General features: G+C 61.0%; 43 protein-coding genes, 1 tRNA gene and 1 pseudogene. 20 read left to right on the top strand and 25 right to left on the bottom strand.

What is annotated here, in order from left to right; all coding sequences use genetic code 11:
• Positions 1-195 precede the first annotated feature (195 nt).
• The 4 genes from AC0L2H_RS31120 (at position 196) to AC0L2H_RS31105 (ending at position 4917) form a co-directional block, all read left to right on the top strand.
• A complete protein-coding gene (locus tag AC0L2H_RS31120; protein WP_473593543.1) occupies positions 196-417 on the top strand; it encodes a hypothetical protein in 222 nt (73 codons plus the stop codon).
• 365 nt (positions 418-782) lie between these two features.
• Positions 783-2006, top strand: coding sequence for a hypothetical protein (locus tag AC0L2H_RS31115; protein WP_473593542.1), 1224 nt, complete (start codon positions 783-785; stop codon positions 2004-2006).
• A gap of 17 nt (positions 2007-2023) precedes the next feature.
• Positions 2024-3295 (top strand): collagen-like triple helix repeat-containing protein, encoded by a 1272-nt coding sequence (locus AC0L2H_RS31110; RefSeq protein WP_473593541.1) that lies wholly within the window; start codon positions 2024-2026, stop codon positions 3293-3295.
• A gap of 17 nt (positions 3296-3312) precedes the next feature.
• Positions 3313-4917, top strand: a complete 1605-nt coding sequence (locus AC0L2H_RS31105; protein WP_473593540.1) for a hypothetical protein — start codon at positions 3313-3315, stop codon at positions 4915-4917.
• 28 nt (positions 4918-4945) lie between these two features.
• On the opposite strand, the gene AC0L2H_RS31100 is transcribed toward AC0L2H_RS31105, so the two are convergent.
• The gene (locus AC0L2H_RS31100; protein WP_473593539.1) at positions 4946-5311 is read right to left on the bottom strand and encodes a hypothetical protein; all 366 of its coding nucleotides are present in this window, start codon (positions 5309-5311) and stop codon (positions 4946-4948) included.
• A gap of 255 nt (positions 5312-5566) precedes the next feature.
• On the opposite strand from AC0L2H_RS31100, the pseudogene AC0L2H_RS31095 reads away from it, so the two are divergent.
• Positions 5567-5840, top strand: a pseudogene (locus AC0L2H_RS31095) (tRNA dihydrouridine(20/20a) synthase DusA); the annotation flags it as partial.
• A gap of 3 nt (positions 5841-5843) precedes the next feature.
• Here the strand turns inward: AC0L2H_RS31095 and AC0L2H_RS31090 are convergent.
• Positions 5844-6548, bottom strand: coding sequence for a TIGR02281 family clan AA aspartic protease (locus AC0L2H_RS31090; protein WP_473593538.1), 705 nt, complete (start codon positions 6546-6548; stop codon positions 5844-5846).
• Between the two features lie 7 nt (positions 6549-6555).
• A complete protein-coding gene (locus AC0L2H_RS31085) occupies positions 6556-6789 on the bottom strand; it encodes a DUF1289 domain-containing protein (RefSeq protein ID WP_473593537.1) in 234 nt (77 codons plus the stop codon).
• 183 nt (positions 6790-6972) lie between these two features.
• Here AC0L2H_RS31085 and AC0L2H_RS31080 point away from each other — a divergent pair, with 183 nt between their 5' ends.
• Positions 6973-7971, top strand: coding sequence for a nicotinate-nucleotide--dimethylbenzimidazole phosphoribosyltransferase (locus AC0L2H_RS31080; RefSeq protein ID WP_473593546.1), 999 nt, complete (start codon positions 6973-6975; stop codon positions 7969-7971).
• Positions 7972-8077: 106 nt separating this feature from the next.
• Here the strand turns inward: AC0L2H_RS31080 and AC0L2H_RS31075 are convergent, their stop codons facing one another.
• Positions 8078-9598, bottom strand: coding sequence for a sensor histidine kinase (locus tag AC0L2H_RS31075; protein ID WP_473593536.1), 1521 nt, complete (start codon positions 9596-9598; stop codon positions 8078-8080).
• Positions 9599-9673: 75 nt separating this feature from the next.
• On the opposite strand from AC0L2H_RS31075, the gene AC0L2H_RS31070 reads away from it, so the two are divergent.
• From AC0L2H_RS31070 to AC0L2H_RS31055, 4 genes are all read left to right on the top strand, one after another.
• Positions 9674-10297 carry a thermonuclease family protein gene (locus tag AC0L2H_RS31070; protein ID WP_473593535.1) on the top strand — a complete coding sequence of 208 codons (624 nt, stop codon included), beginning with the start codon at positions 9674-9676 and terminating at the stop codon, positions 10295-10297.
• A gap of 47 nt (positions 10298-10344) precedes the next feature.
• Positions 10345-10956, top strand: a complete 612-nt coding sequence (locus tag AC0L2H_RS31065; protein WP_473593534.1) for a glutathione S-transferase — start codon at positions 10345-10347, stop codon at positions 10954-10956.
• Positions 10896-11588 carry a uracil-DNA glycosylase family protein gene (locus AC0L2H_RS31060; protein WP_473593545.1) on the top strand — a complete coding sequence of 231 codons (693 nt, stop codon included), beginning with the start codon at positions 10896-10898 and terminating at the stop codon, positions 11586-11588. The genes AC0L2H_RS31065 and AC0L2H_RS31060 overlap by 61 nt, the downstream gene beginning before the upstream one ends.
• A 190-nt stretch (positions 11589-11778) precedes the next feature.
• Entirely contained in the window at positions 11779-12270 is a 492-nt protein-coding gene (locus tag AC0L2H_RS31055; protein ID WP_006333679.1) for an Lrp/AsnC family transcriptional regulator, read from the top strand.
• Between the two features lie 11 nt (positions 12271-12281).
• Here AC0L2H_RS31055 and AC0L2H_RS31050 read toward each other — a convergent pair whose 3' ends face one another.
• The 12 genes from AC0L2H_RS31050 to moaA form a co-directional block, all read right to left on the bottom strand.
• Complete coding sequence (locus AC0L2H_RS31050; protein ID WP_473593533.1) at positions 12282-12854, bottom strand: DUF3299 domain-containing protein; 573 nt, start codon at positions 12852-12854, stop codon at positions 12282-12284.
• An 84-nt stretch (positions 12855-12938) separates the two neighbouring features.
• Entirely contained in the window at positions 12939-13652 is a 714-nt protein-coding gene (locus AC0L2H_RS31045; RefSeq protein WP_473593532.1) for a DNA alkylation repair protein, read from the bottom strand.
• A gap of 7 nt (positions 13653-13659) precedes the next feature.
• Positions 13660-14529, bottom strand: a complete 870-nt coding sequence (locus AC0L2H_RS31040; RefSeq protein ID WP_473593531.1) for an NAD(P)-dependent oxidoreductase — start codon at positions 14527-14529, stop codon at positions 13660-13662.
• Between the two features lie 95 nt (positions 14530-14624).
• Positions 14625-15446, bottom strand: a complete 822-nt coding sequence (locus tag AC0L2H_RS31035) for an ABC transporter permease (protein WP_473593530.1) — start codon at positions 15444-15446, stop codon at positions 14625-14627.
• Positions 15443-16162 (bottom strand): ABC transporter permease, encoded by a 720-nt coding sequence (locus AC0L2H_RS31030; protein ID WP_473593529.1) that lies wholly within the window; start codon positions 16160-16162, stop codon positions 15443-15445. Before AC0L2H_RS31030 ends, AC0L2H_RS31035 begins: the two co-directional genes overlap by 4 nt.
• Before the next feature lie 79 nt (positions 16163-16241).
• Positions 16242-17027, bottom strand: coding sequence for an ABC transporter substrate-binding protein (locus AC0L2H_RS31025; protein ID WP_473593528.1), 786 nt, complete (start codon positions 17025-17027; stop codon positions 16242-16244).
• A 212-nt stretch (positions 17028-17239) separates the two neighbouring features.
• Entirely contained in the window at positions 17240-17749 is a 510-nt protein-coding gene (gene mobB / locus AC0L2H_RS31020; protein WP_473593527.1) for a molybdopterin-guanine dinucleotide biosynthesis protein B, read from the bottom strand.
• Positions 17746-18378 carry a molybdenum cofactor guanylyltransferase MobA gene (gene mobA / locus AC0L2H_RS31015; protein WP_473593526.1) on the bottom strand — a complete coding sequence of 211 codons (633 nt, stop codon included), beginning with the start codon at positions 18376-18378 and terminating at the stop codon, positions 17746-17748. Before mobA ends, mobB begins: the two co-directional genes overlap by 4 nt.
• 51 nt (positions 18379-18429) lie before the next feature.
• The gene (locus tag AC0L2H_RS31010; RefSeq protein WP_473593525.1) at positions 18430-19350 is read right to left on the bottom strand and encodes a DMT family transporter; all 921 of its coding nucleotides are present in this window, start codon (positions 19348-19350) and stop codon (positions 18430-18432) included.
• A 122-nt stretch (positions 19351-19472) separates the two neighbouring features.
• On the bottom strand, positions 19473-19829 hold the full coding sequence (locus AC0L2H_RS31005; protein ID WP_473593524.1) for a hypothetical protein: 357 nt from the start codon (positions 19827-19829) through the stop codon (positions 19473-19475).
• 117 nt (positions 19830-19946) lie between these two features.
• Positions 19947-20420 carry a hypothetical protein gene (locus AC0L2H_RS31000; protein ID WP_473593523.1) on the bottom strand — a complete coding sequence of 158 codons (474 nt, stop codon included), beginning with the start codon at positions 20418-20420 and terminating at the stop codon, positions 19947-19949.
• A 56-nt stretch (positions 20421-20476) separates the two neighbouring features.
• Positions 20477-21472, bottom strand: a complete 996-nt coding sequence (gene moaA / locus AC0L2H_RS30995; protein WP_473593522.1) for a GTP 3',8-cyclase MoaA — start codon at positions 21470-21472, stop codon at positions 20477-20479.
• Positions 21473-21670: 198 nt separating this feature from the next.
• On the opposite strand from moaA, the gene AC0L2H_RS30990 reads away from it, so the two are divergent.
• Positions 21671-22024, top strand: coding sequence for a gamma-butyrobetaine hydroxylase family protein (locus tag AC0L2H_RS30990; protein ID WP_473593521.1), 354 nt, complete (start codon positions 21671-21673; stop codon positions 22022-22024).
• Here the strand turns inward: AC0L2H_RS30990 and AC0L2H_RS30985 are convergent.
• The gene (locus AC0L2H_RS30985) at positions 22021-22476 is read right to left on the bottom strand and encodes a nuclear transport factor 2 family protein (protein WP_473593520.1); all 456 of its coding nucleotides are present in this window, start codon (positions 22474-22476) and stop codon (positions 22021-22023) included. The genes AC0L2H_RS30990 and AC0L2H_RS30985 overlap by 4 nt on opposite strands.
• 173 nt (positions 22477-22649) lie before the next feature.
• On the opposite strand from AC0L2H_RS30985, the gene AC0L2H_RS30980 reads away from it, so the two are divergent.
• Positions 22650-23261, top strand: a complete 612-nt coding sequence (locus tag AC0L2H_RS30980) for a pyridoxamine 5'-phosphate oxidase family protein (RefSeq protein WP_473593519.1) — start codon at positions 22650-22652, stop codon at positions 23259-23261.
• Positions 23262-23404: 143 nt separating this feature from the next.
• On the opposite strand, the gene AC0L2H_RS30975 is transcribed toward AC0L2H_RS30980, so the two are convergent.
• Positions 23405-23857: a MarR family winged helix-turn-helix transcriptional regulator gene (locus AC0L2H_RS30975; RefSeq protein ID WP_473593518.1), complete on the bottom strand. Its 453-nt coding sequence runs from the start codon at positions 23855-23857 to the stop codon at positions 23405-23407.
• 47 nt (positions 23858-23904) lie between these two features.
• Between AC0L2H_RS30975 and AC0L2H_RS30970 the strand changes: the two genes are divergently transcribed.
• Positions 23905-24816, top strand: coding sequence for an alpha/beta hydrolase (locus AC0L2H_RS30970; RefSeq protein ID WP_473593517.1), 912 nt, complete (start codon positions 23905-23907; stop codon positions 24814-24816).
• Between the two features lie 2 nt (positions 24817-24818).
• On the opposite strand, the gene AC0L2H_RS30965 is transcribed toward AC0L2H_RS30970, so the two are convergent.
• The gene (locus AC0L2H_RS30965) at positions 24819-25214 is read right to left on the bottom strand and encodes a rhodanese-like domain-containing protein (protein ID WP_473593516.1); all 396 of its coding nucleotides are present in this window, start codon (positions 25212-25214) and stop codon (positions 24819-24821) included.
• 65 nt (positions 25215-25279) lie between these two features.
• On the bottom strand, positions 25280-25894 hold the full coding sequence (locus AC0L2H_RS30960) for a TetR/AcrR family transcriptional regulator (RefSeq protein WP_473593515.1): 615 nt from the start codon (positions 25892-25894) through the stop codon (positions 25280-25282).
• Between the two features lie 100 nt (positions 25895-25994).
• On the opposite strand from AC0L2H_RS30960, the gene AC0L2H_RS30955 reads away from it, so the two are divergent.
• Together AC0L2H_RS30955 and AC0L2H_RS30950 are read left to right on the top strand one after the other, a co-directional pair.
• Positions 25995-26741, top strand: a complete 747-nt coding sequence (locus tag AC0L2H_RS30955; protein WP_473593514.1) for an SDR family oxidoreductase — start codon at positions 25995-25997, stop codon at positions 26739-26741.
• Positions 26742-26967: 226 nt separating this feature from the next.
• Positions 26968-28902 carry a L,D-transpeptidase family protein gene (locus AC0L2H_RS30950; protein ID WP_473593513.1) on the top strand — a complete coding sequence of 645 codons (1935 nt, stop codon included), beginning with the start codon at positions 26968-26970 and terminating at the stop codon, positions 28900-28902.
• 10 nt (positions 28903-28912) lie between these two features.
• On the opposite strand, the gene AC0L2H_RS30945 is transcribed toward AC0L2H_RS30950, so the two are convergent.
• Entirely contained in the window at positions 28913-29383 is a 471-nt protein-coding gene (locus tag AC0L2H_RS30945; RefSeq protein ID WP_473593512.1) for a hypothetical protein, read from the bottom strand.
• Positions 29384-29501: 118 nt separating this feature from the next.
• Positions 29502-29774, bottom strand: a complete 273-nt coding sequence (locus AC0L2H_RS30940; RefSeq protein ID WP_473593511.1) for a PepSY domain-containing protein — start codon at positions 29772-29774, stop codon at positions 29502-29504.
• A gap of 556 nt (positions 29775-30330) precedes the next feature.
• On the opposite strand from AC0L2H_RS30940, the gene AC0L2H_RS30935 reads away from it, so the two are divergent.
• Positions 30331-32145: an adenylate/guanylate cyclase domain-containing protein gene (locus AC0L2H_RS30935; RefSeq protein ID WP_473593510.1), complete on the top strand. Its 1815-nt coding sequence runs from the start codon at positions 30331-30333 to the stop codon at positions 32143-32145.
• Positions 32146-32228: 83 nt separating this feature from the next.
• The gene (locus AC0L2H_RS30930; protein ID WP_473593509.1) at positions 32229-36488 is read left to right on the top strand and encodes a cytochrome P450; all 4260 of its coding nucleotides are present in this window, start codon (positions 32229-32231) and stop codon (positions 36486-36488) included.
• A gap of 70 nt (positions 36489-36558) precedes the next feature.
• Here AC0L2H_RS30930 and AC0L2H_RS30925 read toward each other — a convergent pair whose 3' ends face one another.
• From AC0L2H_RS30925 to AC0L2H_RS30915, 3 genes are all read right to left on the bottom strand, one after another.
• Positions 36559-37245: a Crp/Fnr family transcriptional regulator gene (locus AC0L2H_RS30925; RefSeq protein WP_473593544.1), complete on the bottom strand. Its 687-nt coding sequence runs from the start codon at positions 37243-37245 to the stop codon at positions 36559-36561.
• A 489-nt stretch (positions 37246-37734) separates the two neighbouring features.
• Positions 37735-37809 (bottom strand) — tRNA-Val (locus AC0L2H_RS30920).
• Positions 37810-37927: 118 nt separating this feature from the next.
• The gene (locus AC0L2H_RS30915; protein WP_473593508.1) at positions 37928-38611 is read right to left on the bottom strand and encodes a phosphoglycolate phosphatase; all 684 of its coding nucleotides are present in this window, start codon (positions 38609-38611) and stop codon (positions 37928-37930) included.
• A 148-nt stretch (positions 38612-38759) separates the two neighbouring features.
• On the opposite strand from AC0L2H_RS30915, the gene rpiA reads away from it, so the two are divergent.
• From rpiA to gor, 3 genes are all read left to right on the top strand, one after another.
• Positions 38760-39491, top strand: a complete 732-nt coding sequence (gene rpiA / locus AC0L2H_RS30910; RefSeq protein ID WP_473593507.1) for a ribose-5-phosphate isomerase RpiA — start codon at positions 38760-38762, stop codon at positions 39489-39491.
• A complete protein-coding gene (locus tag AC0L2H_RS30905) occupies positions 39478-40056 on the top strand; it encodes a DUF2059 domain-containing protein (protein ID WP_473593506.1) in 579 nt (192 codons plus the stop codon). The genes rpiA and AC0L2H_RS30905 overlap by 14 nt, the downstream gene beginning before the upstream one ends.
• Positions 40057-40177: 121 nt before the next feature.
• Positions 40178-41566 carry a glutathione-disulfide reductase gene (gor, locus tag AC0L2H_RS30900; protein ID WP_473593505.1) on the top strand — a complete coding sequence of 463 codons (1389 nt, stop codon included), beginning with the start codon at positions 40178-40180 and terminating at the stop codon, positions 41564-41566.
• The last annotated feature ends 148 nt before the right edge of the window (positions 41567-41714 follow it).

Below are 41714 nucleotides of genomic sequence, written 5' to 3'. Positions count from 1 at the left end.
GTGACGATGCAGAGTGGGATCATGACTCCGATAGAGGGGGTCATGGCAGACCGGGTGGTGACGGTCGGCACGGGGCTGATGGGTCTAGTGGTGCTCATGGCCTTGCAGGGGAGAATGGGATTGGAATTGATCTCGATGTAATTAACGGTAACGGTCTCACCGGCTTAATAATCATCGCAACAGGCGGGGATGGGGGTGACGGAGGAAGTGGTGGAAAGGGTGGTGACGGAGGCAATGGTGGAAACGGAGGATCCGGCGGAAACGGCGGCCAAGCGGGATGGGGTCACACAGCAAGTCGAGGCGGAGAAGGAGGCCCAGGTGGCGATGGAGGCAATGGCGGGAAGGGAGGAGATGGGGGTGACGGGGGGAATGGAGGTACCGGCGGCGACATTAATATCCGCTTTCAAGCTGCTCTAGACGAAATCGCGAGCGAAGCGCTCAACGAGCCAGCTAAGTACTGTCTGGATGTGGGCGGAGGATTGGGTGGACACGGTGGTATTGGAGGCGTTGGCGGTGTGGGAGGCACTGCTGGAAGTCCCGGCATGGGGGGGCAAGGTGGAAACGGCGATATTTTCAACGGCGGCGCAAACAGCGGTTTGGGTGGAGCCCCCGGCTCCAACGGGACAACGGGCGGTCCTGGCAAACCTGGCCAACCTGGTGACCCTGGTGCGCCAGGCAGGCTGGGACAGCTTGTCAAGCGAAAAGTTGCCCCAAATACGATACCTAAAGTGATATTTCAACAACTACAGTTCTAGGCCGACACTAAGCTGAGAGGATCGACAATGTATCTTCGCTATAGCAGCCAAATCCTGGGTGTTGCAGTTCTGTCAACTTTATGGGGGCATGCGTACTCACAAGAAATTGGTGATAAGTATAATGTGCTTACACTTGCACCAAGGATAGGCAACCCCATACGCGTTCCCGGCGAGCCGAATATTGTTCAATGCAAGCAGTTGATCATTGAAGGTGACATAGAGATTATAGCGAAAGAGTCCTCGCTCACTCACGGATCAGATCCTGGGAAGATTGTGATAGCTTGCGATAAGATTGTTTTTAAGGATGGTGCGAAGATTAACACTTGGTCACATCTTACGCTGCGCGCGCACGATTTGTCTGGAAGCATTTCCATTGAGGGTCTTAGAAAGAGATCCGGGCAGGTTGGGATCGGAAACGATGTTGTAGCTGCCGCCGGTTCATCCGGGCCCAACGGATCAAGTGGTGGCAACGGCCGTGATGCGGACGTCATTGGAGCGGACGCGGACAGAGGTGGTGATGGACAGGCGGGCAAACCAGGAACCGACGGTGCCGCCGGTGTGGATGGAGGGAATGGAACTCCTGGAGAAAGCAATGTGACAATTGCTGTATTAAGCGACCGAATTGATCAGCAGAGTACCTTTAACATCACAACCGATGGTGGACGTGGCGGAACCGGTGGGCATGGCCAAGCCGGAGGACCGGGAGGGTCCGGCGGAGTAGGTGGCAATGGAGGCGAAGGCGGTGATGGTAGCTGCACGCATAGCCCCAGCCGTGGCGGTGATGCTGGCAACGGCGGTGACGGTGGCCACGGTGGAAATGGAGGTATTGGTGGAAATGGCGGAGCGGGTGGCAACGGAGGAAATATCTATATCGCTAAGAACAACAACGATCCTTCTCTTTTTAAGTTGAATGAGGTGCCATCTTTGCGAGCCCAAGGCGGGAAAGGCGGAATCGCAGGGCAAGGCGGACCTGCGGGCAGCGGTGGTCCAGGCGGTGCAGCAGGAGTACCCGGCCATGGTGGAAAGCCAGCTAGCGAACTGGAGCAAGCGGCTTGTTTCAAGGGAAATTCACCTGGTCAAAAAGGCCGCAATGCTCTCGCCGGAAAGCCCGGCAACCCCGGAATTCCTGGTAGAAACGGAGTGCCTGGCCCAGACGGTAAGGACGGGGAGATACGCGCTGCGGTCGTCACAGAGACCAAACTGCCTGATCTAATTACGGACCCACTTCTGGGAACGTCCCCATCTAACTAAACGATGAGGCGAACGTCATGCAAGTCGAGGAGGACACGCGCTTAGCGAAGCCCTCAATGTATCTTCGCTATAGCAGCCAAATCCTGGGTGTTGCAGTTCTGTCAACTTTATGGGGGCATGCGTACTCACAAGAAATTGGTGATAAGTATAATGTGCTTACACTTGCACCAAGGATAGGCAACCCCATACGCGTTCCCGGCGAGCCGAATATTGTTCAATGCAAGCAGTTGATCATTGAAGGTGACATAGAGATTATAGCGAAAGAGTCCTCGCTCACTCACGGATCAGATCCTGGGAAGATTGTGATAGCTTGCGATAAGATTGTTTTTAAGGATGGTGCGAAGATTAACACTTGGTCACATCTTACGCTGCGCGCGCACGATTTGTCTGGAAGCATTTCCATTGAGGGTCTTAGAAAGAGATCCGGGCAGGTTGGGATCGGAAACGATGTTGTAGCTGCCGCCGGTTCATCCGGGCCCAACGGATCAAGTGGTGGCAACGGCCGTGATGCGGACGTCATTGGAGCGGACGCGGACAGAGGTGGTGATGGACAGGCGGGCAAACCAGGAACCGACGGTGCCGCCGGTGTGGATGGAGGGAATGGAACTCCTGGAGAAAGCAATGTGACAATTGCTGTATTAAGCGACCGAATTGATCAGCAGAGTACCTTTAACATCACAACCGATGGTGGACGTGGCGGAACCGGTGGGCATGGCCAAGCCGGAGGACCGGGAGGGTCCGGCGGAGTAGGTGGCAATGGAGGCGAAGGCGGTGATGGTAGCTGCACGCATAGCCCCAGCCGTGGCGGTGATGCTGGCAACGGCGGTGACGGTGGCCACGGTGGAAATGGAGGTATTGGTGGAAATGGCGGAGCGGGTGGCAACGGAGGAAATATCTATATCGCTAAGAACAACAACGATCCTTCTCTTTTTAAGTTGAATGAGGTGCCATCTTTGCGAGCCCAAGGCGGGAAAGGCGGAATCGCAGGGCAAGGCGGACCTGCGGGCAGCGGTGGTCCAGGCGGTGCAGCAGGAGTACCCGGCCATGGTGGAAAGCCAGCTAGCGAACTGGAGCAAGCGGCTTGTTTCAAGGGAAATTCACCTGGTCAAAAAGGCCGCAATGCTCTCGCCGGAAAGCCCGGCAACCCCGGAATTCCTGGTAGAAACGGAGTGCCTGGCCCAGACGGTAAGGACGGGGAGATACGCGCTGCGGGCGCTGCGGTCGCAAGCGAGACCAAACTTCCTGATCTAATTACGGACCCACTTCTGGGAACATATCAATCCAACTAAATGATGAGGCGAACGTCATGCGTGTTATTGGTTTTGCGACTCTATTTTCTGCATTCATGACGGTAATGCCAGCGGCTCACGCCGAAAACCCGCGGCTAGACTCAAGATTTTCTGATCTGAAGCTTCCATTGGGAGCAGGTTACGACGCGGTCGCTGGAGAGGCCCGCATACCGAACTGCATAACGGTAAAAAGCGAAAGCTCAACTTGCCCAAACGAGATTTGTGGAAAACTCCAGGATATCAAGGTTCGATCGGAATTCGCCACGGGGTTCAAAGAAGTGCATGAGGTACTAGACTACGATATATCCATGGATACATCCTTCGCGGCCAAATTTGAGGTATTTGGCGGAGAAGGTTCCTCGCATATGAGTTTTGCCAAGTCAACCGACAAATTTTCATCAAAGCTTAGTACGAAATATGTTGTGTCGGCCGAGAAGCTTTTTAGTTCTGTATACATGAATGAATTTGAATTAAAGCCGGCATTTTTGCAGATGCTGAAAGAAAAAAGATACGCTGACTTTCGCAATTCCTGCGGGACGCATTTCGTCGCGGCTTTTAGTCGGGAAGGATCAGGTACTTTGTTGTTTTCAGCGGACTTTATCGACAAAGTAACGAAAGATCTTTTCGAATCGCATTTCATGAGTGAATTCGAGGGAAAATTTTTCGACGCTATCAAGGCCGAAAATAAGATCTCCGCGAATCTTAAGTTCTCCAAGACTATTGTCGAAAAAGCGGGAGATGTGACTTTCGTGTTTCGGGGACGAGGTGGAGACGACAGCACCTCAAAAATCATAACTGCTGGTGGATTTGCCCGCGAGCTCGGTCCGATTGTAGATGAGTTTCAAGCATACGTTAACACCGTGACTGCCGAACGATCCGCAGTTGGTCATCACTATATGACATCTTTTCGTTATTTTGACCCGAATATCCCTCCAGAGTTTGCAGATGACAATCAAGTTGCCTTCCTGCGTCAGATAATTTTTATGCGCATGGATATTGAAGATGCCATCGATAAGATCGACGAAAATATCAAACAGATCTCGGAGGGAGCTGCGCTCGACGTAGACTTTGAGGCAAACTTAAAGAGCTTGCGCCGCGATCTTTCGACACAAAATCTCAGATTGTCAGAAATGGCGAAAGCATGCATCAGCGACAGCAAACAGTGCGCGGTTGCTGAAATTCCGCAGGAAATTGATGTTGATCGGACATTCTTTCTAGGCGATCTGATAGTAGAGGGAACAATATCGCCGTCATGTCAATATAAGGATGGGTATCTAAGTAATGTTACAATCGGCTTAAACGGCAGAATGCCATTCAAAGATATCGTCTATGACATCAAGATAGACTGGGTTTCGCTTAAAGGATCAGCGGGGACAACATCGTTTCTAGCAAACCAACATCTAACTTTTGGGGAAAATGGGAAGTTTGCTATGACTTTGGACTCTGTACCTGCCCTAGCTGACGAGGGTGGCCTGAACGAGGGTGACGCTGCCGATGCACTACTCGAGAGTCTGCGATCTCGTTACTACATATTAAAACTGTCGTCTCAAGCATTGCCGATCCCAAGGACATATATCATGAGGTCCGGCGTCGGGAATGTTAACTGCCCTGCGCGGAAGTAAACGCCTGTTCCATTTGCTCGCTGAACCGCTACTGTTCCGCCTTCCAGAGGCCATACATATAAAGTGCTTCTTCGGCTGCCGAAATTTGGCGAAGGTGCTTACGGCCTTCGGCCGCGCCGACACCTTTGTAGGAGAAGCCGATCTTCGCGGTGGTCTCAACCCGCATCCATGGCCCGTCAGCAGGATTAACAAACGCGCTTTCGTCGCCGTCCTTCATTCGTGCAAGTGTCTTGTCTCTAGTGTCATTGTAGTCAGCTTGCGTCGTTGAATACGTCACCTCTTGGTCGAGAGCTGCGCCAGGAAGGTCGATTGATGCAACCACCGTTTCCTCACAGCGAAGTTGACTTCCAAACGAAAACATCAGGATGGCCGTGACGGCTAAGAGTTTGAGCATGGATTAAAGACCTATTTTGAAAGGCAGTTAGCCGAGTATTGTTCGGAGTGGGATGTTTGACAAGTGGGAGGAATGGTTATGGTAGCACCACTCGATCATGGTCCCCGACTTGCTTTATTGGGAATTTGCATACTTTTTTTGGTCAGCCGTTCTACGCGACTCTCAGAAAGCGACGTTTGTGCGTCGCTGTTTGTTTTAGAATGCGATAAACCTGCATCCGGTTGCAGCCGACTGCGCTTGCAATCGCACTTGGATGATGCCGCATTCTACGGCGGCAAATCCGAGCCGTTCGACTTTGCCGTGCTGATCGATGCCATGGCGGCTTACGCGGCGCATCACATCGAGCGGGGCGGCCGGCTTGGCCATGTCACCCGTCACATGGTCGGCCGTGTTCCACGGCCTGCCTAGCGCACGCCGCTATCGGCAGATCCTTTCCACCGACGCGACACGGCCCGGCGCTGGGCCGGACGTGCTGAAAACCGCCTTCGCCGCGGTTGATTTGGTCAGGGCAAGCGCGGAAGCCGCCTGAGGGTTAGTCGCGCAAAATCATGCGGTCGCCGCGCACATCGAAACCCGACAGCGAACCGATGAAATTCATGCCGAGCAGGCTCTGGCTGAGCATGCCGGGTGCGGCGATCATGACCGGCATGTCCTTGCGAACGATGCCGCCGATCGCCAACTCGTCGGTTCTCACGCCCGCCGCGCGCGCCATGCCGTTGGCGGTCGAGACCGGTATTGTAAAATTGAGCGTGGCTGGATTGAAGCCAGCCGCCTGCGCGTCTTGCGCTGTCAGCACGGTGCTGGTCGCGCCGGTGTCGACCACGGCCCGGACCGGCGCGCCATTGACCATGATGCGCGCTTCGAAATGGCCATTGCCGGCCTTGTCCAGGGTCACCGTGGCGTGGCCGTCTTCCACACCCAGCGCCAGCGGACTGCCGGGAACGAGTCCCGCGGTTACCCGGCTGGCGAAATCCTGCAATTCATAACGGTACTGGTAGCCGGCGATCAGCGCCAGCACGATGACGCCCCAGGTGCCGAGGCTGCGCGCCATGGTGCCCAGGGGTCTGCCGGATCTGAGCAGGCCGGCGCCGATGAGCGCGACCAATGCGCCAAGCCAGATCAGCCGGCCGAAATCGTTGTTCTCGACGCCGAACGTGCTGCCGGCGGAATCGTTGAAGATGAGCAGGGCCACGCCCACCCCGATCACGATCATCAAGGTCCAGAAAAGTCGGTTCATGGGTGGTTCACGATAGGGCGCCGCGTTCACGAGAGAGGCGGGTGCGGCGCGTTTCCCGACGCGGCCTGCGTTCGACCGTTTCCAGCCGGGCCGGCAGCTCGGCCATCACATTTCGGCGTGTTTCCGGCGTCATGTCGATCCAGGCGCCGATTTCTTCGCGCGTGCGACCGCACCCGAAGCAGAAGCCGGTTTTCATATCGATCGAGCAGATCAGGATGCACGGAGATTCTATGGCCGTCATGATGTTCTCTTGGGATTCCCAAGGAATCCCTTGTCTTGCTTCCACATGGTGCAACGGCAAGGCCAATGCAAGCCCTCCGGAATGCGCCGCCGGCCAGCGCTATCGCGGCACCGGCAGGAGGTTGTGCCGGCCGTGCAACGCGGCTATGCCGCTCGTCAGACCTCAGGAATGATCCTCAACGCCATGACCAGCGCGCTGCCCTTCGACGATTTTCGCAACCTTCTGGCGGCCTTGCCGCCAGCCGATACGGCTGCCGAAACCAAAGTCCGCGCGCTGTTTGCCAAGGCCGACAAGCCCGGGAATTCGCTCGGCCGCATCGAGGACATCGCCGCCTGGCTCGCCGCCTGGAGCGGCCGGGCGCCGCCGGCGGTGACACGGCCGTTGATGGCGATCTTCGCCGGCAATCACGGCGTCACCCGCCACGGCATTTCGCCACGTCCCGTCGCGGCCACCGCGAACGCGGTCGAGCTTTGCGCGGCTGGCGGCGCTGCCGTCAACCAGATCTGCATCGCCAACGACCTCGGGCTGAAAGTGTTCGATCTTGCGCTGCACATTCCGACCGCCGACATCACCGAGGAGGCAGCGCTGGACGAGCGCGGCTGCGCCGCCACCATGGCCTTCGGCATGGAAGCGATCGCCGGCGGCACCGATCTGCTGTGCCTTGGCGATCTCGGCGTCGGCAATTCAACAGTCGCCGCCGCTCTGTTTGCGGCGCTGTTTGGCGGCAAGGGCGCCGACTGGGCCGGGCCTGGATCGGGCGCCGATGCGGCGATGCAGGTGCGCAAGGCGGAAGCGGTCGATGCCGCGATCGCTTTCCACGGCACAAGCCTCAGGGATCCGCTCGAAGCACTGCGCCGGGTCGGTGGCCGCGAGTTCGCGGCGATCGCAGGCGCCATCCTCGCCGCCCGCATGCAGAAGATCCCGGTGCTGATCGACGGCGTTGCGGCGACAGCGGCGGCCGCCGTGCTGCATGCCGCCAATCCGGCTGCGCTGGAACATTGTCTTCTTGCCGGCCTGTCGCCGGAGCCTGCCCATATAAGGGCTGCCGAGCGGCTCGGCCTTCGTCCGCTCCTCGATCTGAACATGAGCCACGGCGAGGGGGCAGGGGCGGCACTCGCCGCGGGCCTGGTCAAGGCGGCGGCGCTTACCAGTTCGGGCATGGCGGCGGCGGTTCGCGTTTAGAGCGCCGTGCGTCCATTTGGACGCACTAAGGACGCTCTAACACTTTAAATTTGCTGCATCGTGCTTACGGAAAATCGATCCGATTTGCCGGCCGATGCAGTAACCCTCAGCGCCGGCGCGCTGCAACCGCCTTGGTCGGCAGTGCCGGCAATTCCTCCATGACCCGGCTCAGCGGGAAGATGGCGATCGCCTCGGTGCCTTCGCGCAGTTTGGAATGGAGTTCGAATTCGCCGTCATGCATGGCGAGCAAGCCCTGCACGATCGGCAGGCCAAGCCCGGTGCCTTGTTCGGCGCTCTTGATGGCGATCGAGCCCTGGCCGAAAGCCGACAGCACAACCGGAATCTCATCCTCCGGAATGCCAGGGCCATTGTCCTTGACCGAGAGATACTGCCCGCCACCGGCGGTCCAGCCGACGCGCACGCGGATCTCGCCGCCTGTCGCGGTGAACTTGATGGCGTTGGACAAGAGGTTGAGGGTGATCTGCCGCACCGCGCGCTCGTCGGCAAACAGGCGCGGCAAGGCGCTTTCGAAATCCTGGACGATGCGGATATCCTTGTTGCGCGCCTTCAGCTCCATCATATGGCAGCAATCCTCGACGACGGAGAGCAGCATCATCGGTTCCTCATTGAGCTGATAGCGGCCAGCTTCGATGCGCGAAAGGTCGAGGATTTCGTTGATCAGGTCGAGCAGATGCTGGCCTGACTCATGGACGTCGCGAGCGTAGTCTCGGTAGGTGGGGTTGCTCATCGGTCCGAGCACCTCGTTCGACATCACCTCGGAAAAACCGAGAATGGCGTTGAGCGGCGTCCTGAGCTCATGGCTCATCGATGCCAGAAACCGCGACTTTGCCAGATTGGCGTCTTCCGCCCGCCGCCGCGCTTCGTCCGACATCGACTTCGCCGTCTCCACCTCGGCGACAAGCGCATCCTTTTCGGAGCGGAACGACAGAAGCATCAGGGACGCGCGATTAAGATGGCGCGCCACATAGGCGAAAAAGGGCAGCGAGACGATCAGCAATCCGGCCATGATCAGTTCAACCGGCGTCCCCAGCCTTGCACCGGCATAGGCATAAACCGCCACCGGAATGGCGAAGATCGCCAGCAGCGCACCGCGTAGCGACGAGGCCGTGAGCGCCGTTGCCGCCATGGCAAGCAGCAGCACGACCGCCTTGACCAGATGGAATTGGTCGATCTGGCAGGCGTCGCAGCCGAGCCAGGCGAACCAGGCCCATCCCAGACCGCAAAGGAAATGGCCGATCAGGAAATCCCTGCGCGTTTGCAGCGGGTTGACTTCGGCGGCTTCCGTGCGGTCGACGCGCCCGGCCATCAATGCAACGATGGCGTAGCAGATGAGCATGAAGAGTGCCCAGACGCCGATCCCCTTGCCCATTCCGGCAAACAGGCCCGTCGCGGCAACCGCCAGGACGAGAAGCGGAACGGCGATCGCGCTGCCGATCATCGAACGGGCGTGGAGTTTCAGAAGCTCGCGATCGAAATCAGGATTGCCCGCCTGCTGCGAAAGACGGTCGCGCGTCTTGCGGACCGCGCGCGCGACATCGCTGTTGCGATGGCGTTTCCTGCGGTCCACAATAAACTTGTCCGCTGTGTTCGAGCGTTGCAAGGGCATGGAAACTTCAATTTATGCGGGCAGCGGTTTCAAATTGTTAAGCTACGTTCGAATGATTAACCAACGGTTTGCCATATGAGCCGTTCGTGGTCGCGGCGGCCGCGCCGACGGTACGCTCCGCCGCGGCCGCCAAGCCTGTGGCGCAGGCTGGTGGACTACGGGCTGACCGTCATTGCCCTTGGTCTGTTGATCCTTCTGGCCGCACGCCTCGACCGGATCGAGACACGCAAGACGGAAGGGGCGGCGATCGTCAACGATGGCGATACGATCACGCTGGGCACCGAGCGCATCCGCATGCGCGGCATCGACGCGCCGGAATATTCGCAAATCTGCCGCAGGGACGGCGCCGACTATGCCTGCGGCAAGCTGGCGCGACAGTCGCTGGTGCGACTGATATCCGGCAAACCCGTCTCCTGCACCGGCTGGCAGCGCGACCGCTATGGAAGGCTGCTCGGTGAGTGCAAGGCCGGCGGCAAGGATCTCAATCGCGCCCAGGTCGAAGCCGGCTGGGCGATCGCCTATGGCGATTTCGAAACTGAGCAAGCTGCCGCGCGCAGCGGCAAGGCCGGCATCTGGGCCGGCACCTTCGACGAACCGCATGATTGGCGCGAGAGCCACGGTCACGAAATGGTCGAAAAAAAGCACGGCACCCTGGCTTCGATCGGCGATGCCTTGCGAGAAATTTTTCGCTTCAGGTGATGACAACCCTATAGTTGTCGCAACGAGCCAGAGACTGGGAGAATGGAATGAAGCTCTTCGACGGCGGCCGCGCCCCCAACCCACGCCGGGTTCGCGTTTTCCTCGCAGAGAAAGGGCTGGAGGTCCCTCTTGTGTCCGTCGACATGGGCGCGCTGGAGCACAGGCAGCAGCCGGTCAGCTCGCGCAACCCGCTGCAGCGTTTACCGGTGCTCGAACTCGACGACGGCACGATCATCACCGAATCCGTCGCCATCTGCCGCTATTTCGAGGAACTGCATCCGGAGCCGGTGCTGTTCGGGCGCGGCGCGCTTGGCAAGGCGAAGGTCGAGATGTGGCAAAGGCGCATGGAGTTCAACCTGTACGGCTGCGTCGCCGCCGCGTTCCGGCACATCCATCCGGCGATGAAGGAATGGGAGATCCCGCAAATCCCCGAATGGGGCGAGGCCAACAAGCCGAAAGCCCTCGAATTCCTGAAACTGCTCGACGGCGAGCTGGCGCAACGGGAATTTGTCGCCGGCGATGCCTATTCGATCGCCGACATCACTGGGCTGATCGCCATCGACTTCATGAAGCCGGCGCGCATCAGGGTGCCGGAAGACTGCGTCAACGTGGCGCGCTGGCACCAGGCGATCTCCAGCCGGCCGAGCGCCGCCGCCTGATAATGAAGCCGGGAATGAGCGAAGAACTCGACCGCTTCACCACGACGGTACGCGCCTGCCGCATCTGCGTTGAAAATCCGATCGGCCGGCCGTTGGCGCACGAGCCGCGCCCGGTGCTGAGACCCTCGTCGAACGCTCGCATCCTGATCGCCAGCCAGGCGCCGGGCACCAAGGTGCATATATCGGGCATGCCGTTCACCGACGCGTCCGGCGATCGGCTGCGGAACTGGCTGGGCGTCAGCAGCGAAGAGTTCTACGATACTTCAAAATTCGCCATCGTACCTATGGGCTTCTGCTTTCCGGGTCAGGATGCCAAGGGCGGCGACCTGCCGCCGCGCCGTGAATGTGCACCGGCATGGCGCGGGCCGCTGATGGCGCTGATGCCACGCATCGACCTCGTGCTGACGATCGGCATTTATGCGCAATCCTGGCATATGGGTGTTGCGCGCCGCCCGTCGCTGACGGAGACGGTGATGGACTGGCGGGCGATCTGGGATGCACCCGGCAACCCGAAAGTGCTGCCGCTGCCGCACCCCTCGTGGCGCAACACCGGCTGGCTGAAGCGCAACCCGTGGTTTGAAATGGATTTGCTGCCATTTCTGCGGTCGGAAATCCGCTATCGCCTCGGCTGAGGTGTCAGCAAGAAATCACTCGCTTTTGTGCCATTTGGCAGAATTTCTTTCTTGTGAAAGGCCAAAATAAGAGGGATTATAGCCAATCTATTCCCCAAAGCGTATCGCGTTGAAGGGAACATTTGACGCGTTTTGAATTCTTGTTTTGTGCACGTCGTTATCCCGGCGACAGGCACCAGGGGAGCACCCAATGGACCGCCTTGACAGAAAAATTCTCCGCCTCCTGCAGGAGGACGCGACGCTCGCGGTCGCCGATGTCGCCAAGAAAGTCGGGCTGTCGACGACGCCCTGCTGGCGACGCATCCAGAAGCTCGAGGAGGAAGGCGTCATCAAGCGGCGCGTCGCCATCCTCGACCACGAGAAGGTCAATGTGCGCGTCACCGTCTTCGTGTCGATACGCACCAATTCACACAGCCATGAATGGCTGCGGCGCTTCTCGGAGGTCATCCAGGAATTTCCTGAAGTGGTCGAGTTCTACCGTATGAGCGGCGACGTCGACTATCTCTTGCGCGTGGTAGTGCCCGACATTGCCGCCTATGACGCTTTCTACAAGCGGCTGATCGCCAAGATCGAGATCCGCGACGTGTCGTCGTCCTTCGCCATGGAGCAGATCAAGTACACGACCGAAATGCCGCTCGACTATATGGTGCTCGATAAGGAATCGGGCGCCAACGCTGCTTGAGGTTCGGTCGCTTAGTTCTTCTTTTTGTTGAGGAAACTCCACGGCGAATTCGCCGGCAGCGTGATCGTGTCCGGCACCTTGTCGACGCCCACCACCTCGGCCTTGCGCACCGTATAGCCCGACTGGATGACGCTGACGCCGTCGAGGATGAAAAGCTGGCTTTTCTCCATGCCTGGCTTCAAGGCGCCGGTCACGGAGACGGGCTGGTAGGCCTCCGACATCGTGTAGGGATGGGCAGGGGTGACCAGCACGATCTGATTGGGCGGCGGTGTCGGCATATGGCTGCAGGCGCCCGTCCAGGGTACCAGCAGGAACTGATAGACGAGGTCGCCGTCACGGTCGACCGGTAGCGCATAGCCTGCAAGCTGGACGGTCTTGTCCTGCAAATCGAGGGACAGCGTCTCGCCATGATCGGGCATTTTTGCCGCGATCATCGGCAGTCCGACGCTTTCGGCGGCCGCCTGCGTTACGGGGCGTAGATCCTTCCAGAATATGTGCAAGGCGTCGACGGAAGCGTTTGCCGACGCGATGGGCAGCAGCAACGCGGCTGTGAAGCCCATGGTTGATTTAAGGCGGATGCTCATGGCTGCTTCCCTTTGCAACAGAGTAAAGCCGCCGTTGCCGACAGCGTCAACGCCTTGGTCCAGCTCGACTCTCCCAAGAACAGATCACTTGCCCGGTTTTGTCTTCGCCGCCAGTCGATTGAGTGTCTTGGGATCGGTCAGTTCCCGCACCGCATCCTTGCCGATCCACCGCGCCGTCTTGTCGGTCGAGGCAGCCAGCCTTTGCGCCAAGGCAAAGGCCGGGCCATGCATGTCCATTGAGCGCTTGCCGATCGAACGAAGAGCCCAGTTCACGGCCTTCTTCACGAAATTGCGGCCGTCGGTGGCATGCGCTTCGATGATCGGCAGGAAGTCGAGGAAGGTTGCCGCTGGCTCTTTCTTCCGATGGACGACCGACCATGCCATCATGGCAAAAGCCGTGCGTCGAACGAATTCCCGTTCGTCGGCCGCGAACTCGTAGATCAGTTCCCTCCAGGAATCCGTATCGACAAAGAGATCGGAGACACCGTCGACGATATCCCACGAGTCGAAAGACGCCGCCCATCGTCTTGCATCGGCGGCAGAAAACCGCTTCGGGTCGGCGGTGACGGAAGCGATGAACTGCGCCTCCATGATACCTGTCTGCCATAACTCAAAGGCACGCGCATGATTGCGCTTGATCTTCTTGGCAATCTGCCGCTGCACGCCATGCGAGATGCCGAGCGCGCGTTCGATCTTGATGCCATAGCGCAGCATGCCAAGGCGATTCTCTTCCGAGCCGATCGAGCGCAGATGAGCGACTATTTCCTCGGTGCTGGATTGAGGAGAAAGGTCGGCCACCGCAAACCTATTTTTCCAGTCGCGCCAGCAACGAAGACGTATCCCAGCGCTTGCCGCCCATCGCCTGCACATCCTTGTAGAATTGGTCGACAAGTGCTGTCACCGGCAGCTTGGCGCCATTGCGGTCGGCCTCCGCCAGGCAGATGCCGAGATCCTTGCGCATCCAGTCGACCGCGAAGCCGAAATCGTACTTGCCGGCGTTCATCGTCTTGTGGCGGTTCTCCATCTGCCACGAGCCGGCAGCGCCCTTGGAGATCACCTCGATGACTTTTTCGATGTCGAGCCCGGCCTTCTTGCCGAAATGGATGCCCTCGGCCAATCCCTGGACAAGGCCGGCGATGCAGATCTGGTTGATCATCTTGGTGAGTTGGCCGGCACCTGCCGGTCCCATCAGCCCGACCATGCGGGCATAGGCGTCGATGACGGGCTGCGCCTTGTCGAAGGCTTCTTGTTCGCCGCCGACCATTACCGTCAGCACGCCGTTCTCGGCGCCTGCCTGGCCGCCGGAAACCGGTGCGTCGAGAAACGAAAACCCGCTCAACTGCGCCTTTTCCGCCAATTCGCGCGCGACTTCGGCCGACGCGGTGGTGTTGTCGACGAAGATGGCTCCCTTCTTCATCGACTGGAAAGCACCGCCACCGCCGATCGTCACCGAGCGCAGATCATCGTCGTTACCGACGCAGGAAAAGACGAAATCCTTGCCTTCGGCAGCCTCGGCCGGTGTCGCGGCAAGGCTGCCGCCATGCTGGCCTACCCATTGCTCGGCCTTTGCCCTGGTGCGGTTGTAGACGGTGACGTCGTGGCCACCCCTGTTCCTGAGATGCCCGGCCATCGGATATCCCATCACGCCAAGACCGAGAAATGCCACCGATGCCATAGGCTTACCTTCCACAGAACAGAATTCGCTGCGGAAGCTCTAGCGCATGGTCTCCAGAATCGGAATCGATTTTTGGACGGTTGCTCCTGATCGCGTCAACGTTTCAGATGAATGGTGATCCGGCGTTCGATCCACTCGACCCCGTGACGCAATATCTCGACCATCACCAGATAGACGATGGCGACCCAGATATAGGCCTGGATGTCGAAGGAATTGGCAAAGGCAAGCTTGGCCTGGCCCATCAGGTCGTAGACCGTGATGATGGCGACGATGGCGGAGGCCTTGATCATCAGGATGAGTTCGTTGCCATAGGGCCGCAAGGCGACGATCCGTGCCTGCGGCAGGATGATCTTGCGCAGCGTCTGCAATTTGTGCAGGCCGAGCGAGGCGGCACCCTCCCACTGGCCTCTCGGAACGCTCTCGATGGCGCCGCGCAGGATTTCCGCCTGGTAAGCGGCCGTGTTGAGCGCAAAGGCGAAGACGCCACAGTAGAACGCTTCGCGGAAGAACCACCACAGCCCAATCGTTTGGAGCTCTGGCCTGAACGACCCTAACCCGTAGTAGACCAGAAAGGTCTGGACCAGCAGCGGCGTGCCCCGGAAGAAGTAGACATAACAATAGGCCAGGCCGGAAAGAACAGGGTTCTTCGACATGCGGCCATAGGCGACCGGCACCGACAGGATGGCGCCAAGCACCATCGAAATGGCGACCAGCGATAGAGTGACTCCCAACCCGTTCAGATAGGCCGGGGCATATTTAGCGAAAAATTCGGCGTTCCAGGCAAAGACCAGATAGGCAACGATGCCCAGGCCGAAAGCGATCCACAGGCCAACGAGCGCATAGCCGATGATGCGGCTGCGCGGCCAGCCTCGCGCCTGCGGCGGCGGCCGTTCGACGATTGCGGCTGTGACGCTCATCGTTGCGCCTCCCGCTTTCCCAGCGAGCGCAAAATGGCATTGGTGGCGAATGACGAGAGGACGGCCAGCACAAGAAAGACCAGCGCCGCCACGCTGTAGAACAGAAACGAATGTTTGGTGACGCGGGCAGCCACACCGGCGTTGCGCAACGTTTCGGCAAGGCCGACGATCGACACGAGCGATGTGTCCTTGAGCAAAGCGAGCCAGCAGTTTTCGAGGCCGGGAAAGGCGATGCGAAGCAACTGCGGCAGGATCACCATGCGCATCGTTTGCCAGCTCGAAAGGCCAAGCGCGTAGCTGCCCTCATACTGGCCCTTTGGTATCGCGCGGAAAGCAGAAAGAAAAACCTCGCTGGCATAGGACGAGAAGATCAGGGCAAGCACGATCATGCCAGCGACGAAGCCGTTGACGTCGATGGTCGCTTCGGGCCGGAAATATCTGATGAGATGCTGCAGCAGAATCGGCATGCCGAAAAAGAACAGGAAAAGCGTCACCAGTTCCGGCAAGCCGCGGAAGATTGTCGTATAGACGTTGGCGGCGAGGCGTAACGAAGGTTCTTCTGATTGCTTGCCCAGCGCTATGAAGAAACCGATCGTCAGGCCGATGGGCAGCGTGGCCAGCGCAAGCGCGACGGTGACCATCGCACCAGAAGCAATATCGTCAAGCCAGCCATCCGGTCCCCAACTGAGAAGCGTCCATATGCTCTGGCTCGGCATGGATCGGTCTTACTCTCCGTGACGGTTCCCAAGACGAGGATGAACGACGGCGGGACACCCCGCCGTCGTGACCGTGTTGTCAGGATTCGCCGCCGTAGACGTCGAACTTGAAGTACTTGTCGTTGATTTCCTTGTATTTTCCATTGGCGCGGATGGCGTCGATGGCGGCATTGAACTGGTTGACCAGGTCGGTCTCTCCCTTGCGCACGGCGATACCGGCGCCCGGGCCGAAGATTTCGACCGGCTGCGGGTTCGGGGTGCCGAGAATCTTGCAGCAGGCGCCGTCCGGCGTGTCGAGCCACTGGCTCAGCACGACGATGTCGTCTTCGGCGGCATCGAGACGGCCATTGGCGAGATCGAGCTGGTATTCCTGCGCGGTCGGATAGGGTTTGACCGTGCTGTCGGTATAGGTCTTGGTCGAATAGTTGAAATGCGTGGTCGAAGCCTGCGCGCCGATCGTCTTGCCGGCCAGGTCTTCCTTGGTCACGCCCTTGACGTCGCTGTCCTTGGGCCCGGCGAGCGCCGAGGGGGAGTTGTAGTATTTGTGGGTGAAGTCGACCTTCTCGGCTCGTTCCGGCGTGATTGACATCGAAGCGACGATGGCGTCGAACTTGCCGGCCTGGAGCGCCGGGATGATGCCATCCCAATCCTGGGCGACGAAGGTACATTTCACCTTCATCTCGTCGCAAAGCGCCTTGGCGATGTCGATGTCGAAGCCTACGAGCTGACCGTCGGCGGTAAGATTGTTGAACGGGGGGTAGGCGCCTTCAGTGCCGATTCTCAAGGTTTTTTCCTGAGCCTGGGCAGCGCCAAGCGTCAGCAGCGCCGCCGATGCGGCGAGCGCTATACGCAGTGCAATACGCATGATAGTCCTCTCTTTATGGTCCCGGCCGTCGTCCCTAACGGCTCTGTGGGCGGTGCTTTTGACCGCCCGCTGGCGCAATACTCCCAATATTTTCCAAGAAAAAGCAACTGCAAAACCGTCGGTTGCGGGATTTGTATTCCCGGAAAATGCTGACGCTGGGGCAGGCGCGGGGGGGAAGTAAAGCGGCGACCGAGTGGTCTTCCGGCGTGCCGTCAGCGCGTCAAACCTGTCGTGCGCTCGACGAAGTCGGCAATCGATTTCGTGTCGTCGAGATCGAAGACCGGCAGGCTTTCGCCGGGGACTGCAAAGTCGGCCGCGACGGCGACGATATGCGGATCGCCTTTCGAAAGCGGCGTCCTGTCCCTGGCCTCCAGACGCCGCGTCTCGATCTTGTTGTGCGTCTCGCGCTTGTAGCCTTCGACCAGCACGATGTCGGATGGCGCCAGCCGCGACAGGATTTCGTCCAGCCTTGGTTCGTCCTCACCGCGCAATTCGTGCATCAGCGCCCAGCGCCTGCCCGAAACGATGGCGACTTCCGTAGCCCCGGCGTGCCTGTGGCGAAAGCTGTCGGTCCCCGGCGTGTCGATGTCGAAATCGTGATGGGCGTGCTTGACCGTCGAGACTTTCCAGCCGCGCCGGGCAAGCTCGGTGACCAGCCTTTCGGTCAGTGTGGTCTTGCCGGAATTCTTCCAGCCAGTGATGCCGAAGACGCGTCTCATCATGGCTCAATGCTCTGCAACAGACGCTCGGCCGCCGCAAGATCGTCTGGTGTATTGATGTTGAAGAACGGGTCGATCTCGTGCTCGCCGGATTTCAGCAGCGAAAAATCCACCTCGACAAAGCCATGCCGGTCGATGAAGGCGGAAACACGCCTGATGTCCTCGTCGACCAGGAAACGCCGCAGGGCCGCGCGCGCCTCTGTCGGCCAGAGCGCGAAGGTCGGATGCCATTTGCCACCCGAACAGGCTACTGCGATCGAACCGGGCCGTGCGCCGGCTGCAGCGACCAGCCGTTCAACCAGATCCCGCGGCAGGAAGGGCGTGTCGCCGGCAACAGTGGCGAGTGTTTCGCTGGCCGTGTTGGCGGCAGCCCATTCGAGGCCGGTCAGGATACCGGCAAGCGGGCCGGCAAAGCCTTCCACCACATCGGCAAGCACCGGAAGTCCAATCCCGGCAAACCGTGCAGGATCGCCATTGGCGCTGAGCGCCAGCGGTCCGACCTGCGGCGCAAAGCGCGAGACGGCATGGCCCAACAGGCTGTCGCCGCCAAGCGCTAGCAGGCTCTTGTCGCCGCCGCCCATTCGCCGCGACCGGCCACCGGCGAGAATGATCCCTGCAATGTCTTGGCCCATCGTCTGCTGCCTGTACATCCGTTACAATCGGACGGTCTTCAACGGTTGGGCCTATATGCCGTCCGGCGCCATATCGGGTCCAGCGCTTTCGGCGGCAGGTTTTTGCCGGCCGACGACCCGTTCGCGGTAAAGCGCGTAGAGGCCGGAGCCGATGATGATGGTGGCGCCCACGGTCATGGGAAGGTCTGGAACGTCGCCGAAGATGACGAGGCCAAGCAAAATCGACCAGAGCAGGGCAGTGTAGCGGAACGGCGCGATGAAGGAGATGTCGCCCACCCGCATCGCCATGATGATGAACTGATAACCGATGACCACGAGCACCGCGGCGAGCGCCAGCAGCGCCGTGCTGTTCGCCGTCATCGGCGTCCAGCCGCCCATCGGCGAAAGCAGCGCCGCCCCCAGGATCGTCATGGCAGATGCCGTGGCGGTCGATACCAGCAAGGACGGAATGGCCTTGGGAATGCGCCTGGTGGCGAGGTCGCGCACCGCACAGAAGGCGACACAAACCAGTGCCAGCAGCGAATAGACGCTGAACCCTTCAAAGCCTGGCCGCACAATGATCAGCACGCCGGCGAATCCAATGGCAATGGCCAGCCAGCGCCGCCAGCCGACGCCCTCGTTGAACACCAGGGCTGCGCCCATCGTCACCGCCAGCGGCAGCGCCTGCAGCACCGCCGAGACATTGGCGATCGGCAAATGGGCAAGGGCAATGAGGAAGGCCACAGTGGCGCCGGCTTCGCCGATCACCCGTATCGCCACCAATGGCTGCAGCATCGAACTCGGTCGGGCAAGCGCGCCGCTGTGCCAGGCAAGCAAGCCGACGAAAAGCGAGGCGAAGACGCCCCGGATCAGCATGACCTGCGCCATGTTCATCGTTTCCGACGAAACCTTGGTGATCGCGTCGTTGAGGGTGAAGCCGACGATCGCCACCATCATGAACAGCGCGCCGCGCAGATTTGGAGAAAGAAGCAAAGGGCGTCACCGGTTGCGCTTTGCGTCAAGCCTGTAGCAGCCGGTCGCAAGACAGCAACGTCAAAGGGCTGGACCACAGGCTTCGTTGTGGCCCAGCCCATCCGCTCGCAAGTGCCACGGAATTATTGCGGCGTCAGTATCTCGGTGCCGTTGCCATCCTTGCCGGCTATCGTCCACAGACCGTGCAGCGAACCGTCTTCCTGGACCTTGTAGACGACAAGACCGACCGCCTTGCCCATGACGTAGCCGGCCGAAAAGGCATCGTCGTTTCGCATGCAGATGCCGTCCGAGGACGAGCCGCCAGTTTCCCAATGGATCGTGCAGGTCGTCTCGCTGGTCAGCGTGACGGTTGCCTCGCCGCCATAGGACGATCCGTCGAAATTGGTACCGGCGACCGTGTAGGTGCCGCCGATCGATTGGGCAGCCGCGGGCACGGACACAAGGCCAAGCAATGCCAGAGAAAGAACGAGTTTGCGCATATGTATTCCCCCATGGAACGAAGAGCCGCTCCGGAGGGAAGGCTAGGCTGGAACGCTCCAGTGGTAAATCAGCAACCGCTTGCGGATTGGGACTTTTTCTGGGTGTGACCGGAAAACTCACGGCCCTTTGAGGCTACTCGCGATAGGGCCGACGAGTGGGTCGTATTTCGACTTAAGGGCAGGCGGATAGTCGATCCAGACGGTGCGGATGACGCCATCCTTTCCGAACAGTCGGCGCTCGTAGAAGATGTTTTTGCCCTTCAGGCCTGACAGCACCGCCCAGTCCTTGCCGGTCTTGCTGTAAGTGATCTCGTAGCCTGGCCCTTCGCTGGCTTTCTCGGCGGCGACAAAGCCTTTCGGGGTATCTTCATCGATGTTGAGGATGCCCGAGCAGGTCAGGCTGGCGCCGTCGGCGCTGAGCCATTGCTGTCCGTCGCCATTGTCGGGCTCAGGCTGGCGATCAGTGAAAATCTCATCCGGAAAGGTGCAGACGGTGCCGAAGCGCGCATTGGTATAGGTGAACGGGGCGGCAACCGACGTGGTTGCCGCTATCGTCACAAACAACACGAGAATCGATCGAGCGTGCCTCATTCCGGGCCTCCACGGCTGATGACCGGAAGTGATCTTGCACGAAGTTGGTGAAAGAATCAGCCGCCGGTGACGCTCATGTGCCTTGACACCGATGGACGATTGGTGCGCCGGTCGATAATGAAATCATGGCCTTTCGGCTTGCGGCCAATGGCTTCATCGATGGCTTCGGCGACCAATTCGTTGCCTTCGGACGCGCGCAACGGCGCACGCAGATCGGCGGCATCCTCCTGGCCCAGGCACATATAGAGCGTGCCGGTGCAGGTCAGCCGGACGCGGTTGCAGCTCTCGCAGAAATTATGCGTCATCGGCGTGATGAAGCCGAGGCGGCCGCCGGTTTCGGCAACGTGAACGTAACGGGCCGGGCCGCCGGTCTTGAAGGGAATATCGGTCAACGTGAACTGCCGCTCCAGTGCGGCGCGCAGCAGCGACAGCGGCAGATACTGGTCGGTGCGATCGGCGTCGATCTCGCCCATCGGCATGGTTTCGATTACCGTCAATTCCATGCCGCGGCCATGCGCCCAGCGCAGCATGCCGGGCAGCTCGGCGTCGTTGAAATCCTTCAGCGCAACAGCGTTGAGCTTTACCTTCAGGCCGGCCGCCTGGGCGGCGTCGATGCCCTCCATGACCTTACCGAGATTACCCCAGCGGGTGATCTGGTGGAATTTATCGGCATCGAGCGTATCCAGTGAGACATTGATGCGCTTGACCCCACAATCGGCGAGCTCGGCCGCAAAACGCGAAAGCTGCGAACCGTTGGTGGTGAGCGTCAGTTCTTCCAGAGCGCCGCTCTTGAGGTGACGCGAAAGCTGGCGCACCAGATGCATGATGTTCTTGCGCACCAGCGGCTCGCCGCCGGTCAGGCGCAGTTTCCTGACCCCTTTTTCGATGAAGACCGTGCACAGCCGATCGAGTTCCTCTAGCGACAGAAGATCCTTCTTGGGAAGGAACGTCATGTCTTCGGCCATGCAATAGGTGCAGCGGAAGTCGCAGCGGTCGGTGACCGACACCCTGAGATAGCTGATCGTGCGACCGAAAGGATCGATCATGTCCATGCTATGCGCTTCCCGTGGCCGCGAACGGCGTCGTTATATCTGGCTATGTGATACGATCCAGCCTGCCATTCAAGATAGAACGTCTCGATCTTTGGTAACATCCCGCCGCCGACGGATCGTGTCGGAAGTTTCAAAGCGACCTTTTCCCGTTGAGCAAAGCGGCGTAGGGAAGGGCACATCGATGCGGGATCTATCACCATGACGGCGCCGAAGGAACTCAGGGTCTCGAAGGACCGCAGGCTGCTGACCGTGACCTTCGCCGATCATCAGCCGATCGAATTGCCGGCGGAGCTTCTGCGCGTCGCCTCCCCGTCGGCCGAAGTGCAGGGCCATTCACCAGAACAGCGCGTGACCGTTCCCGGCAAGCGCAACGTGGCGATCCTCAAGATCGAGCCCGTCGGCAATTATGCCGTCCGCATCACCTTCGACGATTTCCACGACACCGGCATCTTCACCTGGAACTACCTGCATACGCTGGGCCACGAGAAGGAGGCACGCTGGACCGCCTATCTCGCCGAACTGCAGGAGAAGGGCCTGAGTCGCGATCGTTAGGCAACCTCTGCCCCAGTCCCTGGCGACTCAAGAGTCGTCATAATCTCGTTGGTGTCATGGTAAAACGGCGTGCCTTCGATCAGGCGACCGTCCTTGAAACGCAAAACTTCCGCAAATGGCTGTACGACAACGGCACCATTTGCACGAGCAGTCAGGCGGAGCGTACAGCTCATGTATACCATGTCATCGTTTTGGGCGGCCTGAAGACCTTCCACAGCCACATCGCTCCATACTTCCCGCATCTTGTGGAAAAGAGCGCCGATGCCGTCCAGTCCCCTCCAATCTCCGGCATAGGGCAGCGATCGCGGCTCATGCACGACGACCTCCGCGTGGAATGCGTCGGCAAGCATATCGACGCTGTCGGAGTCCGAGCGCAGGAAGCGCATTTCAACGTCGAACATGTTTTCGAGAAGTTCCATGGCGGTGCTTCGCTGACCGAGTCTTTCGTCCATTGTTGATCTCCGTTTGCCAGCACGATCCGTTTCATGCGATCAGCACAGCTTGCCCTATCATGTCGTCACCTCGACACCCGTTTCCTGACTACCAGCCGCTGGCGCGTCGCTAAACGTTGTCGCTAAAACGTCTTGGAGTTGGGATAACGCCGGCAAAGGTTCGGAGACGGAAAATGTCCGCCATAACCACGGTCGAACAACTCGAAGCCCTTTATGGCCCGCCGGGCGAAGCGTCGGTGGTCAAGGAACTCGACCATGTCATCCCCGAATACGCCGCCTTCATCGAAGCCTCGCCCTTCGTCGCGCTGGCGACCTGTGGGCCGGAAGGGCTGGACTGCTCGCCACGCGGCGATCTTGCCGGCTTCGTGCGCATCCAAGACCCGAAAACCCTGATGATGCCGGACCGGCGCGGCAACAACCGTGCCGATTCGCTGAAAAACATCATCAGGGATTCGCGCGTCGGGCTGCTGTTCCTGGTGCCTGGCTCCGGCACCACGCTGCGCGTCAACGGCCGCGCCACCATCACCACCGACACCGCGCTTTGCGCCTCCTTCACCGTCGAAGGCAAGCCGGCGCGCTCGGTCACGATTGTCGATGTCGATTCGGTCTATTTCCAGTGCGCCCGGGCCATTGTCCGATCGGAACTGTGGAATCCGGCAAGACATGTCGATCCAAAATCGCTGCCGACACCGGGAAAGATCCTGGAGGTCACCAGCCGCAGGAACATCGACGGCGAGGCCTACGACAAGGAATGGCCCGAGCGGGCGAAGAAGACGATGTGGTAGGTGCGTGGATATTCAGGTGAGCCCGGCCTGCAAATGGCGGTTTCCTGCGCTTCCGGTGCTCACGTACTTAAAGTACGCTCCGCTTCGGTTCTCGGAAATCACCATTTTCGACTCGGCCTGACCTGAATCTCAACGCACCTAGGTCACGCCTCCTTCAGCACCTCATAGATCTTGCGCATCTGCTCGCCGATCATGTCGCACTGTTCCGGCGTCGACTGGCTCATCGCCTTCTCGATCAGCGCCATGTGGACCTTCAGCGCCTGCATCAGCAATTCCGTGCCGGCCTCGGTCAAGGTCAGCCGCAGCACTCGCTTGTCCTTCTCGTCGCCCTCGCGGCGCAGCAGACCCCGGGTCTCAAGCTGCGGCAAAAGCATGGTGATGTTGGAGCGGCCGACCAGCAGCCGCCTGGCGAGATCGTGCTGCGACATGCCCGGGTGGCGGTAGAGGTTCATCAGCACATCGAGCTGCGCCGGCTTCAGGTCCAGCGGCGCGAGCTTCACCGCCAGCGTGCGTTCCAGCACATGGCAGGCGCGCGCCACCGCGACCCAGTTGCGAAAACGCGGGTTGTCCCAGGGCAGCTCTTGCTTAATGTTCATGTTTGAACTATTATGTTCATGCTTGAACGAATGGATGGATCGCCACTATGGCATCATTTGGACTGAAGGTCATCCGGGGCGTGTTTGGCGCCGCCGAGCATGTCGCCCCCCGCCTTACCGGGCGCGCGGCGTTCGAATTGTTCTGCCGCACGCCCAACGTCAAAGCCCTGAGCGATGCGGAGCGCCGCGCCGTCGATCGCGCCGCAGCTTTCATGACTGAAGCCCGCCACCATCGGCTGAAGACTGCAAAGGGCTGCGTCACGGTGCATGAGTTCCGGCCCGAGCCGGGCAGGGCGGTTGAAGGCTCCGTGCTTGTCATCCATGGCTGGCGCTCACGCACCGAATATATGCGCGCGCTGATCGAGGGCTATCGCGATGCCGGCTACAGGGTCGTTTCGCTCGACCTGCCTGGTCACGGCCAGTCGCAAGGCCGCCGGCTGACATTGGTCAGCGCGGTCGATGCTGCGCGGCTCGCCGGCGAATGGTTCGGCCCGTTCGCGGCGGTTGTCGGTCATTCCTTCGGCGGCGCCGTGGCCGCGAACGCTGTCGCCGGATCGGTCAAGAATATCCCGCCGCTGGCGGCCGAGCGGCTGGTGCTCATCGCGGCGCCGAGTTCCTTACCGGCGATCTTCACCGATTTCAGCCGCATGCTCAATGTCGGCCCGCGTTCGCAGGCCGCCATGGCCGACAGGGTCGAACACATCGCCGGCCGGCCGCTGCACGAATTCACCGGCGACCGTCAGCTTGCCAGCAGGCCGGTGCCGACGCTGGTCATCCATGCGCCGGACGATCGCGAAGTGTCCGCCGATCATGCAAGGCTCTACGCGGAAGCCGGCGACCATGTCCGGCTCCACTGGGCAGACGGGCTAGGCCACCGCCGCATCCTCGCCGACAAGGGCGTGGCCGAACACGCCATCGGCTTCGTCACCGGCCAACAGGGGCTGGTTTCGCTGCACTGACGCTAATTCTGTTTCTGGCCGGATTCGACCGGCAGTCCGGCCGCCTTCCATGCGGTATAGCCGCCAAGGATATGCTTCACCGGTGACAGACCCATATCCTGCGCCGTCTTGGTGGCAAGCGCCGAACGCCAGCCGCCGGCACAGAAGAAGACAAAGCTCTTCCCCGAGGCAAAGAACGGCTTGTGATAGGGGCTTTTGGGGTCGATCCAGAATTCCAGCATGCCGCGCGTGACATGCCTGGCGCCTGGAATCCTGCCGTCCCGCTCAACCTCGCGCGGGTCGCGCAGATCGACGAAGATAGTGCCTTCGTCGTCGAGCAGCCGTGCTGCCTCCTCCGGCGAAACCACCTCGATCTCGGCATTGGCCTCATCGAGCAGCTCGCGATATCCCTTTTTCACCGGCTCATCCTCCCGACCGCATTTTTGCCGACCGCCTGGATTTGCAGCATAACATCATGCTTTTGTCACGCCGCGTCGGCGCCGGCCATCGTCTTCCACGCCGCCATCGCCCCGGCCACAGTTGCCAGAAGTGCCGTGCGCGAGGCGCCGTCGCGCGCCTGGATCGACATGCCATGCTGTACGGTGGCAAAGAAGGTCGCTGCCGTGCTGCTGTCGAAATCTTGGGGCAATTCACCTTCCGCCACGCCGCGCTGCAGCCGCTTCAGCAATGCCGCGCGATCTTCGGCGCGGCGGCGGCGCAGATCATCGCAGATGGCGCCTCGGCTTGAGTCCTGGTGCAGTGCGCCGAGCGCGATCAGGCAGCCCTGCGGACGATCGGTCTGCGAATAGGCTTTTGCCGTCTGGCGCAGGAAACGCTCGACCGCCTGGCGCGCCGTCGGCGCCTTCTCCAGTGCGGACCAGATCTCGGTGCCCTCGACTTGCGTGTAAAACTCGGCCGCTTCCAGGAAAAGGGCTTCCTTGCTGCCGAAGGCGGCATAGAGACTGGGCGAATTGATGCCCATCGCTGCGGTCAGGTCGCTCATCGAAGCGCCCTCATAACCATTGGCCCAAAACACCTCCATCGCCCGCCGCAGGGCGGCGGTTCGGTCGAAAGTGCGGGGGCGGCCGCGTTCCGTCATGACGTCCTTTTCTGTGTTGATCGATACATAAATCAGTTGACGTAGCTGGGCAAGGCTGCCAGGCATTTATGTATCGATCATTACATAAAGGAGAAGAAAGATGTCATCCAGCAGCTTGCACGGCAAGGCCGCGCTCGTCACCGGCGGCAGCCGCGGCATCGGCGCCGCGATCGCACGAAGGCTCGCCGCCGAGGGCGCCAGTGTCGCCATCACCTATGTCAATGGCGAGGAGCCGGCGCGTGCGGTCGTTGCCGATATTGCGGCATCTGGCGGCCACGCCCTTGCCATCAAAGCCGACAACCGCGACGCCGCTGCGGTCGAAGCGGCTGTCGACGACGCGGTGAAGGCCTTCGGGCGGCTGGATATTCTCGTCAACAGCGCCGGCATCTGGCGTGCAGCGCCGATCGATGCTCTGTCGCTCGCCGACTTCGATGAGACCATGGAGGTCAATCTCAGGGCTCCGTTCGTGGCTTCGAAGGCAGCAGCGGTGCATATGGGGGAGGGCGGCAGGATCATCTCGATCGGCAGCAATCTGGCGGAACGTGTCACCGACACCAGCCTCAGCGCCTATTCGACCAGCAAGGCGGCGCTGGTCGGCCTGACCAAGGCCCTGGCGCGCGACCTTGGCTCGCGGGGCATCACCGCCAACGTCGTTCATCCGGGTTCGACAGATACCGACATGAATCCGGCCGGCGGTCCGCATGCCGAACACCAGCGGCAGAAGATGGCGACGCCCCGCTTCGGCAAGGCTGATGAGATCGCCGGCATGGTCGCCTGGCTCGCCGGTCCAGAGGGGCGCTTCGTGACGGGCGCATCCCTGACAATCGATGGCGGCGCCAACGCCTGACACTCGCCATGGCAGCGACAGTTTCGAAACAGGCGCGACGAACACGCTCTGGTTGTCACGATCTTGTGAAACTGTTCTGCAACAGGACCGCCGAAATTTATGGAAGCTTAACGAAATCGGTATGAATCAGTATAGTCGAACCTTACATCCGTCATAGGGTGGGCGAGACCGTCAAGCGGTGCGAAACGGCAAAACGGGAACCGGTTGCAGCCGGAGCGGGTGATCCATGAAATTCCTCGGAAACAAAGCAACCGTGATGCCGCTTGTGGCGGCCGCGGCAATGCTGGCCTTCGGCGCACCGCAGGCAAGCGCGCAAGGGCTTTTCGAGATGCTCTTCGGCGGCGGCATCAAGCGCGCGCCGCAAGGTGACTTCCCCCCGCCACCATCGAGGGACGGGCCGAAATACAAGGCAAAGCCAAATGGTGGCAGCAAGCGCAGCGGTGCCGTCAAGATCAGCAGCCCGTCCTACTATACCTACAAAAGCGATCCGCTCGTGCGCGTCGACTTCGCGGCGCTGGTGGCAACGCCCGCGGCGGGAATGCCTTTGCCGGAAATAGTTGAGCCGGCTAAGCCGCAGGATGCCGCCTTCCAGCCATCCGCCGCCGCCAATGCCGCCTTCCACGAGGCGATTGCCGGGCTAGATGGCTATGAGCTCTTTGCCGAGAAGGACATCGCCAAGACGCTCGTTGCCTATTATTCGGCCAACCCGGATTTCATCTGGGTGACGGGAACCAGCGCCAACAGCCGCGCCCAGGATGCGGTGCGGGTGCTGGGCGAGGCAGCGAGCTATGGCCTCACGCCAGCAGACTATTTGGTTGAAGTGCCAGACGCCAGCGCATCGGCGGGCGACACCGATGCGCGGTTGAAGGAGCTTGTCCGCTTCGAGATGGCGCTGTCGGCGCGTGTCCTGCGCTACGTTCGTGACGCACAGAGCGGCCGTGTCGATCCCAATCGCATGACCGGCTATTATGACTTCCCGGCCAAGCCACTCGACATGGAGGGTGTGCTGAAAACGCTGGCGCACACCCAGCAGGTGCGCACCTACCTCGAATCACGCCACCCGCAGAACGCCGAGTATCAGGCGCTGCGCGTCGAACTGGAATCGCTGCGGGCCAGCGCCGAAGATGAAATCGTCGTCGATCCCAAATTGCTGCTCAAACCGGGGCAGAGCAGCCCCGAATTGCCGAAACTCCTGACCAAGATCGCGAGCAATCTCGACGACGAGATGGGCGGCACCTATGGCGAGACGCTGGCAAGATTTGCCACCAGCGAGGACTATGTTCCGGAGCTGGTGCCGGTCATCAAGGCGGCGCAGAAGAAAGCCGGAATGAAGGGCGACGGCGTCATCGGGCCGCGTACCGTCGCGGCGTTGGTGGGAGCCTCCAAGGCCGACAAGATCCAGAAAGTACAGGTCGCGCTGGAAGAGTTGCGCTGGCTGCCTTCCGATCTCGGCAGCCCGCGCGTCTTCATCAATCAGCCGGCCTTCACGGCGAGCTATATCGACAATGGCCAAGAGAAGCTGAAGACCCGCGCCGTTATCGGCAGGACCACGAACCAGACTTCCTTCTTCTATGACAAGATCAAACAGGTCGACTTCCACCCCTATTGGGGCGTGCCGCAGTCAATTCTCGTCAACGAAATGCTGCCCCGGCTGCGCCGGGATCCGGGCTATCTCGACCGTGCCGGCTATGAAGTGGTCAATGCGCGCGGCAAGCGCATTCCCTCATCCTCGGTCAATTGGGGTGGCTATGGCGCAAACATACCTTACGGTGTGCGTCAGCTGCCGAGCGAGGCTAACGCGCTGGGCGAACTGAAGATCCTGTTCCCCAACAAACATGCAATCTACATGCACGACACGCCGCAGAAGTCGTTCTTCAAACGCGATATGCGTGCGCTCAGCCATGGCTGTGTCCGCCTGCAGGATCCGCGCGGCATGGCGGCGGCAGTGCTCGGCACTTCGGTCGACTACATAGCCGAGAAGCTGAAGCACGGGCATTCGACCGAAGACGTGACACGCACCATTCCGGTCTATGTCGCCTATTTCACCGCCTGGCCCGACATGGCCGGCAATGTCGAGTATTTCAACGACATCTACGATCGCGACACGCGGCTGCAGCAGGCGATCGACAGCACGGAAGCCGTGCGCTCGCCGGCAAGCTGAACCAGCTAAATTAAAGCTGATAGAGCGGGCGACGGAAGCCGGCTTCACGGCCGGCGATCAGCCAATAGATCAGGCCGGCGACGAGACCGGCGGCAGCAATAATGCCGATATCGGCCCAGCGCTCAGGGCCCATGTCCTCCGGCGCGCTCGGCCAGACCAGAGCGAAGCCGCCGATCGCGACCGCGGCGCCGAAGACAATATGCAGCCAGAAATTGCGCAGCGAAAAGAATTCGGCGATCAGCGCGAAGATCAGGGTTTGCAGGCCGGTCAGTATGATCGTCAGGAAATAGACGAACATGCCGAGCGGCGGCACGACCAGCGCCGCGATCGGCGTGACGCCCATGAAACCGAAATACGCCGGCGCATTGGGCAGCGAACTCAATGCGGCGTAGATGGTCACCACCGCGATCAGTCCGACCAGCACCGCAACAAAATAGCCGGCAAACATCATCAGGACGCGTTTCAATACGTGCTTCGCCATGCCCACCCCAGTGCGGCGCAGTAATAACGCCGCAGTCAGCCATCAAAGACGGACGGACGCAAGGGCAGGCGGAAAGGCCAGTGGCCTGTATATGCTTCGAATGCGGACTGTTGGCAGGCTATTTCGGCTCGGCCGTGACCGGGTCGTAGGTGATTTCGACTTTCGCCTTATCGGTCGTGTAGTACGTGACGGTGTAGGCGCCGCTGTCCCAATCGACCTCTTCCACATAGCGAAAATCGTTTCGCTGCTCGACCTTGGCGATGATTTCCGACAGCTTCTTGGCATTTGGCGGCGGCAATGGTCCGTCCGCGGCAAAGGCGGATCCGCCGAGGAAGAGAACGGCGACACCTGTTGCCAGGACAAGGCTGGTCGCCAAAACAGATCTGGACATGGCTTTCCCTCACATTTCGATGAATAGAAACTCGTTTTCAGGCGGGTTTGTTCCGGCATCGCCGATGCGCCGCGCTATAGTGCATGCCTCAGGCCTGACCTGCATCCCTCGGAAGAAAGGCAGCTTCCCGCGGAAATCGTGATCCGTATTTCCTGTAGGCACGGGAGCAGCGGAGACACGTTTTCAAGCCGATTTGCTCCACCTCCTAGAATTGCGGCTGTTCCATTGTGCCACCATTGTCGCATCTTTCACCAGAGGCCGTCTCAATGCAATTTGGAGCGCGGCCTAAGTCGATAAAGTTTTGTTATTTCAATGTGTAAGGGCGAATATTACCGATAATTTCGAACAACGGCCGGCTAGGTCTGGACGATGCCGCGGCCTCCGACATATTAGCTGATCTTGGTAGAGATTTTACGAAGACCCTGTTAGGTTCATGACAAGACAGGGCGGCATCGGCGCGTTGCACCTGCCGGGAATTTTCTTCCAAAGCGGCGAAATCTTCAGGGGCAGGTAGTCGCCTGCGCTGGCGAAGACCAGAAAAGACCGGGGCTCAGACATGGCTGAACGGAACTACACCCGTCAGCTTGCGACGATCATTTCCATAGATGCCGTCGGGTTCTCGCGGCTGATGGGTCTTGACGATGAATCGGCCGTCGCCGCGTTCGAGGAACGGCGCGACGTCATCGCCGACAGTTGCAGCACCTTTGGCGGCCGCACCTTTGGCGACGCCGGCGACAGCATCATGGCCGAATTCGGCAGCCCGATCGAAGCGTTGCGCGCGGCGTTCGATTTTCAGGGCCGCATCGTCACGCTCAATTCATCGGTCGACGAAGCCATGCGCATGCCCTTTCGCGTCGGCATCAACACCGGTGACGTCATCGTTCGCGAAGGCCGGCTCTACGGTGACGACGTCAACATCGCCGCCAGGATCCAGGAGTTTGCGCCGCACGATGGTCTTGCCGTCTCGGAAACGACCTGGCACCACGTGAAGGACAAGACAGCGGCCGAGTTCATCGATCTCGGCGAATTCATGCTGAAGAATATCGCGTTGCCGGTGCGCGTTCTGATTGCGGGGCGCATCACCAACGGGTCGGCGCCAGCGCCATTCATCGCGGCCACGCCTCAAGCCAACGGTCAGCAGAAACTGTCCCCCAAAGGTCCGCCCGCGATCGCGGTGCTGCCGTTCCGGGGCGATGGTGGCGAGCGCGACGTCGATTACATGGCGGACGGCATCGCCGAAGACATCATCTATGGCCTTTCGAACACCAGATGGCTCTCGGTAATCGCCAAGAGTTCCAGTTTCCAGTTTCGCGATGACACACTGGGGACGCGGGTGATCGGCAATGCCCTTGGCGCGCGCTACATCGTCAGCGGCACATTGATGCGTAATGACGGACAAATCCGTCTGAACACCTCGCTCGCCGACGTCTCGAACGGGCGGTTGGTGTGGTCTCAGCGTTTCGATCGAGACCTGGTCGACATCTTCGGCCTTCGCGACCAGATCGGCGCGGAGATCGTCTCGATCCTCGACAAGGAGGTCGACCGGGCCGAGCAGGCGCGCACCTTCCAGGTACCGTGGGAAAGTCTGGAAACCTGGCAATTGGTGAGGCGCGGCCGCTGGCACATGAACCGGCGCACGCGCGGCGATACTGAAATCGCCTTGGACTTCTTTGAAAAGGCTTACCAGGAGGATCCTAATTCGAGTGCCGTGCTGAACGAACTGGCATGGTGGTATTTCTGGCGGGCCTGGCTGCGCTTCGGCGACAATGACGATCTGAACAAGGTCGAGCAATACGCGCGCAAGGCGCTGCTGATGGACAGCCTGGATGCGCGCCCGCATGCCCATCTTGGCGCCATCGACATCATGCGGGGAGAGCCGCGGGCCGCGGTCGAGCACCTGGAGGAAGCGATCCACATCAATCCGAGCTTTGCCTTCGCGCGCTCGGCCATGGGCAGCGCCCGCCTTTTGCTCGGCGATGCCGCCGGCGCAATTCCGTTCTTTCTCGATACCGAGCGACTGAGTCCCTTCGACCTTTACCGGTTCCACAATCTGGGGGAATTGGCGGCGGCCTACAGCTTCATCGAGGACTGGCCGTCGGTAATCGCCACCGCTGACCGCTCGCTCAACCTGTCGCCAGGTTATTTCTACGCCAGGTTCCTGAAGATCGGCGCCTTGATGCGCAGCGGCCGCGAGGAAGAAGCCAGGCGAGAAATGGCCGTTTTCGCAACCAGGCACCCGGATTTCTCGGAGCAACGGGTGCGCTGGATACCTTTTGCCGACAAGGCGGCGAATGAATTCCTCATCGGCAATTTCGAAATGGCCAGGGCCAGCAACATGATCGAAGCGGGCGAACACCAACTACAACTGTGAGGGAATTCACATACGCGCAACCGCTGCGAACCTAGGCCAGAGGTAGCCGATATCGCAACAATGTGAACGGCCGGGGGGCTTGAATGCGCATGTTCAGGATCAAGTATTTCGATGCTGTCCGCAAGGCCCGGGAAAACCAGCGGCCGCTGGCGGAAATGCCGCCATTCGACCTCGGACGGCTGCGTTCCAGCGGCCTTGCGGCGCGCATAGCAGGCTTCCTTTTCAATGATCCTCGCTGGGCGCTGGCGCTGTTGCGCCGGTTCTGGCCGAACCTTGCCTTCGGCAATTTCCTGCTCGTTACCAGGAACGCCGACGTTCGCGACATACTGGAGCGCGGCGACGAATTCCAGACACCCTATGGACCCGAGATGACCGAACTCGCTCGCGGGTCGAACTTCATCCTCGGCATGCAGGACGGCGCCGACTATCGCCGCATGAAGTCGTCTGTGCTGAGCGCCTTCCCGCCGGCCGAGGTCGAGGCTGCCGTCAGGCCGATCGCCGCACGCCATTCCAGGGAGATCATGATCCGCGCCAGTCCTGGCTTCGATGCCATCTCCGGGCTGATGAAGATCGTGCCGGTGCATATCTGCCGCGATTATTTCGGTCTCGAGATCGACGACGAATCCGAATTTGCCGACTGGGCGATAGCCCTGAGCGCGCTGTTCTTTTCCGATCCGCTGGCAAAGCCGGTCACGCGCGAGCTTGCCGTGGTCGCCGGCGACCGGCTGATCAAGGTCGTAGACCGCTCCATCGATGCGATCAGGCAAAAGGGCGCGAAGGCCGAGCAGCCGCTGCCAAGACTTGTCGCCCTTCTCGATCAGGGAAAGCTGTCGCTGCCCGACATCCATTCGATCATGCTCGGCATGATCGCCGGCTTTGTTCCGACCAATGTGCTGGCCGGCGGCAATTGCCTCGACGTGATCCTGTCCCGGTCCGACGCACGACAGGCCATCGATGCGGCGCTCGCCAAGGACGATACTGGCAAGCTTGACCGGGCGATCCTTGAGGCCATGCGCTTCAAGCCGATCTGGATCGGCCCGTGGCGCTACACGTCGCGCGACACCACGATCGCCAAGGGCACGCGCCGCGAGCGTCTGGTGAAGGCAGGAACGGTGGTCATGCCGGCAACGCTGTCGGCAATGTTCGACGCTGAAGCCGTGCGAAACCCGAACGAGTTCGACACTTCGCGCCCGCAACGCGACTACATGGTGTTCGGCCACGGCATTCATCTTTGCATTGGCGCCGAGATCGCCAGGGTCCAGATCGGCGAAAGCCTGCGCGCCCTGTTCCAGAAGCAGGGCGTACGCCGAGTACGCGGCAGGGCCGGACGCATGACCAGCGTCGGCGCCTATCCGGAAAGCCTCAAGATCGACTTCGAGCGGCCCCCACTTTGCCGCACCGTCGACCATTCGATGGTGACGGTGGTCTGCCCAATCACCCGGGCCGAGCCGCTGGACGCCATCCGCGACAAGGTCGCGGCGCTCGGCAACCCGGCCAATGAAGAGATCAGCACCGCGCTCGGCATTGCCCGCACTATACATTTTACCAGCCTGACCGTTGCCGGCACTGGCGAGACCGATGATGCGTCCGGTCTTGAGAAAGGCGTTGTGGTTCTCGAAGTCTCCGGCGACGGCAGCAGCGACGAGGTCATCGACACAGTCTCGCGGGCCATCGGTCACTGGTTGCTGCCGATTTTGGAAGACGTCTGCGGCCTGCCCGACGGCGGGGCGCTGAACGACTTCCTGCGCAAACACAATGTCGAGATATCGCCGTCTTTCGGCAGCAACGCCGGGCTGGTGTTTTCCGGCACGCCGGGACATTCGGTCCGCCGTATCCTGGCCGAAGCCGAGCTCGCAGACACCATTCGCGATATCGTCGAACAGCCGCGCCATGGCAATGGCGACGCTGCCGCCGTGCTCACCGAGGTGCGCCGGCATGTCCAGTCGCTCGGCAGGTTCGACTGGGCGTTCCAGCCAGCCGAAAGCCTGCTCGAAAGGCCGCCCGGAAAATGGTGGCAGGCCATAACGACGACGCTGCTGGCGCCGGCCGTGCTTATCACCGTCGCGCTGGTCGTGCTTGCCTGCTGGCGCATGACCTATGTGCTGGTGTTCGGCGACCCTGACGGCCTGACCTTCCCCAACATCGCCATTGCCGGTACGGCACTTTTACTGGCCGTGCTCGGCCTGCTGGCGATAGCGATCGCGGTGATCGGCCTGTGCTTCGTCGCCTTGCGGCGTATCGAGGACATCGATCGCCCTCAAAACACGCCTGTCGACCTCGATGCGCTGGACAAGATCATTGTCCACGAGGACCGCACCGCCCAGAACCATTTGACGGCGATCTCGACGATGAAGGCCGGAATCTTGCGGCGGCTTGCACTCAGGCTTTCCTTCTACCTGATCTCGATCTCGGCGCAGAAGGTGTTCAAGCCGGGCTTCCTCGCCACCATCAACACCATCCATTTCGCCCGCTGGGTGCTGCTGCCGGGCACCAACAGGCTGATGTTCCTTTCCAACTACGGCGGCAGCTGGGAGAGCTATCTCGAGGACTTCATCGCCAAGGCCGCGTCCGGGCTTACCGGCGTATGGAGCAACACCGAAGGCTATCCACGCACGCGCTGGCTCTTCCTCGATGGCGCGCGCGACGGCGACCGCTTCAAGCGCTGGGCACGGCGCCAGCAGGTGCCGACGCTGTTCTGGTATTCGGCCTATCCCGCCCTCAACACGATCCGCATACGCGCCAACTCCAGGATCAGGCGGGGGTTGGCGACCGCTACGGACAGCCAAGCGCGCGACTGGTTGAGCCTGTTTGGGTCATTGCCGCGTCCGGTGGCTCAAAAAACCGCCGTCCAAAAGACCGCCTCGTTGCTGGCGGACATCAGTTCGGCGTTTCCCGCGCCGCTCGAACAACAGCTGGAGACCGGCGAGATCCAATCCATATTCTTCGGCCCATTTGGGTCATTGGGCCATGCCCATATGCTGGCTATAGCCGTGCCGGACACACTTTCCCGGATCAATCGCAAGGCGTGGCTGGAGTTCATTGTCGCACAAACAAGTTTCGGCGACGGCGTGCCGGCAGAGCGCGCAATGACGGTGGCGTTCGGCCCCGACGGCCTTCGCCGCCTGGGTCTGGAGGGTGGCGTCGACGATGATCCGCTGGGTACCTTTCCGGTCGCCTTTCGCCATGGCATGGGCAATCCCGAGCGCAGCCGCATCCTCGACGATGTCGGTGAAAGCGTGCCCGACAAATGGCGGTGGGGCTCGCCACGGAAACCGGCGGATGCGGTCGTCGTCTGCTATGCCGAAAGCGCGGAGGTCCTGGCGGCCGAAATCGCCGCCCTGAAGCGAAGGACGACGGGCGCGGGGTTGAAACTCGTCGCCGAGCTGCCGCTTGCGGTGAAGCGCGAGGGCAAGCGCGCGGTGGAGCATTTCGGCTTCGTCGACGGTGTTTCGCAGCCGATCGTCAGGGGCACTGCGCGCGCCAATGCCGGCGTGGCGCCGATGCATCTGGTCGCGCCGGGCGAGTTCCTGTTCGGCTATCGCGACGAGCACGGCTTCTATCCGGCATCGCCATCCGTCCGGGCCTCGCAGGACCGGTCCGGCATCCTGTCGGCGGTGCGCCGCAACCGGCAGATCGCAGGCCAGCCACCGCCGCCGCACGATTTCGGCCGCAACGGCTCCTTCCTTGTCGTGCGCCAGTTCGAGCAGCACGTCGACGTGTTCGACGACTACTGCAAGGCCGCGGCCATGCAGGCGGCCAGCGAAACCGGCAACCCCGCCATCACGCCGCGCTGGGTCGCCGCCAAGATGCTTGGCCGCTGGCCGGACGGCAGTTCGCTGGTGCGCAATCCCGACGGCCGCCCCGGCCGCCCGGCCGACAATGATTTCGCCTTTGGCGCCGAGGACCCACAGGGACACCGCTGCCCGCTTGGCGCCCATGTCCGTCGCTCGAATCCGCGCGATTCGCTGGGCGAAGACCGCGAGACGCAAATCAGGATCGGCAAGCGCCACCGCATCATCCGGGTCGGCCGCACCTATATGAAGCAGGACAAGAGGCGCGGGAAAGTCGAGAAGGGGCTGCTCTTCATGTGCCTCAACGCCGACATCGAGCGTCAATATGAATTCATGCAGCAGACCTGGGTCTCATCCACCTCGTTCCAGGGACTGGCTGGCGAAAAGGATCCGACCATCGGCTCGCGCGACGGCGGCGGCAGGTTCACCATCCCCTCCTGGGAGGGCGTCACCGTGCTGAAGGGCATCCCGCAATTCGTCACCACGCGGGGAGGGGGCTACTTCTTCATGCCGGGCAAATCGTCGCTGCGCTATCTGATTTCGCGGCTCTGATTCGAGGACGCATCTTCGAATCGGATTCGAGGACGCATCCCCGAACCACCGGATTCAGCTATCGCCGTCCTCAGTCGTCGTCCTGCGAAGCGGCGATATGACTGAGCGCCCTGGCGTCGATGATGCGCAGGCCGCCGCGCCTGATGGCGATGATCTGCCGGCTGCGCCAGTCGTTGAGCGTCTTGTTGACCGACTCGCGTGTCGCGCCAAGGAACTCGCCCAGTTCGGACTGGGAGATGGGTATCCAGCCTTCGCCGTCGGCTATGACGCCGCCCAGAAAGACCAGTCGTTTTGCCAGCCTCGCCTCGATGCCGAAAAAGGCCTGATCGCCGAGTTCACCGCTGACCCAGCGCAGCCGCGCGCACAAAAGGTCGATCATGGCGCGCGCCAGGGATGGGTTTTTCTCAATTCGATCAAACAGTTGTGTCCGGCTTACCGAAACCAGCTCGCAGGCAGTGAGACAGATCGCGGTGGCCGTGCGCGGGCGTCCGTCAAGTGCCCCGATCTCTCCGATCAAACTGCGCGACAGCTCGATATTGGCCACCAGCTTTTGGCCACCAGGCGAATAGATCGAGATCTCCACCGTACCCTTCATCACACCATAGATGCGGTCGGCGGCATCCTCCTGGACGAACAGATGCTGGCCGGCGGCGTAGCGTTCGAGTTTGCAACCGCTGAACAACAGATCGAACTGGCTCGGGTCGATACGCGCAAGGCGCGGCAGATCATCTCTGTCGTTCGCGCCAGCAAAAGCCATGTCCGTGCCCCAATTTCCGTAACTGCTAAAGTTTACGGCAATAGTAGACGGCATCAAAGCCCGGTGTTCATCCATGTCACGGCTCCCTCGAAAGGCATGGGATCGGACACCGGAACCGTCCGGCATCCGACCCGCCTGCGTTGAAGGCCGTCTGCACGCGTGGCGGGAGGAGCCAACGCGCGCAGACGGCAACTGTGAAATGCCTAGGTGATCAAAAACCCCGCCAAGAATCCCCGCCTTGGGCCGGTTGCTTTCCGAGCCACGAAATTTTGTTCGACACGGCCAAATAGAATCTCGACCGCGCCAGGCTACGTTCGCGCGAAACGGGCTGCCGGTCTGTGAAGGGCTTTACATAGCCGATTTGCAGCTGACTATGCCGAGCCGGCTGGCGCGTGGATGCAGGCATGAGCCGAACCCATCTGGGCCTGCTGGCGGCAAATTCAGTGAATGCGGTGAAAACCGGTCATCCAACCTGTTTTGGAAGTCAGATGGTGGGCGATGCAGGGATTGAACCTGCGACCCCACCCGTGTGAAGGGTGTGCTCTCCCGCTGAGCTAATCGCCCGCTCGTTGCCCGAAGGCCAAGCGAGCCGCGATATAAGGGAGGCCGGCCCGCGAAGTCAAGGCGATGTCCGGGGTTCCAGCGAAGACCGAATCCCGCAGGGGTTTGGCCGCCATCGCGGTCAGTATGCCGCCGCGGCGATCAGCCGTTCCGCCAGGTCCAGCGTCAGCGCATCGAAATGCGAGATCACCGCCGACGGTTCGAATTCGCGCACATGACGATCAGTGTAGCCGAAATCGACGGCGACCACCGGAATGCCGGCCGCTTTCGCCGTATCGATGTCTGTCTGCGAATCGCCGACCATCAGCGCACCGTGCGGGTTGCCGCCGGCGAGCGCGATGGTCTGTGTGAGATGGCGCGGGTCGGGTTTGCGGAAGGCGAACGTGTCCTGGCCGCAGATCGCGGCGAAATGGCGTGCCAGGCCGAGCGCCTCGATCAGCGCCACCGAGTTGGCCTCGTATTTGTTGGTGCAGATGGCCAGGAGATAGCCGGCATTCTCGAACCGGGCTATCGCCTCGACGACACCGGGGTAGGGGCGCGACTTGCCGGGGATGTTGTCGGTGTAGTGATCGAGGAACAATCTCAGCAAGCGGTCATGCTCGTCCACCGCAAGCGATCTTTGCTGCGCGGCATGGGCGCGCTCGATCATCATCCGGCCGCCATGGCCGACGAAGCGCTTGAAGCCGGCCTCGTCGACAGCCGCAAGCTCGCTGGCGGCGAGGCTGTGGTTGAGGCTGTCGAGCAGATCCGGCGCCGTGTCGATCAGCGTCCCGTCGAGGTCGAACACGATGATCGGTCGAGTCATGGCCTGTCCTGTGACGATTGCATTGCGCAGGCGATATCCCCTGCGGTCCAATCCGGCAAGCCGTCTGGACCAGTCCACAGCCAAGGTCTTTGACCGTACGGGCAAAAATGCTAGGAGCGCGCAAACAAAACGGGGAGCGACAAGCGACATGGATGCGAGGCAATTGAAGGTCGAGGCGGCGCGGGCAGCCCTTGCCCATGTCAGCGACGGCATGCGGCTCGGCATCGGCACCGGCACGACCGCCGAGGAATTCGTGCGGCTGCTCGCCCAAAAGGTCGCCACCGGCTTCACGATCGTCGGCGTGCCGACCTCGGAGCGCACCGCCATCCTTTGCCGCGAGCTTGGCGTGCCGTTGTCGGACCTCGAGGAAACGCCCGAACTCGATCTCACCATCGACGGCGCCGACGAGGTCGACCCAGCGCTGACATTGATCAAGGGCGGTGGTGGCGCGCTGCTGCGCGAGAAGATCGTCGCGGCGGCCTCCGCACGCATGATCGTCATTGCCGACCGTTCGAAGATGGTGGAGACGCTCGGTCGTTTTCCACTGCCCATCGAAGTCAATCAGTTCGGCCTGCACGCCACCGAAATCGCGGTCGGTGCGGCGGCCTCAGGGATCGGCCTTTCCGGTCCTGTCACATTGAGGATGACGGGAAGCCAGCCTTTTGTTACAGACGGCGGCCATTTTATCCTCGATGCATCTTTTGGCCGCATTCCGGATACAAGAGCGCTTTCGAATGCTCTCCACGCCATTCCAGGCGTTGTCGAGCATGGTCTTTTCATCGGGCTGGCGTCAGCGGCCATCATCGCCGGCGGCGACGGCATCCAAACCGTCCATGCCGCCCGAAAACCAGGGAGTTCTACCGATCATGATGTTGCATAACCGGGTTCGCCGTCTTTCCGCCATTGTCGCGGCTTCGGCCGTCTTGGCGTTTTCCGCGCCGGCATTCTCGCAGGACGTCACCGACGCGCATTTGAAGGCCGCGCGCGCCGCGGTCGCGGCGATCCATGCGACGGACCCGTTCGACAACATCCTGCCGCAGGCCGCGGCCGCGCTCGAGCAGCAGCTCATCCAGAAGAACCCCGACATGCAGGAGCTGATCGGCAAGACGATCAGCGAGAAGGCGCTGTCGCTGGCCTCGCGCCGCGCCGACCTGGAGAAGGAAGCAGCCCTGGCCTATGCCAAGGTGTTTTCTGAACAGGAACTCAACGACATCGCCGCCTTCTACAATTCTGCGTCCGGCAAGAAGCTGCTCGACAGCGGCCCGGCCGTGACGCGCGACCTGGTCAAGGCGGCCGACATCTGGCAGAACGGCCTCGCCCGCGATCTCGCCCAGCAGGTCGGCGAAACGCTGGCTGCGGCAGCGAAAGCCAAGGCGACGGCGGCGCCCGCCGATGGCGCCGCACCCGCAGATGGTGCCGCCCCAGCAGACGGTACACAGAACTGATCACGTTTTTCGGGGCGCCATAGCCGCCACTGGACCAGAAAGCCCGGCTTTGTCCGGGCTTTTCTTTTGGTGGTTTGCGGCCTACCTGTCTCGAACGTTTCGAAGCATGAGGAGCCACGGCATGGCCGGTTACGACTACGATCTTTTCGTCATCGGCGGCGGCTCCGGCGGGGTGAGGGCGGCGCGTGTGGCGGCAGCGCTCGGCAAGCGCGTCGGCATCGCCGAGGAGTACCGGTATGGCGGCACCTGCGTGATCCGCGGCTGCGTGCCGAAGAAGCTCTATGTCTATGCCTCGCAATTTCCCGAACATTTCGAGGATGCCGCCGGCTATGGCTGGACGGTGCCGCAGGCGACTTTCGACTGGCCGACCCTGGTTGCCAACAAGGACCGCGAGATCAGCCGGCTGGAGGCCATCTACAAGAGGAATGTGCAAGGCGCCGGCGGCGAGACGTTTCATTCGCGCGCCGTGCTGGTCGACCCGCATGCGGTGCATCTTCTGAACGAGGACCGCACCGTCACGGCCGACCAGATTCTGATCGCCACCGGCGGCCGCCCGGCACCGCATCCGGCTCTGCCCGGCCATGAACATTGCATCTTTTCCAACGAAGCCTTTGACCTCAAGGAACTGCCGAAGGCGATCATGATCGAGGGCGGCGGTTACATCGCCGTCGAATTCGCCAACATCTTTCACGGGCTCGGCGTCGAAACCACGCTGGTCTACCGCGGCAAGGAGATCCTCTCCCGCTTTGACATGGACCTCAGGCGCATGCTGCATGAGACGATGGAAAAGAAGGGGATAAGGATCCACTGCCATGCGGTGTCGGAATGGGTTCGCAAGCGGCCGGACGGCCGGCTCGATGCGGTTGTCAGCGGCGGCAAGGTGTTGACGGTCGATCAGGTCATGCTCGCCATCGGCCGCATTCCCAACACTGAAAACCTCGGTCTTGAAGGCGTCGGCATCGAATTGACCAAGACCGGCGCGATCAACGTCGACCCATATTCGCGCACCAACATCGATAACATCTGGGCGATCGGCGACGTCACCAACCGTGTGCAACTGACGCCGGTGGCGATCCATGAAGCGATGTGCTTCGTCGAGACCGCCTTCAAGGACAATCCGACCGCGCCCGACCATGACACGATCGCCACCGCTGTTTTCTCGCAGCCGGAGATCGGCACGGTCGGGTTGTCGGAGGACGAAGCGATAAAGCGCTTTGCCGACATTGAAATCTACCGCGCCACTTTCCGGCCGATGCGGCACACGCTGTCGGGCCGTGACGAAAAGATGCTGATGAAGCTGGTGGTCGACGGCACCTCGAAAAAGGTGCTTGGCGCCCATATCCTCGGGCCGGACGCCGGCGAGATGGCGCAGTTGCTCGGCATCCCTATCAAGGCCGGACTCACCAAGGACGATTTCGACCGCACCATGGCCGTGCACCCGACCGCGGCGGAAGAACTCGTCACCATGTACAAGCCAACCTACCGGGTGAAGGACGGCGAGCGCGTCTAATGCATGCAGTTCAGGACCCGGGGGGGGGGGGGGGGGGGGGGGGGGGGGGGGGGGGGGGGGGGGGGGGGGGCCGGGGGCGGGGGGGGGGGGGGGGGGGGGGGGGGGGGGGGGGGGGGGGGGGGGGGGGGGGGGGGGGGGGGGGGGGGGG

The sequence above is a fragment of the Mesorhizobium sp. WSM4871 genome (assembly GCF_055811295.1).
The sequence above is the reverse complement of the archived record's forward strand: the minus strand, read 5'-3'. Positions and strand labels throughout refer to the sequence as shown.

Excerpts from the sequence above, each read along its gene's own strand:
- AC0L2H_RS31115 (WP_473593542.1), top strand. The coding sequence starts at position 783 with ATGTATCTTCGCTATAGCAGCCAAATCCTGGGTGTTGCAGTTCTGTCA.
- AC0L2H_RS31110 (WP_473593541.1), top strand. The coding sequence starts at position 2,024 with ATGCAAGTCGAGGAGGACACGCGCTTAGCGAAGCCCTCAATGTATCTT.
- AC0L2H_RS31105 (WP_473593540.1), top strand. The coding sequence starts at position 3,313 with ATGCGTGTTATTGGTTTTGCGACTCTATTTTCTGCATTCATGACGGTA.
- AC0L2H_RS31100 (WP_473593539.1), bottom strand. The coding sequence starts at position 5,311 with ATGCTCAAACTCTTAGCCGTCACGGCCATCCTGATGTTTTCGTTTGGA.
- AC0L2H_RS31090 (WP_473593538.1), bottom strand. The coding sequence starts at position 6,548 with ATGAACCGACTTTTCTGGACCTTGATGATCGTGATCGGGGTGGGCGTG.
- AC0L2H_RS31085 (WP_473593537.1), bottom strand. The coding sequence starts at position 6,789 with ATGACGGCCATAGAATCTCCGTGCATCCTGATCTGCTCGATCGATATG.
- AC0L2H_RS31080 (WP_473593546.1), top strand. The coding sequence starts at position 6,973 with ATGACCAGCGCGCTGCCCTTCGACGATTTTCGCAACCTTCTGGCGGCC.
- AC0L2H_RS31075 (WP_473593536.1), bottom strand. The coding sequence starts at position 9,598 with ATGCCCTTGCAACGCTCGAACACAGCGGACAAGTTTATTGTGGACCGC.
- AC0L2H_RS31070 (WP_473593535.1), top strand. The coding sequence starts at position 9,674 with ATGAGCCGTTCGTGGTCGCGGCGGCCGCGCCGACGGTACGCTCCGCCG.
- AC0L2H_RS31065 (WP_473593534.1), top strand. The coding sequence starts at position 10,345 with ATGAAGCTCTTCGACGGCGGCCGCGCCCCCAACCCACGCCGGGTTCGC.
- AC0L2H_RS31055 (WP_006333679.1), top strand. The coding sequence starts at position 11,779 with ATGGACCGCCTTGACAGAAAAATTCTCCGCCTCCTGCAGGAGGACGCG.
- AC0L2H_RS31050 (WP_473593533.1), bottom strand. The coding sequence starts at position 12,854 with ATGAGCATCCGCCTTAAATCAACCATGGGCTTCACAGCCGCGTTGCTG.
- AC0L2H_RS31040 (WP_473593531.1), bottom strand. The coding sequence starts at position 14,529 with ATGGCATCGGTGGCATTTCTCGGTCTTGGCGTGATGGGATATCCGATG.
- AC0L2H_RS31035 (WP_473593530.1), bottom strand. The coding sequence starts at position 15,446 with ATGAGCGTCACAGCCGCAATCGTCGAACGGCCGCCGCCGCAGGCGCGA.
- AC0L2H_RS31030 (WP_473593529.1), bottom strand. The coding sequence starts at position 16,162 with ATGCCGAGCCAGAGCATATGGACGCTTCTCAGTTGGGGACCGGATGGC.
- AC0L2H_RS31025 (WP_473593528.1), bottom strand. The coding sequence starts at position 17,027 with ATGCGTATTGCACTGCGTATAGCGCTCGCCGCATCGGCGGCGCTGCTG.
- mobB (WP_473593527.1), bottom strand. The coding sequence starts at position 17,749 with ATGATGAGACGCGTCTTCGGCATCACTGGCTGGAAGAATTCCGGCAAG.
- mobA (WP_473593526.1), bottom strand. The coding sequence starts at position 18,378 with ATGGGCCAAGACATTGCAGGGATCATTCTCGCCGGTGGCCGGTCGCGG.
- AC0L2H_RS31005 (WP_473593524.1), bottom strand. The coding sequence starts at position 19,829 with ATGCGCAAACTCGTTCTTTCTCTGGCATTGCTTGGCCTTGTGTCCGTG.
- AC0L2H_RS31000 (WP_473593523.1), bottom strand. The coding sequence starts at position 20,420 with ATGAGGCACGCTCGATCGATTCTCGTGTTGTTTGTGACGATAGCGGCA.
- moaA (WP_473593522.1), bottom strand. The coding sequence starts at position 21,472 with ATGGACATGATCGATCCTTTCGGTCGCACGATCAGCTATCTCAGGGTG.
- AC0L2H_RS30990 (WP_473593521.1), top strand. The coding sequence starts at position 21,671 with ATGACGGCGCCGAAGGAACTCAGGGTCTCGAAGGACCGCAGGCTGCTG.
- AC0L2H_RS30985 (WP_473593520.1), bottom strand. The coding sequence starts at position 22,476 with ATGGACGAAAGACTCGGTCAGCGAAGCACCGCCATGGAACTTCTCGAA.
- AC0L2H_RS30980 (WP_473593519.1), top strand. The coding sequence starts at position 22,650 with ATGTCCGCCATAACCACGGTCGAACAACTCGAAGCCCTTTATGGCCCG.
- AC0L2H_RS30975 (WP_473593518.1), bottom strand. The coding sequence starts at position 23,857 with ATGAACATTAAGCAAGAGCTGCCCTGGGACAACCCGCGTTTTCGCAAC.
- AC0L2H_RS30970 (WP_473593517.1), top strand. The coding sequence starts at position 23,905 with ATGGCATCATTTGGACTGAAGGTCATCCGGGGCGTGTTTGGCGCCGCC.
- AC0L2H_RS30960 (WP_473593515.1), bottom strand. The coding sequence starts at position 25,894 with ATGACGGAACGCGGCCGCCCCCGCACTTTCGACCGAACCGCCGCCCTG.
- AC0L2H_RS30955 (WP_473593514.1), top strand. The coding sequence starts at position 25,995 with ATGTCATCCAGCAGCTTGCACGGCAAGGCCGCGCTCGTCACCGGCGGC.
- AC0L2H_RS30950 (WP_473593513.1), top strand. The coding sequence starts at position 26,968 with ATGAAATTCCTCGGAAACAAAGCAACCGTGATGCCGCTTGTGGCGGCC.
- AC0L2H_RS30945 (WP_473593512.1), bottom strand. The coding sequence starts at position 29,383 with ATGGCGAAGCACGTATTGAAACGCGTCCTGATGATGTTTGCCGGCTAT.
- AC0L2H_RS30940 (WP_473593511.1), bottom strand. The coding sequence starts at position 29,774 with ATGTCCAGATCTGTTTTGGCGACCAGCCTTGTCCTGGCAACAGGTGTC.
- AC0L2H_RS30935 (WP_473593510.1), top strand. The coding sequence starts at position 30,331 with ATGGCTGAACGGAACTACACCCGTCAGCTTGCGACGATCATTTCCATA.
- AC0L2H_RS30930 (WP_473593509.1), top strand. The coding sequence starts at position 32,229 with ATGCGCATGTTCAGGATCAAGTATTTCGATGCTGTCCGCAAGGCCCGG.
- AC0L2H_RS30925 (WP_473593544.1), bottom strand. The coding sequence starts at position 37,245 with ATGGCTTTTGCTGGCGCGAACGACAGAGATGATCTGCCGCGCCTTGCG.
- AC0L2H_RS30915 (WP_473593508.1), bottom strand. The coding sequence starts at position 38,611 with ATGACTCGACCGATCATCGTGTTCGACCTCGACGGGACGCTGATCGAC.
- rpiA (WP_473593507.1), top strand. The coding sequence starts at position 38,760 with ATGGATGCGAGGCAATTGAAGGTCGAGGCGGCGCGGGCAGCCCTTGCC.
- AC0L2H_RS30905 (WP_473593506.1), top strand. The coding sequence starts at position 39,478 with ATGATGTTGCATAACCGGGTTCGCCGTCTTTCCGCCATTGTCGCGGCT.
- gor (WP_473593505.1), top strand. The coding sequence starts at position 40,178 with ATGGCCGGTTACGACTACGATCTTTTCGTCATCGGCGGCGGCTCCGGC.